Below are 56,507 nucleotides of genomic sequence, written 5' to 3' on the forward strand. Positions count from 1 at the left end.
TCCGTCGCGGGCGTAGGAAATTTGAGAGGAGCTGTCCTTAGTACGAGAGGACCGGGATGGACACACCGCTGGTGTACCAGTTGTTCCGCCAGGAGCATAGCTGGGTAGCTACGTGTGGAAGGGATAAGTGCTGAAAGCATCTAAGCATGAAGCCCCCCTCAAGATGAGATTTCCCATGGAGTTAATCCAGTAAGACCCCTTAAAGATGATGAGGTTGATAGGTCTGGTGTGGAAGCGTGGCGACACGTGGAGCTGACAGATACTAATCGGTCGAGGACTTATCCAATAAATGATTCTTGATATGTTTCTATAACGCATTATCTAGTTTTGAGAGAACCCTCTCAAATGTGAACTACGATACCTTTTAAGGAATCCGATGTTCAAGCCATTTTCTAGAAAATGGCCTATATATAGTCTGGTGGCGATAGCGAAGAGGTCACACCCGTTCCCATGCCGAACACGGTCGTTAAGCTCTTTTGCGCCGATGGTAGTTGGGGGCTTCCCCCTGTGAGAGTAGGACGTTGCCAGGCTGTAATAGTATTTTTTTATGGGGCCTTAGCTCAGCTGGGAGAGCGCCTGCCTTGCACGCAGGAGGTCAGCGGTTCGATCCCGCTAGGCTCCACCATAAATGCGGAGGAATACCCAAGTCCGGCTGAAGGGATCGGTCTTGAAAACCGACAGGCGGGTTAAACCGCGCGGGGGTTCGAATCCCTCTTCCTCCGCCATTTTTAAGTTTAGAAGCATGGTCGTCTACTTACTTTATAACAACGACGCGGAGTGGAGCATGCAGCAAAATATCGTCGAATAAGCGACGACATGTCTTGACGCAAATACTACAAAGCGAAGCTAGAAGAGGAAAAGACAACATCCTAGAGAAAACATCATCCGAATACTGTAAAACGACGCGGGGTGGAGCAGTCTGGTAGCTCGTCGGGCTCATAACCCGAAGGTCGGCGGTTCAAATCCGTCCCCCGCAATACCATATGGTCCGGTAGTTCAGTTGGTTAGAATGCCTGCCTGTCACGCAGGAGGTCGCGGGTTCGAGTCCCGTCCGGACCGCCATTTTAATAAATGAACAACCTTTTTCATTGTGGAGGGGTAGCGAAGTGGCTAAACGCGGCGGACTGTAAATCCGCTCCCTCCGGGTTCGGCGGTTCGAATCCGTCCCCCTCCACCACTAATTAAATATATGGCGGTTGTGGCGAAGTGGTTAACGCACCGGATTGTGATTCCGGCACTCGTGGGTTCAATTCCCATCAGCCGCCCCATTATATCTAACTTTATTGGGCTATCGCCAAGCGGTAAGGCAACGGATTTTGATTCCGTCATGCGTAGGTTCGAATCCTGCTAGCCCAGCCAGTGCGGAAGTAGTTCAGTGGTAGAACACCACCTTGCCAAGGTGGGGGTCGCGAGTTCGAATCTCGTCTTCCGCTCTTATATGCGCCCTTAGCTCAGCTGGATAGAGTGTTTGACTACGAATCAAAAGGTCGGGAGTTCGAATCTCTCAGGGCGCGCCATTTTTCTTTTTAGTCAATATGCGGGTGTAGTTTAGTGGTAAAACCTCAGCCTTCCAAGCTGATGTCGTGAGTTCGATTCTCATCACCCGCTTTTATTGCTACTGTGGGCCTGTAGCTCAGCTGGTTAGAGCGCACGCCTGATAAGCGTGAGGTCGGTGGTTCGAGTCCACTCAGGCCCACCATTCCACAGTAGCTCAGTGGTAGAGCTATTGGCTGTTAACCGATCGGTCGTAGGTTCGAGTCCTACCTGTGGAGCCATGGAGAAGTACCCAAGTGGCTGAAGGGGCGCCCCTGCTAAGGGTGTAGGTCGTTTACGCGGCGCGAGGGTTCAAATCCCTCCTTCTCCGCCATGGACAATTAAATGTATTTAGATTGGCCCGTTGGTCAAGCGGTTAAGACACCGCCCTTTCACGGCGGTAACACGGGTTCGAATCCCGTACGGGTCACCATATCTTAAAAAATAGCAAGAGCCATTAGCTCAGTTGGTAGAGCATCTGACTTTTAATCAGAGGGTCGAAGGTTCGAGTCCTTCATGGCTCACCATTTCAGATGTTCTTATAAAAAACATCAAATACATGCGGGTGTGGCGGAATTGGCAGACGCGCTAGACTTAGGATCTAGTGTCTTATGACGTGGGGGTTCGACTCCCTTCACCCGCATAAAAAAAACCATACAGAATGTATGGTTTTTTTGTATATTCAAAAATCACTGCTAATCTTCCTTCGACTGATCGATTGTTTTCTTCTCCGGTACAAGATCAATTCCACCAGGATGAAAAGGATGACACTTAAAAATCCTTTTTAACGTTAACCATCCACCTTTAATTGCTCCAAATTTTTTTATAGCTTCCATTCCATAATGAGAGCATGTTGGATAAAATCGACAAGTGGGCGGTTTTATGGGGGAGATTACAAGCTGATAAAAGCGGATGATGGATAAAAGGATCGTTTTCATTTAATACACCTTTCAAAAAAAAATTTTAATTAAAGAAGGAAATTGTCAGTCTTTGTCTAATTATAACAAATATTAAATTGAAAGGAGGATCGAATAAAATAACTACGTAATACCCCGCTATAAAAATTCCTCAGAGGTGATGAAAATTGAATAATGAGAAAGGCTTTACCCTAGTTGAAATGTTGATTGTCCTAATGATCATTTCGATTCTCCTCCTAATAGCCGTCCCAAACATGTCGAATAATAATGAAGTTGCAGCTTCAAGAGGCTGCGATGCTACTGTGAAATTAGTTCAAGCTCAAGTGTATGCTTATGAGATTGAGAAAGGGCAATTACCTAATAATTTAGATGATCTTTCTCCTGATTACGTTGATAAGCTGAAATGCCCAGACGATACTGAATTAAAGTACGACAAAGAAGACAATGGAAAAGTAACTACTAAATCATCTTAATTATGAATTCAAACAAAGGTTATACCCTCATCGAATTACTCATCATTTTATCTATTCTATCTATAATTCTTCTAATTCCAACAATCAAACTATCCAACCCATCATCAATTGATCACGAAGCGGATTTAATCGCTAAACAAATTAAAGAACAAATCCTTCTCGCGCAGCATGTGGCAATAGCAAATGGAAGAAGAGTTTTTATCCGTATGAACAATGACACGAAAGAATTTTTCATTCGCTATAACTCCTTTGATGATTATTTAGTCATCCCGTACCAACATCCGGAAATGTTATTTGAGCCACAAACCCTCTCTCTTACTTCCATTTATTTTCATACCAATGGTCACCCTGGTGCATCAGGCTCCTTTCAGTTAAGAGTTGGTCAGAATAGGTATCGCTATACGATTTATTTAGGGAAAGGAATGGTTTCTTATACAAAGATGTAGTGGCTTTACTTTAATAGAAGTGCTATTTGCTTTTAGTATTCTCGTGTTGTTTAGCGCTTCTATTTTTCCTTTGTTAATAAGTGTATATACGGAGAGAACAGCAATTAATGAAGAGATTCGTGCTTTACTATTATTAGAAAAAGCTGTGAACCATTATAAGGCTGGTATGCCTGTCATTGATGGGAATGATGAAGGGGTTTTGATTGGGCAAGAGGAAGTAGAGGAAGGTTTGTTGCGATTTTGTGCAAGGTGGATTGGAAGAAACGGGAGGGAATATGAACGTTGTTTCTTGGCTCCGAAATGAAAGAGGATTTTCTTTGGTTGAACTCCTGATTGCTCTAGTGATTTTTTTAATAATTGTTTCGATGGTTCCTCAAATTATGTTAGTTAGGACAAGTGGTTATTATACTGATAAGATATCATCTCAACAGGTCATGACTTTTTTTAATCAGTTAGCTCATGAGATTCGAATAGCTTCAAAAGGAGAAGTAATAGAAGGAACTTTACGATTAACAAGGTTCAATGGTGATCTGATTGAAATCGAGCTATTAGAATCAAAACAGTTACGAAGTAGGAAAAATAAGGAGGGACATAATCTTCTTATTGAACAAGTCAGGACTTTTTCATGCAGCGTCTCTGAACATGTTGTTGCGTGTGATATTGAGATGCTAGATGGCTATCGTAGCAGTAAGACGATGCTGATGCTGTATGCCAGAGAAGGAGGACGCTTGTGAAGCAAGAAAAGGGGTTTATTTATCCAGTTACTTTGATTATGTGTATGCTAATTATGCAAGTGCTTCTATACCAAGTAAATTTGTATATGCTTGAAAAGCGAGCAGTTTACGAGCAGGAGCGACTCATGCAAATTGAAACTCTTCTTCAATTAGGAATTAGTGATTTTCTTAACGGAGAGTACGACCCCGTTATCGATAAAAAGATACTCTTTTCATATCCAAACGGTACAGTTACACTAAGTATAGAAACTTATCATCATGGAATTAGTAACATCTCTGTAAAGGCAAATTTGGAAACCGGCCACGAGCGAATTGCTGGTTTTCAATATAATTGGAGCAATAAAGTATTGGATAATTATTGGGAGGTTTCATAACGTGTCGCATCATTATTACATCACAGGATTTATGGGGTCTGGAAAAACAACGATTGGACAAGCATTAGCTGAAAAAATAGGCTATCGTGTCATCGATACTGATCAATGGATTGAAAGCAAAGAGCAGATGTCTATATCAGAAGTTTTTGAAAAAAAAGGAGAAGCTTATTTCAGAGAACTTGAAACGCAAGCATTAAAAGAAATACAAGGAGAGCGGACTATTATTACGACTGGTGGAGGTATCGTAAAAAAGGATCGGAATAGGGAAATAATGTCCTCTCAAGGTAAAGTTATTTATTTGCAAGCAGACCTTGATGAGTTATTAAGGCGTTTAGAAGGTGATGAGACAAGGCCTCTATTACAACAACAAGAGAAAGATAAAGTCCAAAAACTATATGAATCAAGGCTCGAACTTTATGAACAGGCTGATATTATCGTGAATACTGTTGGGAGATCGGTTTTAGAAATTGTTCGTGAATTAGAATTGATTTTAAAATCCTAATGTTTGGGTATACTGATGCTAGATGCATTAGGAGTTGAGAAAAATGTCATTAAATGATTATGTGAAATTTTTGACCCAACAAGCAGTAATTAGAATGGATCAACCAAAAGAAGAGCGGCGTACGAAAAAACTCGAGCGCAGAGCTGACCGGCCGCCTTTTTCTAATCATGTATTTGGTATGATTCCACTTGGCATTTCGTTGTTTTTGAGAAAAAAATCAAAGAAAAACATTCGTAGAAAGTAAAGAGCGAAGATGTCTTTTGACAATCTTCGCTTTTTGTTTGTCATTTTATTGGCTAATAAATGATTTTCTTTTCTTTATTTTGGTACCATACTATAATGGGGTAAGTTAGGTAAGTTAGGGAGTGAACATGATGGAACAAAACACATTAAAAATAACAAATGTATTGTCAGATCCAACACGGTTCTCGATTTATCAATATATTGTAAAGCAACGTGAACATGTAACCGTACAGCAAATTGCTGATCAGTTTAATACACATCCAAATGTTGCTCGTCTGCACTTGACGAAATTAGAAGACGTACAAATGATTATTTCAGAGACACAAAAGACAGGAAAGGGTGGACGACCTAGTCGCTATTACAAGCTGTCTGATGAAGTCATTCAACTGCAGTTCCCTTATAGAGACTATCAAAGGTTAGCAAAAATGGCATTAGGATCATTGGTTGAGCTTGGAGATATTGGTTTCGAAGCGCTTAAAAATATGGGGTATAAGTATGGACGTGAGAGTGCAGACTTGTATGTGAAGCAATTTCACTTTGATGTAGCAAATGCAACAATGGAACAGAAAGTTAGAATGATTGAGCAAATAGCGATCAACCAAGGACTAAATCCGGAAATTTCTTATTCAGCTGAAAAGGATGAAATTGAGTTTAGTATTTATAACTGTACATTTAAAGAATTGATGACTGAACATTCTATATCTCTTTGTTCTATGCATCATGAATTATTTAAAGGCATTTTTTCTTATTTTCTTGGAGAACATATACTTAAAGATAATATGAAATTAACAGATCCAACAGCGAAAGCTTGCTCTTATTCTGTAATTAAATTATAGGTGACACAGTTTTGCCATTCATCAAGGCATTTACAGCCAGGAAGTAGTCGTATATAATAAGTCTGTACTTAATCATTTGCTATCCTAAACAAATACTGTCGTGTGTGGCAAATTTGTTCATGAAGGAGGGAAACCCAAATGGATCGTATGTATCGTGTTTTAGCATTTTGGACAGGAATCTTTTCCGTCCTGTTCTTTGTTGGTCATATGTATAATGTAGCATTGTTGTTCTTTGCGCAAACAGGCGCATTATTGGCCTTAAGCTACCTAAACTTATCAGAACGTGTGTACATTTACATTTTTGGTGCCTATTTAACGATTTTCTTCGTAGGGTTCACGTATTACGCAACGTTCTTGTTAGTACCAAGCTTCGGGCATTAATAATGTTGTACATATGTACAGAAGAGAAACCGTTTCCTTATTTAGAGGACGGTTTCTTTTTTGAAAGTTAGTACTATTGACACAGTGTTAAAGTATTTTATACAATAATACTAATTGGTGATCTTTGATAGGGAGTCCCCCTCCCCTCAAGGTTGCTTACATCAATACGATTTACTCCCCATAGGGCTTTCACTAATTGTGGAGGTCCTTTTCTACATATAAAGTGTGTCTAAAAAGCAAGGAAAAGAGATGGCAATGGCTCCGTTCGCTACTCGCCGTGAGTGTGTAATCAATCCTCTCAAGGCTTTGAAGAGATGTAGCGACTCCGCACATTGCTTCGGGGGGATCCAAAAAGGGAAAGATTCATACCTTTTTGGATCCCCTTTATTACTTAAAACCCTGACAAAAATGGATTGCCATCCATTTCATTTCCTATTGTAGTAGTAGGTCCATGGCCGCAAGCAACAACGGTTTCTTCTGGTAACTCAAGAAGCTTCTTATGTATGCTAGTTAACAACAATTGATGATCTCCACCCGGCAAGTCGGTTCTCCCGATACTTTGGGCAAATAATGCATCACCTGAGAAAACAACCCCTTCGTGCTTAAGGTAGAAAGAAACACTACCTGGTGAATGACCAGGAGTTTCATACACGGTAAAAGAGAACGAACCAATCGTAATACTATCTTCCTTTTCAATAATATGGTCAGCGGGCTTCACTGTAATCGCTTGATTCCCCATAAAACGTGCTGAGCCGTTTTTATTTGGGTCGGCTAACCAACCTTGCTCATTTTTGTGTAAATAAACGGGACAATTGAATTCATTCCGAACATCATCGACTGCACCAATATGGTCAAAGTGAGCATGTGTTAACAAGACGGCAATTGGTTTTAAGTTTTGTGATGTTAGCCATTGAATAAAAGCTTGTCCGTCCCCACCAGGATCAATGATAACGGCTTCGTTAGCATCGTTTTGTAAAACATAAGCGTTTGTTTGTAATGGGCCAAGTGGTAGTTGTGTCCATTTCATATAAATCCCTCCAAGTTATTTAAGCTATTCCTATCATACATTACGAGAAGCGACTCGACAAATAAAGAAAAAGAGAGTAAAATAAATGAAAAATGCCCAATATAAATATTGAGGAAACTGTACTAGCTTCGTCAAATTTTAGGCTGACAATGTTCTCAAATGGCATTATAATAGGACTAGTTAAGCTGGGTTCTTAGTTTTACATAAGGAGGGGAAGACAGTATGATCTTTTCTATCATCATGTTAGTTACGGCGATTTTATGTGCAGTTGCGATTGTTCGTGAACTTCGCAGAAAGAACTTCTTTGCAGTAGGATTTGCTGGAATTTCATTTGTTGTATTTGGTTGGTTTGCAGTGGCAACGATTATTTCAATCATTACAACAGGTGGTGGAGCGCCTACGGCTCACTAAGAATAATCCACGAGAAAAAGGCAGCTACCTTTGGAGTAGTTGCCTTTTTTCTGTTAAAGAGCGTGTTCAAACCTCCCATGTTTTAGCAAACACCACGATGAATGAAAACTAGAACTAACACCTTAGGTTTCGTATAAAAGACTCTTAAAAAACCTGTTGCTCTAAATAGAACATTCCGCCATTAATAATGGACACATGAATTTTTGGCTCATATTGTTCTTTTAAGGCTTGTTTCTCAACTTCATAGCTTTCGGGTTTATCATCATAATCTTCATAAAACTGCTCAAGAAGTGACAAATCCGTTTCCCATCTAGTTACAGCTTCTTCTGCCCACGTTTTGTCTTCATTTTCCGCATAGGTCTGAACCATTTTCTGCAATCGAATTAACCCACTATGAACAGTAATAAGAGGGGATAATTTAAAGCAAAAATCTGGAATGTTGGGAGATAGTTCTTTTTCTTGCAGCTTATCGTAAAATTGTTGAACAATTTGACCATGTATGAGATTTAATCCTAAAGATAACAATACATCTTTTTTGCGGTCACATTGAAATGAAATTTTCATATTCAAACACAACCATGGTTGCAGAGGAATGGACTTTCTCCCAGATGCTTGAATGTCCTCATAGAGACGAATGTAGCCCCCTAATTCACGTGTCGATCCAAATAATTGCCGAAGTCTTGGTGACCCAAAGTGAATCTGTTCTCCACGTAAATCATCGGGGGCATTGGTCTGATCTGTGATAAACGTCACCTGCATCGGGTTAGGCTCGCCACCTGTTTTTTCAAGATAATGCCAGTAAAAGGGCCTGTTCATTAATAATTTATCTAATTCAATGGATAACTGAACCTTTAAATAATTTGATGTATTTTCAATGATTGGGCTATCATTCGCTTGGAAGTAACGCTCTAAGAAATCATGAACTTGAGGCTGTTGCATCGATCTGATCCTCCTTACTAGAATTCGCAGCTTCTTCTGCTGCATCATTCATAATGGCAGCAAGATGATCAAACTTAATACGCATTTCTCCTTCAGAATCTGATTGCAATAAAATATCTTGCACATGTTCTTCAACTGAAGGGAGATCAATTTTCGTTAATATATCATCGAGCTCACCGATAACGGCTTCAAATAGGTGAATCTTCTCATAAAGCAATTTAAGAATGTGCTGCTCGACGGTGTCATTAACAGCAAAGTTGTAAATTTTCACATCTTCTTGTTGGCCAAGTCGATGAATACGCCCAATTCGTTGTTCAATACGCATTGGATTCCATGGCAAATCATAGTTAATGATATGACTGCAAAATTGCAAGTTAATTCCTTCGCCGCCCGCTTCAGTTGCAATTAATACTTGGGCATGATTTTGAAAGAGCTGACGCATCCAGTCTTTTTTTCCTCTTTTAAATCCTCCTCTAAATGGTACCGAAGAGATGCCATTTTGTTTTAAAAACCATTGTAAATATAACTGTGTTGCACGGTATTCAGTGAAAATAATAACTTTATCATTGATTTTTTTGATGATCTCTAGTGCTTTCTCGGCTTTTGCATGCCCTTCTACCTCCCCAATTTTGTTTAATAAGCGCTCTGCGCCAGGAAGCTTGCGTCCTTCGGCATGGGCTCGTTCAACCATATTTTTTAATGTCATAAAAGCAGCCTCTCTGCTGCTGCATAATTCCCTTTTTAAAGTCAGCAAGCCAAAATGACTTGAATCACCATTTAACTTCTCAATCTCTTCATAAAAAGCGCGTTCTGATTCACTAAAATCAATCTGAACCGTTTCAACAATTCGTTTCGTCCATTCAATGCCAGTTTCCTCACGACGATTGCGCACCATTACTTTGTTTACTAACTCTCTTAGCTTTTCTTCATTTTTAGGTGATCTCTTATTCGAACGATATTCTTTTTCAAATGAAGAGATATCTCCTAGATGACCTGGTTTAAGCAATGAAACCAAATTAAAGATTTCCTCTAGCTTGTTTTGGACTGGTGTTGCGGTTAATAACAAACAGAATTTCTTCTTCAACTTTTTAATGAACTCATAATTTTTTGTTTTAGGATTTTTAAGTTTATGAGCTTCGTCAATAATGACTAAATCATATGGCTGGTCTAAGACGATATCATGATGTGGTTGCCTTTTAGCTGTATCAATTGAAGCCACGACAACATCACATTGCTCCCATACATATGATTTTCGTTGAGCAATAGCTGGAATATGAAACTTTGTATTTAATTCAATCGCCCATTGGGAAACAAGAGAAGCTGGAACGAGAATTAATACTTTTTTTACTAACCCACGAATCATATACTCTTTTAAGATTAGTCCAGCCTCGATTGTTTTTCCAAGCCCTACTTCATCAGCTAGTATTGCTTTGCCATTCATTTGCTCAATAACCGTATTGGCCACTTCAATTTGATGTGGAAATGGCTTTAACTGAGGGAGGTGCTTAGGGGCTTGCAAACCATGAAACTCTGGTATGATTTGGTGTTGTTCTGCTTCATACGCTAGTTTAAATAGTTCCCAATTAGACCAAGGACCATCTTGATCTAACCTTTGCTTGAAGGTGTCGTTCCAATTCTGATCAAAATGTATATCAATCTTCATTTTCAATCACCCTTTCAATCAAACTGCTATATCCGAATGAAATTATAAAAAATCTATAAAATAATCTGATTTAGTAAATAAACAGTTGCGAAAACCTATCCAACTTGGTAGGATATTAATATAAATCCGAATTACACATATTGCCTAAAATTTAAAAGGTTTATACATGTAGTATGTACCAATCATAAGAATTTCATGAGTAAGTGTGAAAACAATTAAATAAGTTGCGGATGAGGATAAGGGGAGAGCTTGCGAATGATGCAACGCCGAAGGAGCAAGTATTAGATAATGTGTTATCGATGCGAATCTCTCAGGCAAAAAGACTCTTATTTGACGCAGCTCTGGAGAGTGCTTATGATAAGCCACCTACGAAGACACTATATTCAATCATGAATATAGGAAACTTTCTGGTTACAGGACAGAGTTATACACAAAATAGTGTATAACTCTGTCTTTTTGCATTTTATGAATTAACTTGAGGAGGTTTGATCATGGCTGATTTAAAGAGAACACCACTATTTCACCTGTATAAAGAAGGTGGAGCAAAAACGATTGATTTTGGGGGATGGGATCTGCCCGTTCAATTTTTAAGCATTAAAGAAGAGCATGAAGCAGTCCGTACAAAGGCAGGACTATTTGATGTTTCACATATGGGTGAAGTAGAAGTTAAAGGTCCACGAGCACTTGATTATTTACAAAAATTAATGACCAATGATGTATCCAAACTTGTAGATGGGCAGGCACAATATACAGCTATGTGTTACGAAGATGGTGGGACGGTTGATGACTTGCTTATTTACAGAAAGGCAGAAGACGATTATTTACTCGTAATTAATGCCTCAAACATTGAAAAAGACGTTGAGTGGATGCAGCAACATATCATTGAGGGTGTAACAGCGATAAATGTTTCTAGTGATATCGCGCAATTAGCGATTCAAGGACCTCTAGCAGAACAAATTTTGCAAAAAAGAACTTCTTTTGATCTATCTTCCATTCGGTTTTTCCGGTTTGTTGACCAAGTAAATGTAGATGGTGTCAATGCACTCGTTTCGAGAACTGGTTACACAGGTGAAGATGGATTTGAGCTTTACTGTGCAGCAGACCAAGCTGCTAAGCTATGGAAGAGCTTGCTTGAAGCAGGTAAAGAGGATGGCCTTGTTCCTTGTGGACTAGGAGCACGTGATACATTACGCTTTGAAGCAAGATTGCCTCTTTACGGTCAAGAATTAACAAAGGAAATTTCTCCACTTGAGGCGGGAATTGGTTTTGCCGTAAAAGTAAATAAAGAAGCAGACTTTATTGGGAAAGAAGCATTGAAGAAACAGAAAGAAGAAGGGCTGAAAAGAAAGCTTGTCGGCCTTGAAATGATTGATAAAGGCATCCCTCGTACAGGTTATGAAGTATTTGTCGGTGATAAATTAATAGGGTTTGTCACGACAGGAACTCAATCTCCTACATTAAAGAAAAATGTCGGCCTTGCCGTTCTAGATATAGGTGTTACTGCACTTGGAACAGAAGTAGAAGTTCAAGTTCGTAAAAAACGTCTTAAAGCACAAGTCGTATCAACGCCATTTTATAAAAAGTAAGAGGAGGAACATACATGAATCACCGTTATTTACCGATGACAGATGCAGATCAAAAAGAAATGCTTGAAACAATCGGCGTACAGTCAATTGAGGAATTGTTTTCTGATATTCCAAGTGACATTCGCTTTAAAGGAGAAATGAATGTCAAAGAAGCTTTGAAAGAGCCAGAGCTCATCTCATATTTTCGAGAGTTAGCTGCGAAAAATGTGTCACTTAAACAAACCCCTTCTTTCCTAGGGGCGGGCGTATATGAACATTACATCCCATCAATCGTCGATCACGTCATTTCTCGTTCTGAATTTTATACGGCTTACACGCCATACCAACCAGAAATCTCACAAGGAGAGCTTCAAGCGATCTTTGAGTTTCAAACGATGATTTGTGAGCTTACAGGAATGGATTTAGCGAACTCGTCCATGTATGATGGCCCAACGGCTTTAGCAGAAGCAGCGATGCTAAGTGCAGGACAGACGAAAAAGAAGACGATTCTGGTTTCTAAAGCTGTTCATCCGGAAGCTCGTGCAGTCCTGCAAACTAATGCAACTGGGCAGCGTTTAAATGTGATTGAAATTGATACTGCTAATGGTGTGACAGATTTGAAACAGTTACAAGAAGTATACGGGGATGACACAGCTTGTGTTGTTGTTCAACATCCGAATTTTTATGGCAACCTTGAGCCTTTAGCTAAATTAGAAGAGGTTACGCATAGCAGTAAAGCAATGTTTGTTGTGTCTAGTAATCCACTTGCTTTAGGATTGCTAAAACCGCCTGGTGAATTTGGAGCAGATATCGTCGTGGGAGACGCGCAGCCTTTTGGAATTGCAACACAATTTGGCGGTCCGCATTGTGGTTATTTTGCAACAACGAAGAAATTAATGCGTAAAGTCCCTGGTCGCCTAGTTGGGCAAACAACGGATGAACATGGTCAACGTGGATTTGTTTTAACGTTGCAAGCACGTGAGCAGCATATTAGACGTGAGAAAGCTACATCTAATATTTGTTCGAACCAAGCGCTAAATGCTTTAGCAGCTTCCGTTGCAATGAGTGCGATTGGCAAAAAGGGCGTAAAGGAAATGGCGTATCAAAATGTACAAAAAGCTGCTTATATGAAAAAGCAGTTGAAGGCTCATGGAGTAGAAATTGTTTCGGAACAACCTACATTTAATGAGTTTGTCATTAATGTGAAGAGACCAGTTTCGAAAGTAAATGAGCTGTTACTTTCCAAAGGATTTATTGGAGGGTATGACCTCGGACGTGATGAAAACTCGCTACAAGGACAAATGTTAGTAGCTGTGACCGAAGTACGAACTAAAGCAGAAATTGATACTTTTGCCAAGGAATTGGGGGCATTACTATGATAACAAAAGATCAGCCATTAATTTTTGAACGCAGCAAGCCTGGACGAGTTGGACATAGCTTGCCAACATTAGATATTTGTGAACAGTCAATAAATGAGTTAATTCCAAGTGAGTTTTTACGTGAATCAGAACCTGAATTGCCAGAAGTTTCAGAGCTTGAGATCATGCGTCATTATACGGCACTATCAAAACGTAATCATGGTGTAGATTCAGGGTTCTATCCACTTGGTTCATGTACGATGAAATACAATCCAAAGATTAACGAGGATGTAGCACGTTTTGAAGGATTAGCTCATATTCACCCATATCAACCAGTAGAACAAGTACAAGGTGCACTGGAATTACTTTATGAGCTTCAAACATCATTAGCTGAAATTACAGGGATGGATGAAGTAACACTTCAACCAGCAGCAGGTGCTCATGGTGAGTGGACTGGGCTCATGATGATCCGTGCTTTCCACGAAGCAAATGGGGACTTTCAACGTACAAAAGTTATTGTGCCTGACTCTGCACATGGAACGAATCCTGCTTCAGCAACAGTCGCTGGTTTTGCGTCAGTTACGGTACGAACGGATGACAATGGCTTAGTTGATTTAGACCATTTACGTGAAGTTGTTGGTGAGGATACAGCAGCACTCATGCTAACCAATCCAAATACGCTTGGTTTGTTTGAATCAGACATTGTAGAGATGGCTCAAATTATTCATGAAGCTGGTGGGAAGCTTTATTACGATGGTGCTAATTCAAATGCCATCTTAGGAATCGCTAGACCTGGAGATATGGGATTTGATGTGGTTCACTTGAACCTGCATAAAACATTCACAGGTCCTCACGGTGGTGGAGGTCCAGGATCAGGTCCAGTAGGAGTGAAGAAGGATTTAATTCCTTATTTGCCAAAACCAATCATTGTTAAGCGTGAAGATGGTTTGTTTGATTTTGATTATAATCGTCCAGAATCAATCGGCCGCGTGAAGCCATATTACGGTAACTATGGTATTAACGTTCGTGCATACACGTATATCCGTACGATGGGGCCTGATGGCTTACGTAAAGTTTCTGAATATGCCGTATTAAATGCAAACTATATGATGCGCAGACTAGAGCCTTATTTTGACCTCCCTTACACACAACATTGTAAGCATGAATTTGTTATTTCAGGTCGTCGTCAAAAGAAACTAGGTGTACGTACATTGGATATTGCCAAACGTCTATTAGATTTTGGGTACCATCCGCCAACGATCTACTTCCCAATAAATGTTGAGGAATGTATGATGATTGAGCCAACGGAAACAGAATCAAAAGAGACGTTAGATGAATTCGTTGATGCGATGATTCAAATTGCGCGTGAAGCAGAAGAAAATCCAGAGATTGTCCAAGAGGCACCGCATACAACTGTTATTTCAAGGTTAGATGAAACAACTGCAGCAAGAAAGCCAATTTTAAAATATGAAAAAGCGTAAGCCGATGCGAAGCCATTAAAAGATTCTTAAATTTAAGAGTAATGGCTCGGCACGTACAAAAGCCTTCTATGAACTCATAGAAGGCTTTTGTACCGTCAGGGTCAGGGGAAACAACTTTGGGTTATGCTTAGAATGGCGTATTTTTCAGTGCTCTTGCCAATGAGAAAAGTAAAATCATTAGAAAAGGAGATGCACCAAACATGGTTTCATCTCCTTTAAAACTTACTTTTTCTTAATTTTTCCTGACCACTTTTTAAATCCACCTTTAAGGTGTGAGATATCTTCTACGCCGCGCTTCTTCTTAATTAATTGAGCAGCTTGTCTACTACGAGCACCTGACTGGCAGTATAGATAAACAGGTTGATCATTACGAACTTCATTGATGCGTTGACGAAGTTGGGACATCGGGATGTTTCTAGCTCCAAGTATGTGACCACCTTCATATTCACGTGGTTCGCGAACATCGATCAATTGTGCTTTACGATAGCCTTTAATGAAGTCTTCTTGTGTTAATGTTTTTAAATATTTTGGATTGTAAAAGCGCTTAAAAACGAGATACACTACAAATCCAAGTAGGATAAACCATAAAAATTCCATAGGTTGTTGTCTACACTCCTTTTCATACTACATCAATATTTATTATAATAGCCACTAAGCAAATACGCAATAACTCAAATAACTTGGCTAGAAACAACTCGTTTGATAGAATGATATAGATACCATAGTGGAAAGAAGCGGTGTGAAATGAAGGAAACATGGCGTTACTTAGATTCCGGAGATTGTTCTCCTGCTTATAATATGGCCTTGGATGAGGCATTGTTAGATTGGCATAGTAAAGGAATGATTCCGCCTACGATTCGTTTTTATGGTTGGAATCCTGCTACTCTATCGATAGGATATTTCCAAAAGGTGGAGAAAGAAATTAATATGGATAAAGTTAGGGAGTATGGCTTAGGGTTTGTTCGCAGACCTACAGGTGGACGTGGAGTCTTACATGATAAGGAATTAACTTATAGTGTAATCGTTTCAGAGGAACATCCAGAGATGCCAAAGACGGTAACAGAAGCATATCGTGTCATTTCTGAAGGGATTTTGGAAGGCTTTAAAGATGTTGGACTTGATGCATACTTCTCGATTCCGAGAACGGATGAGGAGAAAAGCGCCCTCAAAAACCCACGGTCTGCGGTCTGTTTTGATGCACCGTCTTGGTATGAACTTGTTGTAGAGGGCAGAAAAGTGGCTGGAAGTGCACAAACAAGGCAAAAAGGTGTCATCTTACAGCATGGTTCGATCATTTTAGATATCGATGAAGATAAGCTTTTTGACTTATTTAACTATTCGAGTGAACGGTTACGTGAACGAATGCAAAAGAATTTTAAAAATAAAGCGGTCGCTATCAATGCGTTAAGAAGCGAACCTTTAACGATGGAAGAAGCAAAGTTTGCGTTTAAGAGAGGATTTGAAAAGGGTTTAAACATTGAATTAGAGCCATACAGGTTATCGGAAGAGGAAGAAGAAATCGTTAAGCAAATTGCAAGAGATCGATACGAGCAAGATGATTGGAATTTTAGAAAATAAGTCAAAAGGACCTGTCTTAAAATGAGACAAGTCCTTTTATTGTTGCATACTATGCTTTTGGCAGGAGCTCTTTGAATTTAGCTTGAAGGTCTTTCGTTACAGGGCCAATAGGAAAGGAGGTCCTTAATTGGCCATAGACCGATTTGATTGGGGTAATTTCTACTGAAGAGCTAGAAATGAATGCTTCGTCTGCATGCTCTAATACTTCGACAGGAAATGCTTCTTCTACAACCGGATAATTGTGTTTTTGAGCTAATTCAATGATTAATTGTCTTGTTATCCCATTTAAAATTAGGTTGGTTGCCGGATGTGTGTATAACACTTTATCTTTAATAAGAAAAAGGTTAGAAGATGAGCCTTCAGTAATCGTTCCGTTCCGATGAAGAATCGCTTCTTGGCAGTTATGATCGGCAGCTTCACGTTTAACCATTACATTTCCTAATAAATTAATCGTTTTAATGTCACAGCGTAGCCAACGAATATCATCTGTTAGCCAAACATCGATGCCGTTTCTCTGTGAGTCTTCAATGTTTTGAACAGGCTGAGTAAATGCTGTGAACACAGGTGTCGATTCTCTTGAATACAAGTGGTTACGTGGTTCAACTCCACGCGTTACTTGAAAATAAACAAGGCCATTTTGCAGTGAGTTTTTTTCGATTAACGTTGTGATGAATTCTGTAATTTGTTCTTTCGAGTATGGCAGCTTGATGTCTAATTTACTAGAGCTTTGAACAAGCCGATTTAAATGGAGATCCATAGCAAATGGTTGATCTTCATATACTTTTACGACTTCATAAATGCCATCACCAAAATAATATCCACGATCGTCAAAATGTATCAGTGCATCTTTTTTAAGGAGAAGTTTGTCATTTTGTATTATGTATTCCATTTTTGATTCCTCCAACTATTTATAATTTCAATATATTGATTGGAAATTAACTACATGTATGCATCAAGAATAACATAATTAAGCCAACCATCTATTAAAAATTTTGTCAAACATTTTGTATTTAGCGTAGAACAGTGATGAAATAAGCCATTGAAAAAGTCTTTGTTATAGCAAGAGACAAATTCGTTCAAAATGTCGAAAAAAAGCGGATAACATTCTCGTAAACTCGTAAATCCTTCTTTTTATTACCCATTTCAAAGTTGACAAAATAAATAAAAATGGATTTAGGCACAATATATGGTGTGTAGAAAATAAATTTGAGCACAATATATTGAATCTAGTGGCAATCTTGTGGTAAGCTTACCCAAGAATATCGTACATGGACAAACACAACAGAATTAAAGTTTAACTAGATATACTAGTAAAATATAGATTTCCATGTGAAAGAGGAGGAGACGCGAATGGCAATGACGATGTCAAATGTTATGCGCCTAAATACGGAAAGATTAAATGAGGATATTGAGCAATTTTCGCAAGTGCATCCAATTACAAGCGATATGCATATTACTCAAAAAGGCGTATCAAGACTCGTAATGTTAGACCGTTACACGTTTAAAGATACAGAGAAGAAAACACTTAGAGAAGGGGATTTCGTAGTCTTAACAGTAAAAGATGACCCTAAGTTTCCTGCACGTGGATATGGATTTGTGATGGAGCTTGACTGCGTAAAAAATCATGCAAAGGTACTCGTTGATGAAGAGTTCCGGGGAGTTCTTGAAGGTGACGAAGCAGAAACGGGGATCGTATCTCGTTCACTCGATACAATTGAGAAACCTCTTGAAATTTATTATGAGCAAATTGCAAAGCGAAATGCGACAGGACTTGCATCAGTTGAAACTACATTGGAAAAACGTCAAGAAGCGTTCGAGCAATTTTATGAGCAGCTTGTTTCCATGAACTTCATTCCAGCAGGTCGTGTTTTGTATGGTGCTGGAGCGGAAACGGATGTTACGTACTTCAACTGTTATGTCATGCCATACGTTCAAGATTCACGCGAAGGAATTTCTGAACACCGTAAGCAAGTGATGGAAATTATGAGTCGTGGTGGAGGTGTGGGTACGAACGGTTCAACATTACGCCCGCGCAATACACTAGCTCGTGGAGTGAATGGCAAGTCATCTGGATCGGTTTCATGGCTTGATGATATTGCAAAACTAACGCATCTTGTCGAACAAGGTGGGTCAAGACGTGGAGCTCAAATGATCATGCTTTCTGATTGGCATCCTGATATTTTAGAATTCATCATTTCTAAAATGCAAAACCCGCGCATTTTGCGTTTCTTGTTGGAAAATACAGAAGATGAGCATATTCAAAAGCTCGTAAAGAACAAGCTTTCTTTTACACCTTTAACGGCGGTTGAAGAGTCAATGTACCAAGGAATCGTTAATTATAAAACGATTGCAGGTCTTGGTGGATTTGATCCGAAAGTTATTGAGGATGCAGAAGAAAAGTTACGCATAGGCGGAACATACTCAGTCAATAATGCTGAATTTTTAACAGGTGCTAATATTTCGGTATGTTTAACGAAAGAATTTATGGAAGCTGTTGAAAAGGATGAAGAATACGCCCTTCGTTTCCCAGATGTAGAAAATTACAATGAAGATGAAATGTCTGCTTATAACGAAAAATGGCATGAAGCCGGCGATGTTCGTGAATGGGAAGAATTAGGTTACGGTGTTAGAACATACCGTATTATTAAAGCGAAGGAACTTTGGAATCTTATAAATATTTGCGCAACTTATAGTGCAGAGCCAGGAATCTTCTTTATCGATAATGCGAATGATAAAACAAATGCAAAGGCATATGGACAAAAAGTAGTTGCGACGAATCCATGTGGAGAGCAACCTTTAGCTCCCTATTCTGTATGTAACTTAGCAGCGATTAACTTAGCGGAAATGGCAAATAAAGAAACAAAAGAAGTGGACTTTGACAAGTTAAAGAAAACGGTCGAAGTCGGTGTCCGCATGCAAGACAATGTTATTGATGCAACTCCATACTTCTTAGAACAAAACACAAAACAAGCTAAAGGTGAGCGTCGTGTTGGTTTAGGAGTTATGGGTCTTCATGATTTACTTATTTATTGTGAATCAGTATACGGCTCTGAAGAAGGGAACGATCTTGTTGATCGAGTGTTTGAGACGATTGCGACTTCAGCTTATCGTACAAGCATTGAACTTGCTAAAGAAAAAGGAAGCTTCCCATTCTTAGTAGGTGATACGGTTGAAGAAACAATGCAGCTTCGTACTGCATTTATTAATACAGGTTATATGACATCCATGCCAGAGGATATTCGTGAAGGGATTTTAGAGCATGGGATCCGTAATTCGCATTTGCTTACGGTTGCGCCAACAGGTAGTACGGGAACAATGGTCGGAGTATCAACTGGGCTTGAGCCTTACTTTTCATTCTCTTACTTCCGTAGTGGCCGTCTAGGTAAGTTTATCGAAGTGAAAGCAGGCATCGTGGAAGAGTATTTACAAGCAAATCCAGGTGCTGATGAAAATCAATTACCTGAATGGTTTATCTCGACAATGGAGTTACCACCAGAAGCTCATGCTGATGTTCAATGTATCATTCAACGCTGGGTTGATAGTTCATTATCAAAAACGGTTAATGCTCCGCGTGGATATACAGTAGAACAAGTACAAGCTGTTTATGAGCGCTTGTATCGTGGTGGTGCTAAAGGTGGAACGGTATATGTTGATGGAAGTCGTGATGCGCAAGTTCTATCTTTAAAAGCAGAAGAAAATCGTTTTGATGACGAAAAAGAGACAAAATCAGAATCAAATAAAAAAGTTGTATTAATTGACACAATCTCTGAAGTAAGATCAACAAATGTGACAATCGGATCAGAAGTTGGCAATACGTGTCCAGTTTGTCGTGAAGGACAAGTTGAAGATCTTGGTGGTTGTAACACTTGTACAAGTTGTGGTGCCCAGTTAAAGTGTGGTCTTTAAGATAAACAAATTTATTGCCAGGGGCTATTCCAAAAGGTCAAAATCAGACCTTTTGGAATAGCCCCTTTTTCTAGTAACTGGAAGGCTGAATCCTCCTAATATGCACACTCTATAGATGCTTATTAAAAAAGTAATAAACAGAGGTGCATATTACATGAAGGCGTTTGAACCACAACTTGTTTATATAGAACCAGGGGCACTTGAGTACCCGCTAGGTCGTGAGTTGAAAGAAAAATTTGAAAAAAAGGGTGTAGAGATAAGGGAGACAACATCTCATAATCAGGTTCGAAATATTCCAGGGGAAAATGAACTACAGCAATATAGAAATGCAAAATCCACCCTTGTTATCGGTGTAAGGAAGACATTAAAATTTGATACGTCAAAGCCTTCAGCCGAATATGCACTACCGCTTGCAACAGGGTGCATGGGACATTGCCATTACTGTTACTTACAAACGACTCTCGGAAACAAACCCTATATTCGTACGTATGTGAATTTAGAAGAGATATTTGATGCTGCTGATCAATATATAAAGGAAAGAGAACCAGATATTACCAGGTTTGAAGCCGCATGTACATCTGATGTTGTAGGGATTGATCATTTAACTCATTCCCTAAAGAAGACGATTGAGCATATAGGACAGACCGATTTAGGGCGATTACGATTTGTAACGAAGTATCATCATGTCGATCATTTACTCGGTGCGAAACACAATGGAAATACGAGGTTTCGCTTTAGTGTAAACTCAGATCATGTAATTAAAAAGTTTGAGCCCGGGACTTCATCGTTTTTAGAGCGCATTGAAGCCGCTGGAAAAGTAGCAAAAGCTGATTATCCTTTGGGCTTTATCGTAGCCCCATTAATTTTGCATGAAAATTGGAAAGAAGGCTATTACGAGTTGTTTGAGCGATTAGAAGCTATCTTGCCGCTTTATGCGAAAAAGGATTTAACGTTTGAATTGATTCAACATCGTTTTACAAAGACAGCAAAGAATATTATTCAAAAACGGTATCCGAAATCGAAACTCGAAATGAATGAGGAAGAAAGAAAATACAAGTGGGGGAGATACGGTCGTGGGAAGTACGTCTACAAAGATGAACAAGCTGGAGACTTAAAAGATACGATACAGTCATATATTGATAAATTCTTCCCAGAAGCAAAAATGGAATACTTCACATAAACTTTGTTAACTCATTGTCCTCGTCCTACATTCTGTTGTAAAATAAGAGTGTTGCACACTTTTTATATAAATAGAATAGGTTTATAATACAGGGCTGTATTGTACACCGTATATGTCAGACGATTTTTATGTTTGACAAAAAATGGAGGGGACCTTATGCCAACACCTAGTATGGAAGATTATTTAGAACGAATATATATGTTAATTGAGGAGAAAGGATATGCTCGAGTCTCCGATATTGCAGAGGCATTAGAAGTCCATCCGTCTTCGGTGACAAAGATGGTTCAAAAATTAGATAAAAGTGAATACTTAATATATGAACGATACCGAGGGTTAGTACTAACAGCAAAAGGAAAGAAAATCGGAAAGCGTTTAGTGTACCGTCATGAGTTATTAGAAGATTTTATGCGACTAATTGGTGTCAATGATTCTCATGTTTATCAAGATGTAGAAGGAATTGAACATCATTTAAGCTGGGATGCGATTGATCGTATCGGTGATCTTGTTCAATACTTCCAAGAAAAAGAGACAAGAGTTAACGAATTAAGAGATGTCCAGAAAAGAAATGAGGAAGAAGAATAAGAGAGAACATTCGCAATTATTGCGGATGTTTTTTATTTTTTTAGGTAGTCCTTCCTGCCTTTACACATAGAGTTGAAGGAGGAGGCGATTTCTGATGAAAGTTGATGGCGTATTTGCTGGTGGAGGAGTAAAAGCCTTCGCATTTATTGGGGCCCTCCAAGTTATGGAGGAGAAAGGTTATGAATTTAACCGAGTTGCTGGAACGAGTGCGGGATCCATCATAGCAGCACTTATTAAAGTAGGCTACAGCAGCGAAGAGATTTTTCAACTGCTTGATGAATTAGATATTGAATCCTTTAAGGATGAGCGTATGTCATTCCTTCCATTTACATTAACAAAATGGTTACACTTGTATTATCGTCTTGGCTTGTATAAAGGCAATGCTTTAGAAGATTGGCTGAGGACAGTGTTAGAAGCAAAAGGAGTAAAGACGTTTGGCGATTTACCTCAAGGGTCATTAAGAATTATTGCTTCCGATTTAACGAAAGGAAAGTTGCTCGTGTTACCTGATGATTTAAATAAGTATGGGGTCATACCAGAAAAATTCCCGGTATCTCGAGCTGTTCGAATGAGTTGTAGCATTCCCTATTTTTTTGAACCAGTAAAGATTTATGATCGAGGGAGTGGAGGGAAAGCATCCTATATTGTGGATGGGGGATTGCTCAGCAACTTTCCAATGTGGCTGTTTATGGATGGGAACCCTAAAAAATGGAGGCGACCAGTTATTGGCTTTCAATTAAAGCCTGAATTAAGTGAAATACCACCTAAAAAAATCAATAATGCAGTAACAATGTACCGAGCTTTATTTGAGACTATGGCATCAGCACATGATATAAAATATATTGACGAAGAACATGCCCGAAACATCGTTTTTATACCAGTCCTAAACGTTAAAGCAACAGACTTTGAATTATCAGAAGAACAGAAAGAAAAACTCATCGTCTTAGGAAGAGAAGAAACAAATCACTTTTTAAAAAAATGGAGTTATTGAAGAGTATCATAAAAAAGGGGCGAACTTCCCCTTTTTTATGATACTCGAAGCAATGAGCGAAGCCGCCGTAAAAGGTTTTAAGCCTTTTGAGCGACCTTCTCAAAAGGCGCACGGCGAGCGGAGCCGTTGCAACCATGTACGCGCTATTTATGTATAAAAAAGGGGCGAACTTCCCCTTTTTTATGATACTCGAAGCAATGAGCGAAGCCGCCGTAAAAGGTTTTAAGCCTTTTGAGCGACCTTCTCAAAAGGCGCACGGCGAGTGGAGCCGTTGCAACCATGTACGCGCTATTTATGTATAAAAAAGGGGCGAACTTCGAGGGCACTGAGAAAGTCCTTTTTAGCAGATTCGAGGAAGGAGCAATGGCTCCACACGTTGCGCGCCTGTTATGAGAAAACCGCTCATAGCAGGCTTTAAGACAAAGCAACGGTTCCGCTCATTGCTTAAAGGCCACTGAAAAAGGTCAAAAACGTACCTTTTTCAGTGGCCTCCGAACTTCCCCTTTTTTATGATACTCGAAGCAATGAGTAAAAAAAGAAACGAGCGCTTAAAAAAACGCTCGTTTCTTTTTCTTGTTTTTCTTACCTTCTATTACAGTTAAATTATGACCTTCTCTACGATTTTTAGGGCGAGTAGTTTTTTTCTTTTCAGTCATCATGTTCGTAGTTTTTGGTTTGAAAGCAGCCGTTGGAGCGGGAGAAGACGGACGTTGTGTGCTCGTTCGTTTTGCTTTGCGAAGCTGCGCTCGACTTGGGCCTGTTTGTGACGGGAAAAGAGGTGTGCCGTATTTACGAGACATATACCATCGATAGCCTAGAAAAAAAACAGCTACAAACCCTGCTATCATCAAGATCCTTGTTAGGAAGCCAAGAGGATTAAAGATTAGCTCGTAACCGAGTCCTATAAAAGCGAAGAAAAGAACAACGGGTATGATGTACTTCATGATCGAACGCATTTGTCTACACCTCCAATAGAATTGACGATCAAAGGCTACGCAATTTCTGTAATCACGCTGATGTTTTTGAGGACATCGCACATGATCTAACAGTGAAAGGTAAGATTTGCTCGTATAGATTTTTATTTATACTTACGCCTAAAAGGGCGGATGAAAGGAGTGAAATTAAATTAAAATAACAGAGTATCTAGGTTAATCAACCATTTCTTAGTATACAAGCTATAGTGATTACGTAAACAAGTTCAAGGAGCTTGCCCACTGTAAACGTGAATATATGTGGAAAGATTGTTACATTAATTTATTCTACATTTGATAGATAAAATCCTCTATAATAACAACTTCGTCAGCAATAGTTACAAAAAAATGCTTTTCGTTACATTATACCCAAAATAAGTAGTCTTCATTCTAGTTGGACAATATAAATTTTATGACTTTTCAACTTTATTATCGGACATACTATTGGGTGGAGGTGGTTAGTGTGGAAAAACAGTATGTCGAAAGAAACAAAAAGGAAGAACAAATGTCGTATGCAACGAAAGTTGTGTTAATTGGACTATTTGGGGGGCTTATTTGGTCACTTATTGGTTATTTTGCTTTCTATTTTAATTTTATTAGAGTTGGTCCAGCTCTTGCGTTAATGCCATTTGTCGTTGGAGATTGGAAAGATACGTATATTGGTCAATTAGTTGGGGTAGCAATGATATCAGTGCTGTCAATTGGTGTAGCGTTTTTATATAGATTAACATTACAAAAATTTAACAAATTGTGGATTAGCATTGGGTTTGGTCTTGCTCTTTGGGTGTTGGTATTTATCTTATTAAATCCGATTTTTCCCGGGCTTAAATCGGTGAATAACCTCGATATGAATACGATTATAACTTCCATTTGTTTGTATGCTTTGTACGGTGCTTTTATTGGATACTCCATATCCTATGAATATGCAGAACAGCACCGAAGTGATTAGGCTTTCTCCTCATATGTGCTTTGTTTACCTTCTGTATATGCTACAATAGTTTTTAGTGTAGCGGGCACAATATAGTTAGAAAGAAGGAGAAAATATGAATCGAATTCAGGCGTTGCGTTCCAAGCTTGTCGAACAACAAATTGACGGATTATTAGTCACAAGTAGCTACAATAGGCAGTACTTGACTCAGTTTACAGGGACTGCTGGTGTTGCAATTGTTTCAATGCAAAAAGCGATATTTATTACTGATTTTCGTTATATGGAACAAGCAAAAGAACAAGCAAAAGACTTTGAAATTGTTCAACATACTGGGCCGATTTTTGAAGAAGTAGCGAAACAAATTGAAGAACTTGGGTTGAATAAATTAGGGTTTGAACAATCACACCTTACATATGAAGCACATCAAATTTATACTAAACAAATGAATGGAATTGAATTAGTTCCTGTCTCAGGAATGGTTGAAGATATAAGACTTATAAAAAATGAGCAGGAAATTCAATTGATACAAGATGCAGCAAATATTGCTGATGCAGCATTTGAGCATATTACGACATTTATTCGTCCAGGAATTACAGAGTTAGACGTAGCAAACGAATTAGAATTTTTTATGAGAAAACAAGGGGCGGCTAGTTCATCCTTTGATATTATTGTCGCATCAGGTTATCGTTCAGCCCTGCCGCATGGAGTGGCGAGTGACAAGATAATTGAAAAAGGAGAGCTTGTTACATTAGATTTTGGTGCTTATTATAAAGGGTATTGTTCAGATATTACGCGAACAGTTGCAGTTGGGGACGTGAGTGATGAATTAAAAGACATATACAATACTGTCCTTCAAGCACAACTTCGTGGAATGGATGGAATTAAACCAGGGTTAACTGGAAAAGAAGCTGATGCACTAACAAGAGATTATATTACAGAAAAAGGGTATGGTCAGTATTTTGGACATTCAACGGGACATGGCCTTGGAATGGAAGTTCATGAGGGTCCATCGCTCTCTATGAAATCAAGTACTGTACTTAAGCAAGGTATGGTTGTTACTGTTGAACCAGGAATTTACATTGCCGGAGTGGGTGGAACGAGAATTGAAGACGATACACTAATCACACAAGATGGAAACCGTTCCTTCACTCATTCTCCAAAAGAATTAATTATAGTAGGAGAGTAGTGAAATGAATTCATAAAAGTTTCTTTCCTTAAATAAGGAAAGAAACTTTTTCCAAGCTGTGGTATAGTAAGGATTGTGACTGAACGTCCAAGTATTGGATGAAAGATGGAGGAATATAACAATGATTTCTGTAAATGATTTTAAAACAGGTTTAACAATTGAAGTTGATAACGGGATTTGGCAAGTTATGGAGTTTCAACATGTAAAGCCAGGTAAAGGAGCCGCTTTCGTACGTTCTAAATTACGTAACCTTCGTACTGGATCTGTACAAGAAAAGACGTTCCGTGCTGGTGAAAAAGTATCGAAAGCACACATTGAAAATCGTCGTATGGCTTATCTATATGCTAGTGGAGATATGCATACGTTCATGGATAATGAATCATATGAGCAAATCGAATTGCCGACAGCTCAAATTGAACGTGAACTTAAATTCTTAAAAGAAAATATGGTTGTTCAAATCATGACTTATCAAGGTGAGACACTTGGAGTAGAAGTACCGAATACAGTTGAACTTGAAGTGACAGAAACCGAACCAGGAATTAAAGGAGACACAGCTTCAGGTGGGACGAAGCCGGCTACTCTAGAAACTGGGTTAACGGTACAAGTTCCATTCTTTATTAATCAAGGTGATGTACTAATTATTGATACGAGAAATAGTGCATATGTTTCACGTGCATAATAGGTCAAATGATGAGGCTGTCTTAAAGGTCAAAACCTTTTTAAGACAGCCTCTTTCTTTTTATTCATCCACCACAATAATAAAGTGAAATTAAATATAAAAGAAGGACGAGCACTTAAGCTCGTCTTTTTTTGTTCTGAATAAGTGCCTTCTCTCATAAGGTTGTACAAAGCGATTATTGTTGAGGTGGAAGAATGAAAACTTGGTTCTACACAATAGAAATGACTCTGCTAGTAATGGTGGGTTTACGAGTGATTTCTGGCCTAATTGAATTAACGGTAGCTGGTTTGATCCTAAAGTTTAATAGCATTGAAAAAGCTGTAGCACTAAATGCAATGCTCGCCATTATTGGTCCAACAATTTTTATAACTTCTATTGCGTTAGGACTTATAGGGATGTCAGACAAATTATCGTTATCGAAATTTCTATTTATAGGAGCAGGGGTCGCACTAATCTTAATCGGTATTAGAAAGTAGAGGGAGTTGAAGGGGAAATGTTACCAGATATAGCATCCATTTTACCAGAGAATATTCGAATAGTGATCAATCGCTTACAATCAAACGTTGCACAAAATGTTGAAGAAATTCGCCTTCGTGTTGGCAGACCTCTTGAAGTTGTTTCAGGAGGGCGTCCTTATTATCCACAAACCAATGAGCGTCATTATATTGTAAAAGCAGAGGACGCCAAATACTTATTAAATCAGCTAAGTCAATATTCTATGTATGCATTTGAAGAAGAGTTACGTCGAGGGTTTATCACTATCGCCGGAGGACACAGAGTAGGACTTGCAGGCAAGGTAGTACTTGATCGCGGTTATGTCAAAACGATACGAGATATAAGTTCTTTTAATATTCGAATTGCAAGACAAACGATTGGTGTCGCTGAACGGTTAGTATCGCATCTGTATGATCAGAGCTGGTTAAATACAATATTTATCGGACCACCACAATCAGGGAAAACAACTATGCTTCGTGATGTTGCAAGGTTAATAAGTAAAGGAATGCCTAGTTGCAACATTGCCCCCTTAAAAGTTGGCATTGTAGATGAACGATCAGAGATTGCTGCGAGTATGAAAGGCATTCCACAACTAGAGCTAGGGTCGAGAGTTGATGTACTTGATGGATGTCCAAAGGCAGAAGGCATGATGATGTTAATACGTTCAATGAGTCCTGATGTGATTATCGTCGATGAAATAGGTAGAGACGAAGATGTCATTGCTGTACAGGAAGCCCTGCATGCTGGAGTAAAAGTAATGACAACTGCTCATGGCTATTCGTTAGAGGACGTTGAACAAAGGCCTGGCCTAAAGAAATTGGTCGAGCTTGGAGTATTTGAACGAAGTGTTGAGCTAACAAGGACGACAAGAGCCGGTGTCATCAAGCGGATTCGTAATCAAAAAAGGAAAGATGTGGTGACTGTAACGTGAAGTTATTCGGCGCTATTATCATCATACTTGCCACAACATGGATCGGGTTTGAGGGCGCCAAACGGCTAAGCGAAAGGCCAAAGCAGCTAAGACAGCTAAAAGTAGCTATCCAATCTCTAGAAGCAGAAATCATGTATGGATTAACACCGCTTGCTGAGGCGAGTGAGCATATAGCAAAACAAATGCCATCACCAATTTCGCAATTCTTTGAGCAGTTTGCCTACAGACTGCAAAATAAACAAGAAACTGCTTTTGAAGCATGGGAAGAAAGCTTAAACGAAACATGGGGACAAACCTCAATGCTTGATAGTGAGAAAGAAGTGATGATGCAGTTTGGTGCAACCCTTGGTCAGCATGACCGAGAGCAACAACAAAAGCAGATCAAATTAACACTTTCTCATCTTGAGCGTGAAGAACAAGAGGCAAAAGAGCGCCAACATCGATATGAACGAATGATTAAAAGTTTAGGGTTCTTGACTGGATTGCTGATTGTCATATTGATGTTGTAAGGAGGAGGAGAGGTTGTGGTGTATGATGTTAACACCATTTTTCAAATAGCAGGAATTGGAATTGTGGTTGCAATGATTCACACAGTCCTGAAGCAAATGGGAAAGGAAGATTGGGCTCATTGGGTTACCCTTATAGGATTTGTCGTCGTACTCTACATGGTAGCAACAATTGTTGATGATTTGTTTCAGAAAATAAAAGGGGTCTTCCTGTTTCAAGGGTAGGGAGGTGAGTTGCGATTGATATTATCCAAATTGTCGGGTTAGGACTTATCGCAACCTTCCTAGCCCTTGTCGTTAAAGAACAAAAGCCAATATTTGCTTTTATGCTAACAGTTTTTGTTGGTGTTCTGATTTTTCTATTTCTTATAGATGAAATTGCTAAAATCATCAAAATGCTTGAAGGAATTGCCGAGCAAGCTAACATGAATATGATGTATTTGCAAACAATTTTAAAAATAATTGGGATCGCCTATATAGCAGAATTCGGTTCACAAATTGCAAAGGATGCAGGACAAGCTGCTATTGCTTCAAAAATTGAACTGGCTGGGAAGATATTGATCTTAGTTATGGCAATACCAATCTTAACAGCAGTGATTGAAATGGTTCTTTCTCTTTTACCATCGTAACGAGTAGTGTATGGATTGGGGGGACAAGCGTGAACATACGGTTCATCGTTCAAGGAATCATCGTAGTTACAGTCTTATTATTATTTGCACCAATCAGCTCAGCTGAAACTGGACCGTTGGACGAACAGGGATTTGTTGAACAACAAATGGAACAATTGCAACTAGATGAGATCAGGGCCTATTGGGAAGAGATATCAACAGAGTACGGAGGGTTTCTTCCGGAAAGTCAAAAAGGAACATTCATGGAGTTTGTTCGAGGGGACAAGCAATTTTCAATGAAAGAATGGGGAATGGGGCTTGTCCGTTATTTATTGCATGAATTGCTAGTGAACGGAAAGTTATTAGGTTCACTTATTCTCCTAACTGTTTTTTGTATGATTTTACAGTCTCTGCAAAATGCATTTGAACAACAGACCGTTAGCAAAGTAGCTTATGCCATTACCTATATGGTGCTAATGATTATTGCGCTAAACAGTTTTAAGGTAGCGATCTCTTATGCTCAAGATGCCATTGGTAGCATGGTCCACTTTATGATTGCTATGCTTCCACTTTTGTTAGCGATGATGGCGGCCATTGGAAATATAACATCAGCAGCGTTGTTTCATCCACTTATCATTTTCTTAGTTAACACGAGCGGGCTTTTAATTCAGCATGTCGTGTTGCCGCTGCTCTTTTTGTCAACAGTACTAAGCATTGTCAGCACGCTTACAGATCATTATAAAGTAACCAAACTAGCTAACTTTCTTAGAAATCTAGCAATAGGGACATTAGGGGTATTCTTAACCATTTTCTTAGGAGTCATTTCAGTTCAAGGTGCAGCTACTGCTGTAGCAGATGGAATTACAGTCAGAACCGCAAAGTTTATTGCAGGGAATCTAGTACCGGTAATTGGGAGGATGTTCACAGATGCAGCAGATACGGTGTTGAGTGCATCGCTATTACTTAAAAATACAATTGGAATTGCAGGTCTAGGAATACTCTTAATGTTATGTGCCTTCCCAGCGATAAAAGTATTATCATTAGCAATTATTTTCAACTTGTCAGCAGCTGTCCTCCAACCATTAGGAGGAGGACCGATCATCGAGTGCTTATCAATTATTGGAAAAGCAGTCATCTTTGTATTCGCAGCAATGGCAGTCGTCTGCCTCATGTTTTTCCTAGCCATCACCATCATGGTCGCAGCAGGAAACTTGTCGCTTATGATTAGATGAGTTAAGGAAAAAAGGCCGATCTTGCCTTTTTTCCTTAACTCAAAGCGATGAGCGCAGCCGCCGTAATGTTTTAAGCTTTTTAGGAGTGGGTTTCTCCTAAAAGACGCACGGAGAGCGGAGCCACCGCAACACGTCTCTTAAAGAAAAGAGGGTGATTTTACCCTAGAAAGGAGAGAAAACCTTGGGATTTTTGACAGAATGGCTGACGAATATCATTCTACTAATCTTACTAGCAACGATCTTAGAACTGATGCTACCAAATTCCAATATGCAAAGGTACGTCAAAATGGTAGTAGGCTTGCTATTACTTGTCGTGATGCTTCAACCTTTATTAAGTATATTTACTGAGGATGTTGATGAATGGCTGTTTTCCTTGTCTAATGAGGTCGAGCAAACAGAAAGATCAATAAATGAAACAATAAATTTACAAAAAAGAGATATAGAGTCAGGTGTACGTGCATATACCTTAGAACAGGTGGCTGTCCAATTGGAGAGACAAGTAGCAGGAGCATTAAAAGATCAACATTCACTTTCAATCAAAAGTGTAAAAATTGATCTTGATGGTGACTTGAATTCAACAGTGGATGAAGAGCAGATAGTCGAACAAATAAAAGCAATTCACGTCCATGTACAAACACCCTCTTCACCTGAACCCGAAGATGAGCAAGGGGATTCAAGAGAGATTTTACCAGTCCAAGTTGTTCAGATTGATACTTCAAGTAGAACAACGGATGAGAAAATCGAAGAAACCGATCATGATTTAGAACCTGTTCAAACATTTCTCTCGGAAAATTGGCAGATCCCAAAAGAAAAGATTTTAATAGCTTGGGAAGGGGGGAAACAAGCACAATGAATCGCGATGAACAGAAGGATCAACAATGGCTACAAGCCCTTTTTAAGAAGCCAGATAATGGGAAAAAGAAACGAATGTCATTCCATTACATTTTGCTTCTTGGTTGTGTAGGTATAGCGCTCATGATCACGGGCAACCTTCTGACCAATCCAGCAGGAGACGAAGAACAATCCTTACCCGTCTTTAGTGAAGAAGAGGAAGAAGCTGAGACTGTATTTGGGAGAGACACATCATCAGCTGAGCCTAATTCGATGCAAGACTATGAAATGCGCTATGAAAATCAGCTAAAAGAAGTGCTTGAACAAATTGTAGGCGTGTCCGATGTCAACGTAATGGTCAATTTAGCTAATACAGAGCGCAATGTGTATGAAAGAAACACAAATGAAAAGCAGCAAAATACGGATGAGACAGACCGTGAAGGTGGCACGAGAAAAGTAGAAGATATATCTCGTGATGAACAGCTTGTTATTACACGAAATGGTGATAAGGAAGAACCCATTCTAGTCGAACAGGAGAAACCAACCGTTCGAGGAGTACTCGTTGTAGCTAAAGGAGTGGAGAATGCCCAAGTGAAAAGTTGGGTTGTAGAAGCTGTAAGTCGTTCCCTTGATGTACCAACACATAGAGTTTCGGTAATGCCGAAGAAAACAAAGGAGGATTTATAATGGTCTTAAAAAAGCAAACAGTTTGGTTATTAACAATGTTGAGTTTAATTATCGTCCTTTCCGTGTATTATGTGCAGTCCCCGGGTCCGGTTCCAGGAGAACAGGTTGCGTTTGATGAACTGCAAGAAGACTCAGATTTAGCCTTAGAAGAAATGACAGAAGGTGATGCAAATGAAGTTGTCGTAAACATCGCTGAAGAGCTAGATGAGGCTGAAGCAGAAGAAACAGAATCAGGTGTTATTTCTAGCATCTCTACAAATGAAGCATTCGCAACGATTCGTATGGAGCTTCAAGCATCACGCGATCGTATGGCTGAAGAATACACACAAATTGTGGCTTCTCAAGATGCATCTGCAGAAATGAAATCACAGGCGCATGACAAGAGTATCGAGTTACAACGTCTATCGCAAAAAGAACATCAATTAGAAACATTAATTATTGCAAAAGGATTTGAAGATGCATTAGTAATGGCTGAGGAAGATCAAGTTCGCGTAATCATACAAACAGAAGAGCTTTCACGTGAACAAGCAAATGAAATCTTAAGCATGACATATGATCATTTAGGATCAAGCAACACAGTTACTGTTGCTCATCAAGCCTCGAAGTAATCATTGAAAAGAAAGGGGCAGCCAAGACCCCTGAAAAATTAAAAATCACGGAGAACTGCTTACACTAGTCTCCGTGATTTTTGTTATTTTTTTGTGGGCATTCGGTAGATAACGCACCTCTTGTTCTTTTACTTCCTATCCGAGCTAAGAAAGGAGGGAAAGGTCCTTCATACGCTCGCTGAGAGACTTTTCTTTCCTTTATATCTTCGCATTCTCCTTATTTTAAACAACCTCGTCTGCCTTTGTTTGTAGAAGGTTAAGCAACTATAACGAAGTACATGCTAGGTATTCAAACGCTTTAGAACCTATTTTTCTAAAGAGCAATGGCTTCCGGTTATTCGTGTATGATATAATACGCAAAGTAACTAATACGTAAGGAGCGATTGGAATGGAATGGAATGATTTAACAGAAGGTGCAAAGGCAGTTCTTGAGCAAACACGTAATATAAAAAATGATAATATTCAAATCGTTGAATTTGAAGTTGGATTTGAACAAGTGCCTGAAGAAGGTGATGAGGATACATACGCAGTCTCAATTCAAGAGGAAGATTATCAAAATCTAAAACGTTACACTCAGGAAAATGAATATGGAGACAAGTTCCACATGGCTCGTAACAAGAACATCGTAAAAATTATCTTGCTAGAAAACGGTAAAATTCCTGATAACTTATCGGAGTTTCCTGTGTTTCGTCAATATAAAAATGATGTATTAATAAAAACTGAAGTCGACGAAAGTACAGTAGAATCAACAGACGAATAATAGTGTCCAGTTCATTATAGTCTGATTAGATTTTATATGGCGTTCTTTTATTTCCCGCTTGACTTCATGAGGAGGGAATTAGACCGCCTTGTCGAAGATACTAATACGATATAATCATGATATAATAATATTTTCAAAAATCCCTTGGGATAGTTGAATAGGGACAAGAGAGGGAGTGCATGAATAATGTTAAAAGTTCAAGAATTAAAAGAATTAATAAAGGCACTAGATCAATCAAGTGTAGATGAACTGAAATTTGAACAAGAAGGAACAAAGCTAGTATTAAAAAAACAACAAGCACCTGTTCCTGCAGTTGAGAAGGTGGTAGAGGTTTCAAGAGAACAAGCTCCTGTTGTCTCAGCCCCTGTAACAAATGAGGTACCAGAAGCACCAGTTAGTGAAGTGCAAAAACAACAAGAAGTACCGGTAAATACAAATGTACATACGATTACATCTCCGATGGTCGGCACGTTTTATTCAGCGCCGTCACCTGATTCAGCTCCATACGTAAAGCAAGGCGATAAAGTAAGTGAAGACTCAGTTGTTTGTATCGTTGAAGCGATGAAACTTATGAATGAAATTGAAGCTGAAGTCAAAGGAAAGATCACGGAAGTTCTTGCCGAAAACGGCGAGCTTGTTGAATACGGACAACCATTATTTGTTGTTGAGCTTGTTTAACATAGGAGAGATACGATGATAAAAAAGATCTTAATTGCAAATCGTGGGGAAATTGCAGTGCGGATTATCCGTGCTTGTAGAGAACTAGATATTGAAACAGTAGCTGTTTATTCGGAAGCAGATAAGGATTCGTTACATGTTAGACTGGCAGACGAAGCTATTTGTATCGGCCCGACGGCTTCTAATCGAAGTTATTTAAATGTCACAAATATTATGAGTGCTGCTACGTTAACAGAAGTTGATGCAATTCACCCAGGGTATGGATTCTTAGCTGAAAATGCTGATTTCGCGGAGATTTGTGCAGCATGTAATATTACGTTTATTGGACCTAGCCCTTCAGCAATTAGTCAAATGGGGACAAAGGATGTTGCAAGGGAAACAATGGCACGAGCTGGTGTCCCAATTGTTCCTGGTTCAAGCGGAATTGTTGAAAGTATTGATGCTGGACTGAACGTAGCTGAGGAAATTGGATATCCTGTTATTATTAAAGCGACAGCTGGCGGTGGCGGTAAAGGGATTCGTGTTGCAAGGACGCCAGAAGAGCTGAAAAAGGGTATGAATATTACTCAGCAAGAAGCTGCTACTGCGTTTGGAAACCCAGGTGTCTATATTGAAAAGTATATCGAGGACTTTAGACATGTTGAAATTCAGGTATTAGCTGATAATCATGGAAATGTGATTCACCTAGGAGAGCGGGATTGCAGTATTCAACGTCGATTACAAAAACTACTTGAAGAAACTCCGTCACCTGCGATCTCTCCTCAAACGAGATCGGCAATGGGGGAGGCAGCTGTAAATGCTGCAAAAGCGGTAGATTATTCTGGAGCTGGAACGGTTGAGTTCATTTACGATCACAACAATGATCAGTTCTACTTTATGGAAATGAATACTCGTATTCAGGTTGAGCATCCTGTTACAGAAATGGTAACGGGTGTTGATCTTATTAAGGAACAAATACGAGTAGCAAGTAATGAGCATCTTTCGCTTACTCAAGAGGATGTCTCATTCCAAGGATGGTCAATCGAGTGTCGTATAAATGCGGAGAACCCAGCTAAGAACTTTATGCCGTCTCCTGGTAAGATAACAAATTATTTAGCACCAGGCGGATTAGGCGTTCGAGTTGATTCAGCTGTTTATCCGGGTTATGTCATTTCTCCTTTTTATGATTCAATGGTTGCGAAGGTGATAACTCACGCAGCAACAAGGGAAGAAGCCATCGCTAAGATGAAGAGAGCATTAGAGGAGTTTGAAGTAGAAGGAGTGGAGACAACCATTCCATTCCATCTTCGACTTTTGAACCATGATACATTTGTTTCGGGTGATTTTAATACAAAGTTCCTTGAACATTATGATGTAATGTCAATAAAGCTCTAATTCACAATTTAATACATGTTACGTTGTTTACATGCGATAATAGGAGGGAAGTACAATGAATGAAAATCATATTCTCGAACTAGAAGAGCAAAAGTCGGAACTAGGCAAGGTTGAAATTTCACCAGAAGTTATTGAGGTCATTGCTGGTATAGCTGCGTCTGAGGTTGATGGAGTTGCAACGATGCGTGGTAATTTTGCAACAGGTGTTGCTGAGAAGTTAGGTCGAAAAAATCACGGAAAAGGTGTCAAAGTCGAATTAGCTGAAGATGGTATTACGGTAGATGTTTCGGTTGTTATTACGTATGGTGTAGCTGTACCAGAAGTTGCGACTTTAATACAATCAAATATTAAACAAGCGTTACAAACAATGACAGCAATTGAACTACAAGCAATTAATGTTCATGTAGTAGGAGTACAATTTGAATCAGCTGAACCAGTTGATCAAGATGAAGCGTAAATACAAATTAAAGGTCCATTGATCTTAATCGGTAATTGCAGTGGACGAAGTCATTGTATTGGGGGTGTTTCAAAACGTCTAAATCGACATTTTGAAGCACCTCTTTTTTTTACTTTTTGAATTGATTTATTTTTGGCTATAATAGTACAGATGTGAGAAGTAAATAATAAGCGGTTACTTATAAAGAAACGAAAGATTTTAAACAAAACATTGTAAATTGTTCTGTTTTAGCCTTGCGTGTTATGCTATTATCAACATATTAAACGAACAGAAGGAGTTTGACTATGAATCGAAGAGTAGCAAGACTCAGAGCGGCACAAGCGCTCTATCAAATAGACCTAACAGAGAGTGATGTGGATGTAGCGATCGAGAGTGTTCTCGATGAGGGCGAGGCTCCAAGTTCTTTTATGCTTGAGCTTGTCCGAGGAACTCTGGAACACAAAGAAACCATCGATCCAGTCATCTCTTCCAGTCTCCAAGGGTGGACTCTTGATCGAATGGGACTTGTAGATCGTGCCATTGTACGTATGACCGTATATGAAATGAAATACACCGAAGATATTCCTGTAAATGTAACATTTAATGAAGGAATTGAACTAGCAAAAGCGTTTGGTGGGGAAGAGTCAGGTAAGTTTGTAAATGGAGTTTTGTCTAAAGCGATGGAACAGTTACACAAATAAGTTTTTACTAAAAGGAGCGGAATACGTCATGACAGCATTATTATTAAACGGAAAAGAACTAGCAGCTAAAAAGAGAGAACAGTTAAAAAGAGATGTGGCAGAATTGGCTTCTGAAAATATTGTACCAGGTTTGGCCGTTATTTTAGTTGGGGAAGATCCAGCATCCCAAACATATGTCAGAGCAAAGCAAAAAGCTTGTGAACAAGCAGGAATTCACTCGGTTCTTATAGAAAAGCCAAATACGATTACCGAAGAAGAATTATTAGCAGAAATTGACCGCCTTAACGAGGATCGCTCAATTGATGGCATTTTAGTTCAGCTTCCAATTCCAGAACATATTTCAGAACAAGCTGTTATTGAGAAAATTGCCCCTAATAAAGACGTTGATGGATTCCACCCAATCAATATCGGCAAAATGATGACAGGAGAAGATACGTTTCTTCCTTGTACGCCTTTTGGTGTTGTAGAAATGTTAAAAGAAGCAGAAATTGACCTTGTAGGTAAGCATGTTGTTGTTGTTGGAAGAAGCAACATTGTCGGAAAACCAGTGGGACAACTTCTTTTAAATGAACATGCAACAGTTACATATACACATTCAAGAACGAAAAACTTACGTGAAATGACAAACCTTGCAGATATCTTAATTGTCGCGATTGGCAAGCCGAAATTTATTTCAGCTGAAGACGTGAAAGATGGTGCTGTTGTCGTTGATGTTGGAATTAACCGTGTGGACGGAAAACTTGTTGGAGATGTTGATTTTGAAGGTGTCAAAGAAAAAGCATCTTATATTACACCTGTTCCTGGTGGGGTAGGGCCGATGACCATTACAATGCTACTTGAAAACACAGTAATTTCAGCAAGAAAGCGTTCATAGAGGTACATAATGGCGACTAAAGATGTATTAACGATTTCTGAAGTGACCCGCTACATCAAATCACTCATGGAAGAAGATGTGATCCTTCAAAGTGTTTGGATAAGAGGAGAACTTTCTAACGTAAAGATGCATAGTCGTGGTCATTTGTATTTTACTGTAAAGGACGATAAATCAAGAATGCAAGCAGTCATGTTTGCAGGTCATAATCGTTATTTGAAATTTAAACCTGAAAATGGGATGAAGGTACTGCTTCGAGGTGAAGTAAATGTGTACGAACCATACGGACAGTACCAATTTTATGCAAAAGAGATGCAACCAGATGGAGTTGGGAGTCTGTACCTAGCGTATGAAAAATTAAAGGCACAGCTTGAAAGAGAAGGGTTGTTTGCCAGTGAACGCAAGAAAGCGATCCCTCAATTTCCCTCTCGAATTGCGGTTATCACATCCCCGACAGGAGCAGCTATTCGTGATATTGTCATCACATTAAAAAGACGATACCCAATTGCTCAAATTACGTTACTTCCAGTGTTAGTACAAGGCGATCATGCTCCTGGTTCTATTACACGTGCCATTCGACAAGCTGATCTAGCTGGTTGCTTTGATTGCTTAATCGTTGGTCGTGGTGGAGGTTCTATTGAAGAATTATGGGCCTTTAACGATGAAGGAGTAGCTAGAGCTATTTCACAAGCAAATGTTCCGATCATTTCAGCAGTTGGTCATGAAACTGATTTTACAATTAGTGACTTTGTTGCCGATTTACGTGCACCTACACCAACTGGAGCTGCGGAATTGGCGGTACCAGATCATCAAGAAGTGAGAAGATCGTTAAATATGCTGAAGAAGAGATTAAAGAAGCTTATGATTGATCGATTGACATCTGAATCGGCTAAATTAGAACGATTCAAACGGTCTTATGCATTTCGATATCCTGAGCAGTTAATCAGGCAAAAAGAGCAGCAACTTGATGGGTATATGGACAGATTGAAACGGAGTGTCACTACAACGATCACAGAACCGGCTAATCAATTGAAACATTTAGATAAATCTTTAACGATGCTCCATCCGCAAGTGAGAGTTCGACAAGCAAACGAGCAAAGAAGCCATTTACAAGCAGCGCTCGTTAAGGCGATGAAAGAACAAATTAAAAGCAAAAGAATTCCATTTGAAAAATCAATTGGAGAATTAAACCTTCTTAGCCCTCTACGATTAATGGATCGTGGGTACAGCTTAGTGTATGATCAAAAAAACAATTCATTAATAAAGTCGACACAACAAGTTGCAGTAGGCAGCAAGTTAGATATTCGTTTAAAAGATGGGAAAGTCCATTGTGTAGTGGAAGATGCAGATCGATTGGAATAGGAGGAGAGTTGGATGGCGGAAAAAACGGAACTAAGTTTTGAAGAAGCTATGAAAGAACTAGAACAGGTCGTAGAGTGTTTGGAACAAGGAGATGTTCCATTAGAAAAAGCTATTACAATGTTTCAAGAAGGAATGGCGTTATCGAAGCAATGTCACGAAAAACTAGAAAAAGTTGAAAATCAAATGGATCAAATCCTTCATGAAGATGGGGAGTTGGAGCTGTTAAATTTTCAGGAGGATGAGTAATCGTGAATCAAGAGCTTACTTCTTTTTTAAAGGAAACAAAAGAGCAAGTTGAGTTGCGCTTGCCGTATCACCTTCAGCGATTATCCGTACCTGAAAAATTAGTTCAAGCGATGACTTATTCTTTAGAGGCAGGAGGAAAAAGAATTAGACCTGCTTTATTGTTAGCAACCATCCAAAGTTTCAAAAAGCCTTTAGAATCTGGATTGGATGTCGCGTGTGCAATTGAAATGATCCATACGTATTCTTTGATTCACGACGACTTACCGGCGATGGATGACGATGACATCAGAAGAGGCAAACCAACCAATCATAAAGTTTTTGGGGAAGCACTTGCTATTCTAGCTGGTGATGCCCTACTTACATATAGTTTTGAATTAGTCGCGCAACTGAAAAATCAAGACGTGACAGCTGAACAAAAGCTACTCATAATTCAAGAGATCGCTAAAGCAGCCGGGCCTGAAGGAATGGTAGGGGGACAAGTTGCTGATATGGAAGGAGAAAATAAGTCACTAACATTAGAAGAACTTATTTACATTCATCATCATAAAACGGGAGATCTTTTAACGGCATCTATCGTAGCGGGAGCGATTATTGCAGGAGCGACGGAAGATGATATTGCTAACCTCCGAATGTATGCCAAGGAACTTGGTTTAATGTTTCAGATCAAAGATGATATTTTAGATATAGAAGGAGATCCAGAGACGATTGGCAAGCCAATCGGCAGTGATGATGGCAATAACAAAAGCACCTATCCGAATCTTTTAGGGTTGGACGGCGCGAAAAAAATGCTAAATGAGCATATGACTCAAGCAAAAGAATACCTATATAGAGTGAACATGAATCATCAATTACTTTTAACGTTAACAAACTATGTGGCAGAGCGTGACCATTAATTCAAAGCATTTCCATTGAGCTTCGAATTAGCTCATGCTATAATAGCGTGACATGTGAGTGGTGCAGTATTCTAGTCAGTTCTCCATTCTTGAAGGCGGGGCTAAAAATCCGCCAAAGGGCACATCGATGAAGCTCCTTGTCTGGGCTTGAGGCGCCCAGCCTTGGGTCTTGACTGGGAGAAAAGGTAGTAGGGCGATCCGCAAAGGCATGTGGGCGTTGACCCTCCTACTGTGGAGGCCTTTTGCTCGGTCCATACACGAGTATGATACCAGGGCAAAGGGTATGAACCTGCAACGGCAAGCTAGGGAGCTTGTCTGCAGCGTAGCCTGCCTTGAGTGGAGGTAGAGGGGATTATGGAAATGAGGACAAAACGTGTCGGCCAACAGGTTTTGATCTTTACCCATATGAAATCTACTCTGCAAAAGAGGATAAAAGAATGGCAAGGAATTGCTGAGGAAATCTCCTAGACTGTTCGTTTGACATTTAAAGAGGATTGCAGTGTAGACTAAGTGGTAATCCAGTCTGACGCTTGGTGACAACGTCAAGTTCAGTATAAAGGGAAACCGCCACCCGCGGCGACGCAGTGGAGCTGAATTGGGAAATCCTACTGGACCTAAGCTACAGAGTTTACTCTTTAAATGACCACTCCAAACTATACATAGAACTTTTAAAAGGTGATCGATAGATAATTATGAAACCTCTTCAGAAATCAATACATTGGAGTTTGGGAATCGCCGTTATCACACTTGTGCTAGCGGCTATTTTTTCAGTTATTTCCACGTTTATTTTAAGTGGAGTGACATGGGCAGTCGGTATGTTCATTGTGTTCATTATTGTGTTTTTAGGTGTGTTCTTTGATACAATAGGTGTAGCCGCAACTGCAGCAGATGAGAAGCCATTTCATGCGATGGCTTCAGGGCGTTTACATGGGGCAAAACATGCTGTTTTAATTACGAGAAATGCAGATAAATTTGCAAATTTCTGTAATGATGTGATCGGAGATATTTCTGGTATTATTAGTGGTACGGCATCTGCCTATGTTGTCTTGCAATTATCGATACAACTAGGTTATGGTGATACATCTATACAGCAATTTGCCATTTCAATTTTATTTACAAGTGTTGTTGCTGCTTTAACAGTCGGTGGAAAAGCAGTTGGCAAAACGTTGGCGATTCATTATGCAACCCCAATTATCTATCAAGTAGGTAGATTATTATATTTATTAGAGGTAAAACTGAAAATAAAAGTATTTTCAGGAAATGGAAAACAAAGAAAAAAGAAAAACTGACTCGAAAGTGAGGGTTCCTTTATGAAACTAGAGGAATTTAAAGACCCAAACGTCCTAAAGAACTATTCAAAGAAACAGCTAGAAGATCTCGCAGAGGATATTAGACAGTTTTTAATTGGAAAATTATCTGTTACGGGAGGACATCTAGGCCCTAATTTAGGTGTCGTTGAATTAACGCTTGCATTGCATCATTTATTTGATAGCCCAAAAGATAAGTTCATTTGGGACGTTGGACATCAGGCATATGTGCACAAAATTCTTACAGGTCGTGCCGATCAATTTGATAAATTGCGTCAATACAAAGGTCTATGTGGGTTTCCAAAGCGCAATGAAAGTGAACATGATGTATGGGAGACTGGACATAGCTCCACTTCATTATCTGCTGCGATGGGAATGGCTACAGCACGAGATTTAAAAGGAACGGATGACAACGTTGTAGCGATTATTGGTGATGGTGCTTTAACAGGCGGAATGGCACTTGAAGCATTAAATCATATTGGACATGAACAAACCGACTTAATTGTCATTTTAAATGATAATGAAATGTCAATTGCTCCAAATGTGGGTGCTCTTCATAATGTGTTAGGAAGACTACGTACTGCAGGGAAATACCATAAGGCAAAAGAGGAACTTGAACAGTTAATCAAGAAAATCCCTGCTTTCGGTGGGAAGCTGGCATCGACAGCTGAACGTGTGAAAGATAGTCTTAAATATTTATTAGTTTCAGGGATCTTCTTTGAAGAGTTAGGTTTTACTTATTTAGGTCCAGTAGATGGACATGACCTTGATGATTTGGCTGAGAATCTAAAGTATGCCAAGAAAACGAAGGGGCCGGTTCTCGTTCATGTACTAACGAAAAAGGGCAAAGGATATGAGCCAGCTGAAAACGATGCAAAAGGTACGTGGCACGGGCTTGGACCATATAAAATCGAATCTGGTGAAGTGGTAAAAAAACCAGGACCTCCAAGTTATAGTGGAGTATTTGCAGAAACTCTGAAAAAAATTGCACGTGAAGATAAACGTATTGTCGCACTAACAGCAGCGATGCCTGGTGGGACGAAGTTAGACGTGTTTGCTAAAGAGTTCCCCGAGCGCATGTTTGACGTAGGTATTGCTGAGCAGCATGCGACTACGATGGCTGGTGGTTTAGCAACACAAGGTATGAAACCAGTGTTTGCTGTGTATTCTACTTTCTTGCAACGTGGATATGATCAAGTTGTACATGATATTTGTAGACAAAATTTGAATGTTGTCTTTGCGATTGACCGTGCAGGGCTTGTCGGTGCAGATGGAGAAACACATCAGGGAGTGTTTGACATTGCTTTCCTTCGTCATTTGCCAAATATGAAAATCTTAATGCCAAAAGATGAAAATGAACTTCAGCACATGATTTATACAGCAGCTAAATACGATGGTGGTCCAATTGCCGTTCGTTACCCTAGAGGGAATGGATACGGAATAAAAATGGACGATGAGTTAAAGCAGTTGCCGATCGGTAAATGGGAAACTTTACAAGAAGGAACGGATGCCTGTATTTTGACTTTTGGAACGATGATACCAGTTGCTGAGCAAGCAATAGCTCATCTTTCGAAACAAGGCTTATCGGTAAAGCTCGTGAATGCAAATTCTGCAAAGCCTCTTGATGAGGAACTGTTACACGAGATTGCTCAAAAGGATATTCCGGTACTCACGTTAGAGGAAGCTGCTCTTCAAGGTGGCTTTGGAAGTGCTATATTAGAATTTTTCCATGACAATGGCTATCACAACGTTGAAGTAAAACGGATGGGAATTCCAGATGAGTTTATCGAACATGGTAGCGTATCAGAGCTTTTAGAGGAAATTGGACTTACATCTGCCAAAGTAACTGATCAAATGATGACGATGTTACCGAAAAAAAAGCAAAGGGCGTAACGGACATTGACTAAGAAGGAACGAATAGATGTTTTGCTCGTCGAGCGTGGCCTAGTTGAAACGAGAGAAAAGGCGAAGCGGACTATTATGGCTGGACTTGTCTACTCTGGTACGGAGAGAGTGGATAAGCCAGGAATAAAAATTGATCGTGATATTCCTCTTGAAATTAAAGGAAACCCACTTCCTTATGTGAGTCGTGGAGGGTTAAAATTAGAAAAAGCGATTGAGCTTTTTCAACTTACCTTAAAAGATAAAATTGTATTAGATATAGGTGCATCAACAGGAGGGTTCACTGATTGCTCTTTACAAAATGGAGCTAAATCGGTGTATGCACTTGATGTTGGATATAATCAATTGGCATGGAAGCTAAGACAGGACGAGCGAGTCACAGTGATGGAACGTACGAATTTCCGTTATGTGAAGCCAGAGGATTTAACAGAAGGATTGCCTCAGTTTGCAACGATCGATGTATCCTTTATATCTTTAAAGTTGATTTTACCTGTATTGAAGACCGTTCTTGTTCCAAATGGAGATGTTGTGGCACTTGTAAAGCCGCAATTTGAAGCAGGGCGTGAACAAGTTGGGAAAAAAGGCATTGTCCGAGATAAAAAAGTTCATGAAGATGTGTTGAAACGTATGACAGAGTTTGCTTCAAATGAAGGTTACCACGTCAGTGGCCTAAGTTATTCACCGATTAAAGGTGGAGAGGGCAACATTGAATTTTTAATGCATTTACACTATAACGGTGATGAAGGTTCAATTAGTGATTCCATTTCGATTAAGGATGTCGTTGCTACTGCACATGAGGAATTAAAAGCAAAACAAGAAGAGTAATCACGTTAAAAATGCCTCGATCAAAGATTTGGGAGGGCACTGAAAAAGGAAAACCACCTTTTTCAGTGCCTCGATTATGTAGCAATGGCTCCGCACGTTGCGCGCCTGCTATGAGAATACCACTCATAGCAGGCTTTTTAAATTATTGCAACGGCTCCGTCCATTGCTTAGAGGGCACTGAAAAAGGGAAAATCACCTTTTTCAGTGCCCTCGTCGAGGCATTTTTTGTCTTATAATTATTCATCGTGATGCATGAAAAAATATTTATTTCTTTAATTTTAAAAGATTTTGTAAGTATAAATGTGTTGTATTGTAGAGCGATTACGTAGATAATGAACATATGAGACAGTGTAGGAATAGGTGAGAATAGATGAATAAAGGACAAAGGCATATCAAAATTAGAGACATCATTGCCAATAAAGAAGTTGAAACACAAGATGATCTAGTTGAGCAATTACGAAGAGAAGGCTATAACGTAACACAAGCAACGGTATCAAGAGATATAAAAGAACTTCACCTTGTGAAAGTACCAATGCTAGATGGACGATATAAGTATAGCTTGCCAGCAGACCAACGATTTAACCCACTACAAAAGCTCAAGCGTGCGTTAATGGACAGCTTTGTAAGCATTGACCGAGCTGATAATCTAATTGTTATGAAAACATTACCGGGTAATGCTAACTCAATTGGCGCCTTAATCGACAATTTAGATTGGACAGAAGTAATGGGGACAATTTGTGGCGACGACACCATTCTTATTATTTGTAAAAATAAAGAAGAAGGGCCAGCTATCACGCAGCGATTTTTAGATATGTTATAAGGGTGTGACATGCATGTTAATTGAATTATCAATCCGACATTTTGCCATTATTGATGAATTAACCGTGCAATTTGAAAAAGGATTAACTGTTCTAACGGGAGAGACCGGAGCAGGAAAGTCAATTATTATTGACGCGATTGGTCTTCTCCTTGGAGGTCGTGGATCTGCTGAATATGTAAGACACGGAGAGAAGCGCGCAGAAATTGAAGGCTTGTTTATTGTAGAAGATGACCACCCTATCATTGAAAAAGCAATCGAGTTTGGCATAGATGTTCAAGATTCGATGTTTATTTTAAGAAGGAACATTACCTCGCAAGGGAAAAGCATTTGCAGAGTCAATGGCAAGTTGGTTACTCTCGCCATTTTACGGGAAATTGGACAAGCTCTTGTCGATATTCATGGACAACATGAGCATCAAGCGTTAATGCAGCCAGAAGAGCATATATCAATGCTAGATGGATATGCCTCAAAAGCTTTAACGGATACGTTTAAAGAATATCAAACATTATATAATCGAGCGCAACAGCTACAAAAGCAAGTGTTATCTCTTAGTGAAAATGAACAGGAGTTAGCACAGAAAGCTGATTTATTTCAGTATCAGCTCGAAGAAATTGAACAGGCTAAATTGGTTCCGGAAGAAGACGTTCATTTATTGAATGAAAGACATAAGCTAGCCCATAGCGAGAAGTTGTTCTCTCTTCTTCAAGACAGTTATTTAAGTTTATATGGAGAAGGAAGAGGGTTAGATTATCTTAACAATGCTGTATCGCATTTAGAAGAAGCAGTTTCGATTGATCAGGAATTAAAAGATTTATTTGAATCTGTAAGTAATAGTTATTACTTGTTAGAAGAAGCGGCATTCGCACTTCGTGATCGGGTAGAACAAATTGAGTTCGACCCAAATCGACTTGAATTCATTGAAGGGCGTCTACATGATATACAACGGTTGAAACGCAAATATGGGGAGACGGTTGATGATATTTTGGTGTATGCTTCCAAAGTGGAAGAGGAGTTAGATTCAATTATCCATAAAGATGATCGGATATCGAAGCTTCAAAATGAGCTAGATGGATTGTGGCAAGATTTATTTGTAGAAGCAAAAGCACTAACTTCAATTCGAAAAGAAGCGGCTTGCGAGCTGACTGAAGCGATACATGAACAGTTGCGTTCATTATATATGGAAAAGACCGTATTCGAAGTTCGAGTAGTTGAGAGAGCGCCAGGTAAGCACGCGCCAATGATTCATGGACAGACGATTCCTTTTAGTCAGGGCGGTATTGACACGGTGGAGTTTTATTTGTCAACGAATCCTGGAGAACCAATGAAACCACTCTCAAAAGTGGCATCAGGTGGGGAGATCTCCCGAATCATGCTTGCGATTAAATCCATCTTCTCAAATCAGCAAGGAGTCACGTCTGTTATATTTGATGAAGTGGACACTGGAGTTAGTGGACGAGTTGCTCAAGCCATTGCTGAAAAAATTCATGCTATATCCATTGGATCACAAGTACTTTGCATTACTCATTTGCCTCAAGTAGCCGCGATGGCAGATTCACATCTCTATATTCAAAAGAACGAAGAAAATGATCGCGTTAAAACCTCTGTAAAGTCGCTCTCAACAGAGGAAAAAATAAATGAAATTGCGCGAATGATATCTGGAGTTGAAGTAACAGAACTAACGCGAGAGCATGCGAAAGAACTGTTAGAACTTGCAGAATCCCTAAAGCAACCCGTTTGAAAAGCTAGCCAAAAAAGGATAGCTTTTTTCTTTTTGTTCCAGTTATAAATGTTGTTCTGTAAGGCAACATTAATAGTACATCCAGTAACGGAGGTGTGGGCAAGGAGCTAGGAGAGTGAAGTGAGTGAGAGGCGATGCAGTAAGAAAAACATTAGGTATACTTGTTTTACTATTTGTCGTAAGTTTAGGTTTTTCTGATGGGGTACGTGAATGGGTGAAAGTTCCCACAGCTATGACTGTGTTTGAAGGGGATATGACACCTGTAGTAGATGCAACCAAGTCACTCAAAGCTGTAACTGCAACTGCTGCGCCATCAGCACTTACTTTTCAAATGAATGGGGTAAGTGAAAGTGACATAACAGACCATGTATCATTAGAAGTCGCAGGTTTTCCTGTGAAAAGTATTGATGTTAATGTGCTTCCAAAAACGGAAGTTATTCCGGGAGGACAATCTATCGGTGTAAAGCTTAATACCGAAGGAGTGTTAGTCGTAGGTCATCATCTAGTTGAAACGGAAGATGGCAGTTCGTCTCCTGGAGAAATAGCTGGTATCGAAGTGGGAGACATGATTACGAAAATAGATGATCATGAAATCCAACGTATGAGTCAAGTTGGCGAATATGTTCAAGCTGCAGGAGATGATGGACGAAAGCTGAAACTTGAAATTAAACGAGATCAACAAACGCTTGAAAAGGAATTAATACCTTTAAAAGCAAAAGGTGAACATTCTTACCGTATGGGTCTTTATATTAGGGACTCGGCAGCAGGGGTAGGAACATTAACCTTTTATGACCCAGAATCAAAAAAATACGGGGCATTGGGTCATGTTATTTCTGATGTTGACACACAAAAACCAATTGTTGTTCATGATGGACAAATCATTCGTTCTTCTGTAACTTCCATTGAAAAAGGTAGCAATGGTGACCCAGGTGAAAAGCTGGCAAGCTTATCTAACCAACGAGATGTACTAGGTACAATTGAAAAAAATAGTTCCTTTGGGATATTTGGGACATTAAAAGAAGCAAATTTAAAAAACAACATCCATGATAAAAAGATGCCGATCGCCCATTCGACTCATGTCAAGGAAGGGCCGGCTAAAATATTGACTGTGGTTGAAGGGGAAGAAGTAGAAGAATATGATATTGAAATTGTTAGTTCTGTTCCCCAAAAACAACCAGCAACAAAGGGAATGGTTATTAAAGTAACTGATCCAAAACTGTTGGAAGCAACAGGTGGAATTGTACAAGGAATGAGTGGAAGTCCGATTATTCAAGATGGGAAAATTATTGGTGCGGTAACTCATGTCTTTGTTAATGATCCAACAAGTGGATATGGATGCCACATTAGTTGGATGCTAGAAGAAGCAGGAGTAACTGATCATTTTTCAAATACACAGGAAGCCAAAGCGAGTTAAATTCGCTTTGGCTTCTTTTCTTTTTTATTTTTTGTGATATGATTAAGGTGTAAAGAAAATTCGACAAATAGAATTTGAGTTATCTGTCAATGTTCGAATCAGGTCGAATAAGGTAGTATACTGAAGAATATCTTAGGAAATGTAAAAAAACCTAAATAAATTAAAAGAAATTAAAGGGAAATAAAGTCCCTTGTCGAAAACTAAAAGTATGACAGAAAAAAGGAACAGAGGAGGCTTTAATGTGCAAAAAGTAAAAGTATGTATTGCGGATGATAATCGTGAGTTGGTCAATCTACTCAATGAATACATATCAGCTCAGAATGACTTAGAAGTAGTAGGAACAGCGTACAATGGTCAGGAATGTTTAAGTTTGATCGAGGAGCAAGAGCCGGATGTATTAATCTTAGATATTATTATGCCTCATTTAGATGGATTAGCTGTACTTGAGCGGATTAATAAATTAAATATGAAGAAAAAGCCTAATATTATTATGTTGACTGCTTTTGGTCAAGAAGATGTTACGAAGAAAGCTGTTGATTTAGGAGCTGCTTACTACGTACTAAAGCCGTTTGATATGGAAGTGTTAATTTCTAATATTCGCGAAATCAGCGGACAAACAAGATCATTTGTTCAAAAGGCTCCAATGAACTCGTATATCTCAAATGCATCACAACACGAACAGCCTAGCTTTAATTTAGATGCGAGTATTACAAGTATAATCCATGAAATTGGTGTGCCAGCTCATATCAAAGGCTATATGTATTTACGTGAAGCAATTACGATGGTCTATAATGATATTGAATTACTAGGATCGATTACAAAAGTATTATATCCAGATATTGCAAAGAAATTTAATACAACATCGAGTCGGGTGGAGCGTGCTATTCGTCATGCGATTGAAGTAGCTTGGAGCCGCGGGAATATTGATTCAATTTCTAGTCTGTTTGGATACACAGTAAGCCACTCAAAGGCAAAGCCAACAAACAGTGAATTCATAGCAATGGTTGCTGATAAGCTTAGGATTGAACATAAAGTTTCTTGAAAGGATCGCAATTAAGATACAAAAAAAGACTAAAGAAAAAACACTTCAATATTGAAGTGTTTTTTCTTATTTTGAAAATGTAAAAAATAAAAGGGTTTTCACTATCTCTATAGTAGTAAATAGTATAAGAGGGGTGAAACGTATTGGGAGATGGGAAGATGACAGTTGTTATAACCGTGGCTGTAGCTATGGTTGTAAAAATACTATTTGTATTTGTGCTATTTAATTGGTGGAAAAAAGAAAAGAAAAAGGGACGGTTTTAGCATTTCCAATTTTTTTAAGGGAGTACTGTTTTTCGTACAATGGACTTTAAACTCCTTTTTTATTTTTTCAATTTACCAAAATCTCTCCTATTATAAATAAAATCGCTAAAATTGCTCATATTATGACCAAACGGTGCAAAGAGGGTTATCATATGATGAATTTGATAAAAGGACCTATCTATGAACACAAACAAACCAAAAAGTTGCTTCATTATTTGCCAAAACGAAGCATTGTTTTTTTATGGCATGAAGACCTGGATGGTGTAGCAGTCGATGGATTAATTGAAGCGCAAGTGAAGGCAGTGATTAATGCGAAAACATCGATGACAGGCCACTATACACAACAACATGTAAGACGTTTGCTTCATGCAGGAATCCCGGTCTTTGATATAACAGCTTCTTGCAAGCATGACAGAGTGTATCAAGGAGAAGAAGCGATAATCTTTCAAGATGAACTTTATGTAGACGATCAGTCAGAGCCGATGTTTATAGCTAGTTTGAAATATTATACCGAAGAAATAATTAATGAAAAAGCAATAGAAGCACGTAGCAATTATTCAAATCAATTTGATAAATTCGTTCATAACACAATAACTTATGCTAAAAAAGAATGTGATTGGTTTAAAAAGTTCCCTAATATTCCACCTTCTTTTGAAGTAGTGAATCAAAAAGAAGTATTTATTGTAGCGAGGAATACAAAGTATGAAAAGGATATTAAAGCAGTCCGCCATGCAATGATGAAAAAGGGGGCGGTCATTGTAGCGGTGGATGGGGCTGCAGATGGTTTGTTAAAACAAAAAATTGTACCAGATTTCATCATTGGCGATATGGATTCGATTAGTGAGAAAGCTATTAATTGCGGGGCGCAATTAATTTGTCACGAACACCCAAACGGTTCTTCACCAGGGAAAGAACGATTAAACAAAATGGGCTTATTTGTTGATACGATCCGCTTCGTTGGAACAAGTGAAGATGTAGCCATTACAGCATCTTATTGGTCGGGTGCTAACCACCTTTATTTAATAGGCTGTCGTTTGGGGATGACAGAGTTTCTAGAAAAAGGGCGTGCAGGCATGGGGTCGACTTGGTTGTGTCGAATTCAAGCTGGTGAAAAGATAACTGACTTAAAGGGGATACATCATCTGACAAACCCATCTATTATGCCATTATTATGGAAGAAAAAAAATCGATTAAAACCTTCGCTAATTGAAACAATTCATCATCTTGTCAGTGGACGTGTAGGGGTGTGGAAGAAGAAGGAGGTTCTTCGCCATGATTGATACATCTTTTGTGATAGCAGCCTATAATGAAGAGGAGACGCTTGAAAAGACACTTCTTGCTATAAGAGCTAACAAGAAATATAAACAGTCAGAGATCATCGTCGTTGATGATGGAAGTAAGGATCAAACAAAAGCAGCGGCGGAGAAATATGCAGATAAAGTCATTTCGTATTCAACGAACAAAGGAAAAGGATACGCAATGCAGCTCGGGTGGAAGAATGCACAGGGGAAATATATTGTCTGTCTAGATGCAGACCTCGAGGAATCCGCTAGTGAGGCATTTGTACTCCTTGAACCAATTCGCCAAAACAAAGCGGATATGACTATATCTATTATTAATCCTGGGAAGAAGTCTGGGATGGGTATGGTGAAACGAAGAGTCCAAACGATTGTCTATCAGAAAACTGGGGTGAAATTAGAAGCGCCGTTATCAGGTCAAAGAGCATTTCGACGAAAATGGCTTCCAGTTCTATTAAGCAAATCTTACTTTGGATTCGGCATTGAAACACAAATGACAATCGATCTATTAGAAGCAGGGGCAACTTGTTTAGAAATTCCAACGACTATGAAGCATCGTGAAATGGGGAGAGACGTTAAAGGCTTCTTTCATCGCTTAAAGCAGTGGGTTGATATAGAAAAACAACTTAGAGGTGTACAATCATGATGGCCTTCTTTCTGTCAATGCCAATCATTGCTTTTATAAGTCTGTTCTCATTTAAAACGATGAATTTGGGTGTATTGAATTATGAAAGAAAGTTTGTTCCGTATAGTTTAGGAGTTGTCATTATATATAGTTATAGTTATTTATTTGCTCTATCTCCTGGAATAGAATCCGTATCGATGGCTTCTTTTATTTTCGTCTTTTCGATCTGGTTACTTGGTCTTGTTGATGATGTGTTTGGCAAGCCGTATCCAAAAGGATTAAAAGGCCATGTTTTGTATGCGTTTCAAAAAAAACGCATTACAACGGGATTGGTAAAAGCAGTAGGCACTATTGTAGTAGCGTCGGTATTTGTCTGGATGACGCCTTTGCACACGTACTTTGCCACATTCCTCTCGCTTTTCTTGCTTATAGGTCTTCCGCATGTCATGAATTTATTTGATACTCGTCCGTTACGAGTGTGGAAGGGAGCGTTTTGTTTTATGGTTCTCGTACTACTTATTAATCCACTTCCATCCTTTATCTATATTGTCATGCTACTATCTGTCTTCTATGTTTGGTATGTGCTTGAAGGCTATAGAAAGGCGATGCTTGGAGATAATGGGGCAACGGTAATAGGGGCCATCTTAGCAGTAGTGGCAATCAACCATTTACCAATAGGACTTCAACTTTTTGTTCTAGTTGTTGTTAGTTTCTTTATCATCATTGCAGAAAAGTATTCATTTTCAGCAATTATTGAACATTCTTCTTTGCTTCGTATGATCGATCAAATTGGAATTATGAATAAACATCAAAAGGGTGACTCACATAACTAGAGTCACCCACTTTGAGTTTATTTTTTTTGAAATCTTGGTGCGATTTTTCCGTTTTTACGGTCACGATAAAAAATAAATCCGCCAATAAAACTTAGTCCAGCAAAGAAAAGGACCAGTCCTGCAAAAAATTGTAAAGAAAGGTTTGGAAATGGACTATTAATGATTTGAAAAATAGTATCTCGCATCAACTTAATTCCATATCCGGCAATGACTCCTGGTATTACTAATATCATTAAGGCGATAAATCGTCCCATCAACAATTCCTCTTTCATCATTTACTATAGTTATATTTTAACGGAAATTCATCAATGTGTACACGTTAGTGGTTGCATTTTTGTGTCATTTGCGTAATAGTAAAAGGAGGAAAATTAATAGTAGAAGTTAAGACCAAGTCATAAAAGGGGGAGTATTGATGAAACGCGCGGTAATTATCGGTGCTGGTCAAGGTGGGACAGCCCTGTTTCGATTGCTCATGAATATGGAACACATTCAAGTTATTGCCGTGTATGATATTCGTTCATCGGCCCCAGGCATTGTAGAGGCAGAGGAACATCATGTAAAAATCGGATCTGATTGGAGAGAAATTCGTAATGATCAGGTTGATTTTATTTTTGAATCGACAGGAAATCCTGATGTTCTAACGGAACTTAGGAAAACGATTCAGCCCAATACAATGATTGTTCCCTCTCAATTAGCCAGACTTTTCTACTCATTAATGCAAGAGAAAGATCAACTGATTGTCCGTCTGAATGAACAAATGTCGATTCAAGAAACGATCTTAAATTCGACTCACGACGGGATGATTGCAATTAATTCCAATGAACAGATCTTAATCTTTAATGAGGCTGCTGAGCGAATATCAGGGATACAAGCTCAGGCAGCAATCGGGCGTCCTCTTCGTGAGGTCATGAAATCGAGTGGGTTACCACGGGTAATGAGAACACAGCAAGCAGAACATAACCGCAAACAGCAACTTCAAAATGGGACAATTGTCATTACGACTAGGGTCCCGATGATTGAAGAAGGTCGTTGTATTGGTGCATTAGCTGTCTTTAAAGATATAACAGATATGGTGGAAATGGCAGATCAAGTGACGAGCTTAAAAAATGTTCAAACTATGCTTGAAGCTATTATTCAATCTTCAGATGATGCGATCTCAGTTGTAGATGAGAACGGGATAGGATTAATGATAAATCCAGCCTATACGAGGCTAACGGGATTACAGCCTGAAGAAGTGATAGGACATCCTGCAACTGCAGATATTTCTGAAGGGGAAAGCATGCATTTACAAGTACTTGAAACGGGGAAAGCTGTAAGAGGTGTTTCTTTAAAGGTTGGACCAAACAAAAAAGATGTGATTGTAAATGTAGCACCAATCATAGTGGATGGACAGAAGCGAGGAAGTGTAGGAGTCATCCATGATGTCTCTGAGTTGAACTCCTTGCATGGTCAACTTGAAAAAGCAAAAAAACGAATTCAAACACTTGAAGCTAAATATTCTTTTGATGAAATCATTGGAACATCCGAGGAAATGAGGGTGGCAATTGAACAAGCTAAATTAGCGGCTCAAACTCCCGCAACAATTTTATTGCGAGGCGAATCGGGTACCGGAAAAGAACTATTTGCTCACGCTATACATAATGAAAGCCAACGGAAACATCACTCGTTTGTTCGTGTTAATTGTGCTGCGTTATCGGGACAATTGCTTGAGAGTGAATTGTTTGGCTATGAGGAAGGTGCCTTTACGGGAGCGAAACGTGGAGGGAAGAGAGGGTTATTTGAAGAAGCTGATAATGGAAGCATCTTCTTAGATGAGTTAGGGGAACTTTCTAGTGCAATGCAAGCCAAATTATTACGCGTTCTTCAGGAACAAGAAATCATTAGAGTCGGAGGAACGAAGCCAATAGCCATTAACGTTCGAGTCATTGCTGCAACGAATGTAAATTTGGAAAAAGCAATAGCTGAAGATCGGTTTCGAGAAGACCTTTATTATAGGCTAAATAAATTTCCAATCTCTATCCCTCCTTTACGTGAACGAATGAACGATCTTGAACTTTTAGCAATGCATCTCTTGAACAAATTAAATAAAGATTATGGAAGGTACGTTCAAGCGATCTCTCATGAAGCCTTACAGTATTTAAGTGGTTACCAATGGCCAGGTAATGTAAGGGAACTTGAAAACGTCTTAGCTCGAACGATGATTTATATGGAACCAGCAAGTCGTCGAGTAGATTTACAACATCTTCCACCTCTTTTTTCGAATGTTCAAACTGATACATTCATTCAAAAAAGTACAATCGGCAAAAAAGAAGAGAGACTGCAGGAATTGCTTAATAACTATGAGAAATCAGTTATTGTAAATGCGTTAGAACGTTATCAAGGAAATCGAACGAATGCGGCAAAAGCATTAGGTATTTCCATTCGTTCACTGTATTACAAAATGGAGAAGCATCAGATTGCATAAATGTGCATGCAAAATCTTGCGTACTAATGAAAAAAAATGCATACTCTATTTTGGATTGTGATCGTTTTGTGAAGACTATAAAGGGATGGATAAAAATTCTTTTTGTGGCACGGTTTTTGCAAAGGATAAGGTAGGAGTCATCTTTTTGAAGGTGACGTATTTAAGGAGGCTACATCATGGAATTATTCTCTTATATGGAAAGTTACGACTATGAACAAGTCGTTGTGTGCCAAGACAAATTATCTGGATTAAAAGCAATTATTGCAATTCATGATACAACACTCGGTCCTGCTCTTGGTGGAACGAGGATGTGGATGTATGAGACAGAAGCAGATGCGTTTGAAGATGCACTGCGTTTAGCAAAAGGCATGACGTATAAAAACGCAGCAGCCGGATTAAATCTTGGCGGGGGAAAAACCGTTATTATTGGTGACCCTAGAAAAGATAAGAATGAAGAAATGTTTCGTGCATTCGGTCGGTACATTCAAGGTTTAAATGGCCGCTACATTACAGCCGAAGATGTAGGAACAACCGTACAAGATATGGATACAATCTATGAAGAAACAGATTATGTAACAGGGATCTCTCCTGCTTTCGGTTCATCAGGAAATCCATCGCCAGTAACGGCGTATGGAGTGTATGTCGGTATGAAAGCAGCTGCTAAAGAAGCATTTGGTACAGATGATTTAGCAGGAAAAAAAATTGCTGTACAAGGGGTCGGAAATGTTGCTTATAACTTGTGTAAACATCTGCATGAGGAAGGTGCTTCATTAATTGTAACGGATATTAATAAAGATTCTGTTCAAAGAGCAGTTACAGATTTTAACGCAAAAGCAGTTGATGTAAATGACATTTATAGTGTCGATTGTAATATTTTTGCCCCGTGTGCACTAGGTGCCATTATTAATGATCTCACTATTCCACAATTAAAAGCGAAGGTCATTGCAGGAGCAGCAAACAACCAGTTAAAAGAAGAACGTCATGGGAGCCTTATTCACGAAATGGGCATTGTGTATGCACCAGACTACGTGATTAACGCAGGTGGTGTTATTAATGTTGCGGATGAATTAAATGGGTATAACAGTGAACGGGCGTTGAAGAAAGTAGAAGGAATCTATCAAAATATTGAGAAAGTATTTGATATATCAAAGCGTGATCAAATTCCAACATTCAAGGCGGCAGACCGTATGGCTGAAGAACGAATTGATAGAATGAGAAGATCTAGACGTCAATTCTTGCAAAACGGACAGCATATTTTATCACGCCGACGCAACATGTGAGCACTTATTCAGGATTAGGGCAGTTTTCCTTTTTATGTTTATTCAAGCGGAAACTTTTTTAGGAGCTAGGAGGAACGTTACATGGCTGAAGAATACGATCTTGTCATTTTGGGGGCCGGTACCGGTGGGTATGTTGCTGCGATTCGAGCGGCACAGCACGGGCTTAAAGTGGCAGTGGTTGAAAAAGAAAAACTTGGCGGAACTTGTTTGCATAAAGGATGCATTCCAAGTAAGGCATTACTTCGGAGTGCAGAAGTATTTGCAACTTCAAAGCGTTCAGAAGAATTTGGTGTCATTACAAGCGAAGTAAGTCTTGACTTTAAAAAAGTGCAAGCACGAAAAGATTCAATTGTCGATCAGTTGCATCGTGGGGTCCAGCATCTATTAAAGAAAGGAAAAATTGATGTTTACGAAGGAACAGGAAGGATCCTTGGACCATCCATTTTTTCCCCTACTCCAGGTACGATTTCTGTAGAACGTTCAGATGGTGAAGAAAATACGATGCTCCTACCCCAGTATGTTCTTATTGCAACAGGTTCTTCCCCTCGGGAATTACCGGGACTTGCAGCAGATGGCAAATATATTCTTACTTC

The 56,507-nt window shown here is 39.1% G+C and carries 60 protein-coding genes, 16 tRNA genes, 2 rRNA genes and 1 riboswitch (1 of these 79 running past the window's edge); of the genes, 70 read left to right on the plus strand and 8 right to left on the minus strand.

Annotated elements, in window-relative coordinates:
* From AC1FXP_RS16890 to AC1FXP_RS16975, 18 genes are all read left to right on the plus strand, one after another.
* Window positions 1-286 (plus strand): 23S ribosomal RNA (locus AC1FXP_RS16890); the annotation flags it as partial.
* Window positions 287-414: 128 nt separating this feature from the next.
* A 5S ribosomal RNA gene (rrf, locus tag AC1FXP_RS16895) occupies window positions 415-530 on the plus strand.
* 19 nt (window positions 531-549) lie between these two features.
* A tRNA-Ala gene (locus AC1FXP_RS16900) sits at window positions 550-625 on the plus strand.
* A gap of 7 nt (window positions 626-632) precedes the next feature.
* Window positions 633-725, plus strand: a tRNA-Ser gene (locus tag AC1FXP_RS16905).
* A 178-nt stretch (window positions 726-903) separates the two neighbouring features.
* Window positions 904-977 (plus strand) — tRNA-Met (locus tag AC1FXP_RS16910).
* Between the two features lie 8 nt (window positions 978-985).
* Window positions 986-1,062, plus strand: a tRNA-Asp gene (locus AC1FXP_RS16915).
* Between the two features lie 30 nt (window positions 1,063-1,092).
* A tRNA-Tyr gene (locus AC1FXP_RS16920) sits at window positions 1,093-1,177 on the plus strand.
* A 15-nt stretch (window positions 1,178-1,192) separates the two neighbouring features.
* Window positions 1,193-1,268: transfer RNA gene (locus AC1FXP_RS16925), tRNA-His, on the plus strand.
* 16 nt (window positions 1,269-1,284) lie between these two features.
* Window positions 1,285-1,359, plus strand: a tRNA-Gln gene (locus AC1FXP_RS16930).
* Between the two features lie 2 nt (window positions 1,360-1,361).
* Window positions 1,362-1,433, plus strand: a tRNA-Gly gene (locus tag AC1FXP_RS16935).
* 7 nt (window positions 1,434-1,440) lie between these two features.
* A tRNA-Arg gene (locus tag AC1FXP_RS16940) sits at window positions 1,441-1,517 on the plus strand.
* Window positions 1,518-1,537: 20 nt separating this feature from the next.
* Window positions 1,538-1,608, plus strand: a tRNA-Gly gene (locus tag AC1FXP_RS16945).
* A gap of 14 nt (window positions 1,609-1,622) precedes the next feature.
* Window positions 1,623-1,699: transfer RNA gene (locus AC1FXP_RS16950), tRNA-Ile, on the plus strand.
* Window position 1,700: 1 nt separating this feature from the next.
* A tRNA-Asn gene (locus tag AC1FXP_RS16955) sits at window positions 1,701-1,775 on the plus strand.
* Between the two features lies 1 nt (window position 1,776).
* A tRNA-Ser gene (locus AC1FXP_RS16960) sits at window positions 1,777-1,867 on the plus strand.
* Between the two features lie 24 nt (window positions 1,868-1,891).
* Window positions 1,892-1,966 (plus strand) — tRNA-Glu (locus AC1FXP_RS16965).
* A gap of 18 nt (window positions 1,967-1,984) precedes the next feature.
* Window positions 1,985-2,060, plus strand: a tRNA-Lys gene (locus AC1FXP_RS16970).
* 34 nt (window positions 2,061-2,094) lie between these two features.
* Window positions 2,095-2,176: transfer RNA gene (locus tag AC1FXP_RS16975), tRNA-Leu, on the plus strand.
* A gap of 52 nt (window positions 2,177-2,228) precedes the next feature.
* Here AC1FXP_RS16975 and yidD read toward each other — a convergent pair.
* On the minus strand, window positions 2,229-2,471 hold the full coding sequence (yidD, locus tag AC1FXP_RS16980; RefSeq protein WP_480063188.1) for a membrane protein insertion efficiency factor YidD: 243 nt from the start codon (window positions 2,469-2,471) through the stop codon (window positions 2,229-2,231).
* A gap of 179 nt (window positions 2,472-2,650) precedes the next feature.
* Between yidD and AC1FXP_RS16985 the strand changes: the two genes are divergently transcribed.
* The 9 genes from AC1FXP_RS16985 to AC1FXP_RS17025 all read left to right on the plus strand — a co-directional run bounded on the left by AC1FXP_RS16985 (window position 2,651) and on the right by AC1FXP_RS17025 (window position 6,439).
* Complete coding sequence (locus AC1FXP_RS16985; RefSeq protein WP_480063338.1) at window positions 2,651-2,923, plus strand: competence type IV pilus major pilin ComGC; 273 nt, start codon at window positions 2,651-2,653, stop codon at window positions 2,921-2,923.
* Between the two features lie 2 nt (window positions 2,924-2,925).
* Window positions 2,926-3,369, plus strand: a complete 444-nt coding sequence (gene comGD / locus AC1FXP_RS16990; protein ID WP_480063189.1) for a competence type IV pilus minor pilin ComGD — start codon at window positions 2,926-2,928, stop codon at window positions 3,367-3,369.
* A gap of 46 nt (window positions 3,370-3,415) precedes the next feature.
* Window positions 3,416-3,673: a hypothetical protein gene (locus AC1FXP_RS16995; protein WP_480063349.1), complete on the plus strand. Its 258-nt coding sequence runs from the start codon at window positions 3,416-3,418 to the stop codon at window positions 3,671-3,673.
* Window positions 3,645-4,103 (plus strand): competence type IV pilus minor pilin ComGF, encoded by a 459-nt coding sequence (locus AC1FXP_RS17000; RefSeq protein WP_480063190.1) that lies wholly within the window; start codon window positions 3,645-3,647, stop codon window positions 4,101-4,103. The genes AC1FXP_RS16995 and AC1FXP_RS17000 overlap by 29 nt, the downstream gene beginning before the upstream one ends.
* A complete protein-coding gene (gene comGG, locus AC1FXP_RS17005) occupies window positions 4,100-4,477 on the plus strand; it encodes a competence type IV pilus minor pilin ComGG (protein WP_480063191.1) in 378 nt (125 codons plus the stop codon). The genes AC1FXP_RS17000 and comGG overlap by 4 nt, the downstream gene beginning before the upstream one ends.
* A gap of 1 nt (window position 4,478) precedes the next feature.
* A complete protein-coding gene (locus AC1FXP_RS17010; protein ID WP_480063192.1) occupies window positions 4,479-4,979 on the plus strand; it encodes a shikimate kinase in 501 nt (166 codons plus the stop codon).
* A 43-nt stretch (window positions 4,980-5,022) separates the two neighbouring features.
* Window positions 5,023-5,223 carry a YqzE family protein gene (locus tag AC1FXP_RS17015; protein ID WP_480063193.1) on the plus strand — a complete coding sequence of 67 codons (201 nt, stop codon included), beginning with the start codon at window positions 5,023-5,025 and terminating at the stop codon, window positions 5,221-5,223.
* A 127-nt stretch (window positions 5,224-5,350) separates the two neighbouring features.
* Window positions 5,351-6,058, plus strand: coding sequence for a helix-turn-helix transcriptional regulator (locus AC1FXP_RS17020; RefSeq protein ID WP_480063194.1), 708 nt, complete (start codon window positions 5,351-5,353; stop codon window positions 6,056-6,058).
* 138 nt (window positions 6,059-6,196) lie between these two features.
* Window positions 6,197-6,439: a DUF2626 domain-containing protein gene (locus AC1FXP_RS17025; RefSeq protein WP_480063195.1), complete on the plus strand. Its 243-nt coding sequence runs from the start codon at window positions 6,197-6,199 to the stop codon at window positions 6,437-6,439.
* 391 nt (window positions 6,440-6,830) lie between these two features.
* Here the strand turns inward: AC1FXP_RS17025 and AC1FXP_RS17030 are convergent, their stop codons facing one another.
* A complete protein-coding gene (locus tag AC1FXP_RS17030; protein WP_480063196.1) occupies window positions 6,831-7,466 on the minus strand; it encodes an MBL fold metallo-hydrolase in 636 nt (211 codons plus the stop codon).
* A 222-nt stretch (window positions 7,467-7,688) separates the two neighbouring features.
* On the opposite strand from AC1FXP_RS17030, the gene AC1FXP_RS17035 reads away from it, so the two are divergent.
* Complete coding sequence (locus AC1FXP_RS17035; protein ID WP_480063197.1) at window positions 7,689-7,877, plus strand: DUF2759 domain-containing protein; 189 nt, start codon at window positions 7,689-7,691, stop codon at window positions 7,875-7,877.
* A gap of 144 nt (window positions 7,878-8,021) precedes the next feature.
* Here AC1FXP_RS17035 and AC1FXP_RS17040 read toward each other — a convergent pair whose 3' ends face one another.
* Window positions 8,022-8,816 (minus strand): YqhG family protein, encoded by a 795-nt coding sequence (locus tag AC1FXP_RS17040; protein WP_480063198.1) that lies wholly within the window; start codon window positions 8,814-8,816, stop codon window positions 8,022-8,024.
* Window positions 8,794-10,479: a DEAD/DEAH box helicase gene (locus tag AC1FXP_RS17045; RefSeq protein ID WP_480063199.1), complete on the minus strand. Its 1,686-nt coding sequence runs from the start codon at window positions 10,477-10,479 to the stop codon at window positions 8,794-8,796. Before AC1FXP_RS17045 ends, AC1FXP_RS17040 begins: the two co-directional genes overlap by 23 nt.
* Before the next feature lie 230 nt (window positions 10,480-10,709).
* A riboswitch (glycine riboswitch) is annotated at window positions 10,710-10,815 on the plus strand.
* A gap of 155 nt (window positions 10,816-10,970) precedes the next feature.
* Between AC1FXP_RS17045 and gcvT the strand changes: the two genes are divergently transcribed.
* From gcvT to gcvPB, 3 genes are read left to right on the plus strand one after another with little or no spacing between them, the layout of a single operon-like run.
* Window positions 10,971-12,065 (plus strand): glycine cleavage system aminomethyltransferase GcvT, encoded by a 1,095-nt coding sequence (gene gcvT, locus AC1FXP_RS17050; RefSeq protein WP_480063200.1) that lies wholly within the window; start codon window positions 10,971-10,973, stop codon window positions 12,063-12,065.
* Window positions 12,066-12,079: 14 nt separating this feature from the next.
* On the plus strand, window positions 12,080-13,423 hold the full coding sequence (gene gcvPA / locus AC1FXP_RS17055; RefSeq protein WP_480063201.1) for an aminomethyl-transferring glycine dehydrogenase subunit GcvPA: 1,344 nt from the start codon (window positions 12,080-12,082) through the stop codon (window positions 13,421-13,423).
* On the plus strand, window positions 13,420-14,883 hold the full coding sequence (gene gcvPB, locus AC1FXP_RS17060) for an aminomethyl-transferring glycine dehydrogenase subunit GcvPB (protein WP_480063202.1): 1,464 nt from the start codon (window positions 13,420-13,422) through the stop codon (window positions 14,881-14,883). Before gcvPA ends, gcvPB begins: the two co-directional genes overlap by 4 nt.
* Window positions 14,884-15,105: 222 nt before the next feature.
* On the opposite strand, the gene AC1FXP_RS17065 is transcribed toward gcvPB, so the two are convergent.
* Window positions 15,106-15,480, minus strand: coding sequence for a rhodanese-like domain-containing protein (locus tag AC1FXP_RS17065; protein ID WP_480063203.1), 375 nt, complete (start codon window positions 15,478-15,480; stop codon window positions 15,106-15,108).
* Between the two features lie 147 nt (window positions 15,481-15,627).
* On the opposite strand from AC1FXP_RS17065, the gene AC1FXP_RS17070 reads away from it, so the two are divergent.
* Window positions 15,628-16,461: a lipoate--protein ligase family protein gene (locus tag AC1FXP_RS17070; RefSeq protein WP_480063204.1), complete on the plus strand. Its 834-nt coding sequence runs from the start codon at window positions 15,628-15,630 to the stop codon at window positions 16,459-16,461.
* Between the two features lie 49 nt (window positions 16,462-16,510).
* Here the strand turns inward: AC1FXP_RS17070 and dat are convergent, their stop codons facing one another.
* The gene (dat, locus tag AC1FXP_RS17075) at window positions 16,511-17,350 is read right to left on the minus strand and encodes a D-amino-acid transaminase (RefSeq protein ID WP_480063205.1); all 840 of its coding nucleotides are present in this window, start codon (window positions 17,348-17,350) and stop codon (window positions 16,511-16,513) included.
* A 461-nt stretch (window positions 17,351-17,811) separates the two neighbouring features.
* Here dat and AC1FXP_RS17080 point away from each other — a divergent pair, with 461 nt between their 5' ends.
* The 4 genes from AC1FXP_RS17080 to AC1FXP_RS17095 all read left to right on the plus strand — a co-directional run bounded on the left by AC1FXP_RS17080 (window position 17,812) and on the right by AC1FXP_RS17095 (window position 23,120).
* Window positions 17,812-20,367, plus strand: coding sequence for a vitamin B12-dependent ribonucleotide reductase (locus tag AC1FXP_RS17080; protein WP_480063206.1), 2,556 nt, complete (start codon window positions 17,812-17,814; stop codon window positions 20,365-20,367).
* Window positions 20,368-20,521: 154 nt separating this feature from the next.
* Window positions 20,522-21,547 carry a spore photoproduct lyase gene (gene splB / locus AC1FXP_RS17085; protein ID WP_480063207.1) on the plus strand — a complete coding sequence of 342 codons (1,026 nt, stop codon included), beginning with the start codon at window positions 20,522-20,524 and terminating at the stop codon, window positions 21,545-21,547.
* Between the two features lie 156 nt (window positions 21,548-21,703).
* Entirely contained in the window at window positions 21,704-22,129 is a 426-nt protein-coding gene (gene mntR / locus AC1FXP_RS17090) for a transcriptional regulator MntR (protein WP_480063208.1), read from the plus strand.
* Between the two features lie 94 nt (window positions 22,130-22,223).
* Window positions 22,224-23,120, plus strand: a complete 897-nt coding sequence (locus AC1FXP_RS17095; RefSeq protein ID WP_480063209.1) for a patatin-like phospholipase family protein — start codon at window positions 22,224-22,226, stop codon at window positions 23,118-23,120.
* Window positions 23,121-23,668: 548 nt separating this feature from the next.
* Here AC1FXP_RS17095 and AC1FXP_RS17100 read toward each other — a convergent pair.
* On the minus strand, window positions 23,669-24,076 hold the full coding sequence (locus AC1FXP_RS17100) for an SA1362 family protein (protein WP_480063210.1): 408 nt from the start codon (window positions 24,074-24,076) through the stop codon (window positions 23,669-23,671).
* A gap of 469 nt (window positions 24,077-24,545) precedes the next feature.
* On the opposite strand from AC1FXP_RS17100, the gene AC1FXP_RS17105 reads away from it, so the two are divergent.
* From AC1FXP_RS17105 to AC1FXP_RS17255, 31 genes are all read left to right on the plus strand, one after another.
* Entirely contained in the window at window positions 24,546-25,040 is a 495-nt protein-coding gene (locus AC1FXP_RS17105; RefSeq protein ID WP_480063339.1) for a YqhR family membrane protein, read from the plus strand.
* A gap of 94 nt (window positions 25,041-25,134) precedes the next feature.
* Window positions 25,135-26,205, plus strand: coding sequence for a M24 family metallopeptidase (locus AC1FXP_RS17110; RefSeq protein ID WP_480063211.1), 1,071 nt, complete (start codon window positions 25,135-25,137; stop codon window positions 26,203-26,205).
* A 121-nt stretch (window positions 26,206-26,326) separates the two neighbouring features.
* On the plus strand, window positions 26,327-26,884 hold the full coding sequence (efp, locus tag AC1FXP_RS17115) for an elongation factor P (protein ID WP_480063212.1): 558 nt from the start codon (window positions 26,327-26,329) through the stop codon (window positions 26,882-26,884).
* Between the two features lie 194 nt (window positions 26,885-27,078).
* The gene (locus AC1FXP_RS17120; protein ID WP_250095068.1) at window positions 27,079-27,360 is read left to right on the plus strand and encodes a YqhV family protein; all 282 of its coding nucleotides are present in this window, start codon (window positions 27,079-27,081) and stop codon (window positions 27,358-27,360) included.
* Window positions 27,361-27,377: 17 nt separating this feature from the next.
* On the plus strand, window positions 27,378-28,310 hold the full coding sequence (spoIIIAA, locus tag AC1FXP_RS17125) for a stage III sporulation protein AA (RefSeq protein WP_480063213.1): 933 nt from the start codon (window positions 27,378-27,380) through the stop codon (window positions 28,308-28,310).
* Window positions 28,307-28,819 (plus strand): stage III sporulation protein SpoIIIAB, encoded by a 513-nt coding sequence (gene spoIIIAB / locus AC1FXP_RS17130; protein WP_480063214.1) that lies wholly within the window; start codon window positions 28,307-28,309, stop codon window positions 28,817-28,819. The genes spoIIIAA and spoIIIAB overlap by 4 nt, the downstream gene beginning before the upstream one ends.
* 15 nt (window positions 28,820-28,834) lie before the next feature.
* Window positions 28,835-29,041: a stage III sporulation protein AC gene (spoIIIAC, locus tag AC1FXP_RS17135; protein WP_034630453.1), complete on the plus strand. Its 207-nt coding sequence runs from the start codon at window positions 28,835-28,837 to the stop codon at window positions 29,039-29,041.
* A gap of 14 nt (window positions 29,042-29,055) precedes the next feature.
* The gene (gene spoIIIAD / locus AC1FXP_RS17140; RefSeq protein ID WP_480063340.1) at window positions 29,056-29,445 is read left to right on the plus strand and encodes a stage III sporulation protein AD; all 390 of its coding nucleotides are present in this window, start codon (window positions 29,056-29,058) and stop codon (window positions 29,443-29,445) included.
* 35 nt (window positions 29,446-29,480) lie between these two features.
* Window positions 29,481-30,656, plus strand: a complete 1,176-nt coding sequence (gene spoIIIAE, locus AC1FXP_RS17145; RefSeq protein ID WP_480063341.1) for a stage III sporulation protein AE — start codon at window positions 29,481-29,483, stop codon at window positions 30,654-30,656.
* 181 nt (window positions 30,657-30,837) lie between these two features.
* Window positions 30,838-31,509, plus strand: coding sequence for a stage III sporulation protein AF (gene spoIIIAF / locus AC1FXP_RS17150; RefSeq protein WP_480063215.1), 672 nt, complete (start codon window positions 30,838-30,840; stop codon window positions 31,507-31,509).
* Window positions 31,506-32,174, plus strand: a complete 669-nt coding sequence (gene spoIIIAG, locus AC1FXP_RS17155; protein ID WP_480063216.1) for a stage III sporulation protein AG — start codon at window positions 31,506-31,508, stop codon at window positions 32,172-32,174. The genes spoIIIAF and spoIIIAG overlap by 4 nt, the downstream gene beginning before the upstream one ends.
* Entirely contained in the window at window positions 32,174-32,782 is a 609-nt protein-coding gene (locus AC1FXP_RS17160) for a SpoIIIAH-like family protein (protein ID WP_480063217.1), read from the plus strand. The genes spoIIIAG and AC1FXP_RS17160 overlap by 1 nt, the downstream gene beginning before the upstream one ends.
* Window positions 32,783-33,170: 388 nt before the next feature.
* A complete protein-coding gene (locus AC1FXP_RS17165) occupies window positions 33,171-33,542 on the plus strand; it encodes a hypothetical protein (RefSeq protein ID WP_480063218.1) in 372 nt (123 codons plus the stop codon).
* 186 nt (window positions 33,543-33,728) lie between these two features.
* Complete coding sequence (accB, locus tag AC1FXP_RS17170; protein WP_480063219.1) at window positions 33,729-34,220, plus strand: acetyl-CoA carboxylase biotin carboxyl carrier protein; 492 nt, start codon at window positions 33,729-33,731, stop codon at window positions 34,218-34,220.
* Between the two features lie 15 nt (window positions 34,221-34,235).
* Window positions 34,236-35,594, plus strand: a complete 1,359-nt coding sequence (gene accC / locus AC1FXP_RS17175; protein ID WP_480063220.1) for an acetyl-CoA carboxylase biotin carboxylase subunit — start codon at window positions 34,236-34,238, stop codon at window positions 35,592-35,594.
* A gap of 55 nt (window positions 35,595-35,649) precedes the next feature.
* Window positions 35,650-36,051, plus strand: a complete 402-nt coding sequence (locus tag AC1FXP_RS17180) for an Asp23/Gls24 family envelope stress response protein (protein WP_034630432.1) — start codon at window positions 35,650-35,652, stop codon at window positions 36,049-36,051.
* A gap of 284 nt (window positions 36,052-36,335) precedes the next feature.
* Entirely contained in the window at window positions 36,336-36,731 is a 396-nt protein-coding gene (gene nusB / locus AC1FXP_RS17185; protein WP_480063221.1) for a transcription antitermination factor NusB, read from the plus strand.
* Window positions 36,732-36,759: 28 nt separating this feature from the next.
* Window positions 36,760-37,605 (plus strand): bifunctional methylenetetrahydrofolate dehydrogenase/methenyltetrahydrofolate cyclohydrolase FolD, encoded by an 846-nt coding sequence (gene folD, locus AC1FXP_RS17190; RefSeq protein WP_480063222.1) that lies wholly within the window; start codon window positions 36,760-36,762, stop codon window positions 37,603-37,605.
* A gap of 9 nt (window positions 37,606-37,614) precedes the next feature.
* The gene (xseA, locus tag AC1FXP_RS17195) at window positions 37,615-38,964 is read left to right on the plus strand and encodes an exodeoxyribonuclease VII large subunit (protein WP_480063223.1); all 1,350 of its coding nucleotides are present in this window, start codon (window positions 37,615-37,617) and stop codon (window positions 38,962-38,964) included.
* A 12-nt stretch (window positions 38,965-38,976) separates the two neighbouring features.
* Entirely contained in the window at window positions 38,977-39,210 is a 234-nt protein-coding gene (gene xseB, locus AC1FXP_RS17200; protein WP_480063224.1) for an exodeoxyribonuclease VII small subunit, read from the plus strand.
* A 2-nt stretch (window positions 39,211-39,212) separates the two neighbouring features.
* Entirely contained in the window at window positions 39,213-40,103 is an 891-nt protein-coding gene (locus AC1FXP_RS17205) for a polyprenyl synthetase family protein (protein WP_480063225.1), read from the plus strand.
* Between the two features lie 692 nt (window positions 40,104-40,795).
* The gene (locus AC1FXP_RS17210; RefSeq protein ID WP_480063226.1) at window positions 40,796-41,392 is read left to right on the plus strand and encodes a hypothetical protein; all 597 of its coding nucleotides are present in this window, start codon (window positions 40,796-40,798) and stop codon (window positions 41,390-41,392) included.
* A 21-nt stretch (window positions 41,393-41,413) separates the two neighbouring features.
* Window positions 41,414-43,303, plus strand: coding sequence for a 1-deoxy-D-xylulose-5-phosphate synthase (dxs, locus tag AC1FXP_RS17215; RefSeq protein ID WP_480063227.1), 1,890 nt, complete (start codon window positions 41,414-41,416; stop codon window positions 43,301-43,303).
* A 6-nt stretch (window positions 43,304-43,309) separates the two neighbouring features.
* Window positions 43,310-44,137 carry a TlyA family RNA methyltransferase gene (locus AC1FXP_RS17220; protein WP_480063228.1) on the plus strand — a complete coding sequence of 276 codons (828 nt, stop codon included), beginning with the start codon at window positions 43,310-43,312 and terminating at the stop codon, window positions 44,135-44,137.
* A gap of 370 nt (window positions 44,138-44,507) precedes the next feature.
* Window positions 44,508-44,957, plus strand: a complete 450-nt coding sequence (gene ahrC / locus AC1FXP_RS17225) for a transcriptional regulator AhrC/ArgR (protein ID WP_480063229.1) — start codon at window positions 44,508-44,510, stop codon at window positions 44,955-44,957.
* Between the two features lie 13 nt (window positions 44,958-44,970).
* On the plus strand, window positions 44,971-46,695 hold the full coding sequence (gene recN / locus AC1FXP_RS17230; RefSeq protein WP_480063230.1) for a DNA repair protein RecN: 1,725 nt from the start codon (window positions 44,971-44,973) through the stop codon (window positions 46,693-46,695).
* 124 nt (window positions 46,696-46,819) lie between these two features.
* Entirely contained in the window at window positions 46,820-48,109 is a 1,290-nt protein-coding gene (gene spoIVB / locus AC1FXP_RS17235) for a SpoIVB peptidase (protein ID WP_480063231.1), read from the plus strand.
* A 241-nt stretch (window positions 48,110-48,350) separates the two neighbouring features.
* Entirely contained in the window at window positions 48,351-49,151 is an 801-nt protein-coding gene (gene spo0A / locus AC1FXP_RS17240) for a sporulation transcription factor Spo0A (RefSeq protein ID WP_480063232.1), read from the plus strand.
* A 415-nt stretch (window positions 49,152-49,566) separates the two neighbouring features.
* Window positions 49,567-50,694, plus strand: coding sequence for a putative cytokinetic ring protein SteA (steA, locus tag AC1FXP_RS17245; protein ID WP_480063233.1), 1,128 nt, complete (start codon window positions 49,567-49,569; stop codon window positions 50,692-50,694).
* Complete coding sequence (locus AC1FXP_RS17250) at window positions 50,687-51,358, plus strand: glycosyltransferase family 2 protein (RefSeq protein ID WP_480063234.1); 672 nt, start codon at window positions 50,687-50,689, stop codon at window positions 51,356-51,358. The genes steA and AC1FXP_RS17250 overlap by 8 nt, the downstream gene beginning before the upstream one ends.
* Window positions 51,355-52,170, plus strand: coding sequence for a hypothetical protein (locus tag AC1FXP_RS17255; RefSeq protein WP_480063235.1), 816 nt, complete (start codon window positions 51,355-51,357; stop codon window positions 52,168-52,170). The genes AC1FXP_RS17250 and AC1FXP_RS17255 overlap by 4 nt, the downstream gene beginning before the upstream one ends.
* A gap of 17 nt (window positions 52,171-52,187) precedes the next feature.
* Here the strand turns inward: AC1FXP_RS17255 and AC1FXP_RS17260 are convergent, their stop codons facing one another.
* The gene (locus tag AC1FXP_RS17260) at window positions 52,188-52,424 is read right to left on the minus strand and encodes a DUF2627 domain-containing protein (protein ID WP_250095092.1); all 237 of its coding nucleotides are present in this window, start codon (window positions 52,422-52,424) and stop codon (window positions 52,188-52,190) included.
* A 158-nt stretch (window positions 52,425-52,582) separates the two neighbouring features.
* Between AC1FXP_RS17260 and AC1FXP_RS17265 the strand changes: the two genes are divergently transcribed.
* The 3 genes from AC1FXP_RS17265 to lpdA form a co-directional block, all read left to right on the plus strand.
* Window positions 52,583-54,634 carry a sigma 54-interacting transcriptional regulator gene (locus AC1FXP_RS17265; protein WP_480063236.1) on the plus strand — a complete coding sequence of 684 codons (2,052 nt, stop codon included), beginning with the start codon at window positions 52,583-52,585 and terminating at the stop codon, window positions 54,632-54,634.
* A 176-nt stretch (window positions 54,635-54,810) separates the two neighbouring features.
* Window positions 54,811-55,914: a branched-chain amino acid dehydrogenase gene (bcd, locus tag AC1FXP_RS17270; protein WP_480063237.1), complete on the plus strand. Its 1,104-nt coding sequence runs from the start codon at window positions 54,811-54,813 to the stop codon at window positions 55,912-55,914.
* An 81-nt stretch (window positions 55,915-55,995) separates the two neighbouring features.
* Window positions 55,996-56,507, plus strand: partial view of a dihydrolipoyl dehydrogenase gene (gene lpdA / locus AC1FXP_RS17275; protein ID WP_480063238.1) — the 5' end (the start) only. The gene runs 910 nt beyond the window's last position; only the first 512 of its 1,422 coding nucleotides appear in the window; its start codon is at window positions 55,996-55,998; its stop codon lies beyond the right edge, outside the window.

The organism is Halalkalibacter sp. HAAS-P013, assembly GCF_056619925.1.

Bases quoted from the DNA above. Each gene is read 5' to 3' on its own strand.
- AC1FXP_RS17000 (WP_480063190.1), top strand. From the start codon at position 3,645: ATGAACGTTGTTTCTTGGCTCCGAAATGAAAGAGGATTTTCTTTGGTT.
- gcvT (WP_480063200.1), top strand. From the start codon at position 10,971: ATGGCTGATTTAAAGAGAACACCACTATTTCACCTGTATAAAGAAGGT.
- AC1FXP_RS17065 (WP_480063203.1), bottom strand. From the start codon at position 15,480: ATGGAATTTTTATGGTTTATCCTACTTGGATTTGTAGTGTATCTCGTT.
- folD (WP_480063222.1), top strand. From the start codon at position 36,760: ATGACAGCATTATTATTAAACGGAAAAGAACTAGCAGCTAAAAAGAGA.
- xseA (WP_480063223.1), top strand. From the start codon at position 37,615: ATGGCGACTAAAGATGTATTAACGATTTCTGAAGTGACCCGCTACATC.
- AC1FXP_RS17100 (WP_480063210.1), bottom strand. From the start codon at position 24,076: ATGCGTTCGATCATGAAGTACATCATACCCGTTGTTCTTTTCTTCGCT.
- AC1FXP_RS16985 (WP_480063338.1), top strand. From the start codon at position 2,651: ATGTTGATTGTCCTAATGATCATTTCGATTCTCCTCCTAATAGCCGTC.
- mntR (WP_480063208.1), top strand. From the start codon at position 21,704: ATGCCAACACCTAGTATGGAAGATTATTTAGAACGAATATATATGTTA.
- accB (WP_480063219.1), top strand. From the start codon at position 33,729: ATGTTAAAAGTTCAAGAATTAAAAGAATTAATAAAGGCACTAGATCAA.
- splB (WP_480063207.1), top strand. From the start codon at position 20,522: ATGAAGGCGTTTGAACCACAACTTGTTTATATAGAACCAGGGGCACTT.
- comGD (WP_480063189.1), top strand. From the start codon at position 2,926: ATGAATTCAAACAAAGGTTATACCCTCATCGAATTACTCATCATTTTA.
- AC1FXP_RS17120 (WP_250095068.1), top strand. From the start codon at position 27,079: ATGAAAACTTGGTTCTACACAATAGAAATGACTCTGCTAGTAATGGTG.
- recN (WP_480063230.1), top strand. From the start codon at position 44,971: ATGTTAATTGAATTATCAATCCGACATTTTGCCATTATTGATGAATTA.
- AC1FXP_RS17070 (WP_480063204.1), top strand. From the start codon at position 15,628: ATGAAGGAAACATGGCGTTACTTAGATTCCGGAGATTGTTCTCCTGCT.
- AC1FXP_RS17095 (WP_480063209.1), top strand. From the start codon at position 22,224: ATGAAAGTTGATGGCGTATTTGCTGGTGGAGGAGTAAAAGCCTTCGCA.
- AC1FXP_RS17020 (WP_480063194.1), top strand. From the start codon at position 5,351: ATGATGGAACAAAACACATTAAAAATAACAAATGTATTGTCAGATCCA.
- AC1FXP_RS17165 (WP_480063218.1), top strand. From the start codon at position 33,171: ATGGAATGGAATGATTTAACAGAAGGTGCAAAGGCAGTTCTTGAGCAA.
- AC1FXP_RS17180 (WP_034630432.1), top strand. From the start codon at position 35,650: ATGAATGAAAATCATATTCTCGAACTAGAAGAGCAAAAGTCGGAACTA.
- spoIIIAG (WP_480063216.1), top strand. From the start codon at position 31,506: ATGAATCGCGATGAACAGAAGGATCAACAATGGCTACAAGCCCTTTTT.
- gcvPA (WP_480063201.1), top strand. From the start codon at position 12,080: ATGAATCACCGTTATTTACCGATGACAGATGCAGATCAAAAAGAAATG.
- AC1FXP_RS17040 (WP_480063198.1), bottom strand. From the start codon at position 8,816: ATGCAACAGCCTCAAGTTCATGATTTCTTAGAGCGTTACTTCCAAGCG.
- AC1FXP_RS17035 (WP_480063197.1), top strand. From the start codon at position 7,689: ATGATCTTTTCTATCATCATGTTAGTTACGGCGATTTTATGTGCAGTT.
- AC1FXP_RS17015 (WP_480063193.1), top strand. From the start codon at position 5,023: ATGTCATTAAATGATTATGTGAAATTTTTGACCCAACAAGCAGTAATT.
- accC (WP_480063220.1), top strand. From the start codon at position 34,236: ATGATAAAAAAGATCTTAATTGCAAATCGTGGGGAAATTGCAGTGCGG.
- xseB (WP_480063224.1), top strand. From the start codon at position 38,977: ATGGCGGAAAAAACGGAACTAAGTTTTGAAGAAGCTATGAAAGAACTA.
- AC1FXP_RS17160 (WP_480063217.1), top strand. From the start codon at position 32,174: ATGGTCTTAAAAAAGCAAACAGTTTGGTTATTAACAATGTTGAGTTTA.
- AC1FXP_RS17250 (WP_480063234.1), top strand. From the start codon at position 50,687: ATGATTGATACATCTTTTGTGATAGCAGCCTATAATGAAGAGGAGACG.
- AC1FXP_RS17210 (WP_480063226.1), top strand. From the start codon at position 40,796: ATGAAACCTCTTCAGAAATCAATACATTGGAGTTTGGGAATCGCCGTT.
- AC1FXP_RS17045 (WP_480063199.1), bottom strand. From the start codon at position 10,479: ATGAAGATTGATATACATTTTGATCAGAATTGGAACGACACCTTCAAG.
- nusB (WP_480063221.1), top strand. From the start codon at position 36,336: ATGAATCGAAGAGTAGCAAGACTCAGAGCGGCACAAGCGCTCTATCAA.
- spoIIIAA (WP_480063213.1), top strand. From the start codon at position 27,378: ATGTTACCAGATATAGCATCCATTTTACCAGAGAATATTCGAATAGTG.
- bcd (WP_480063237.1), top strand. From the start codon at position 54,811: ATGGAATTATTCTCTTATATGGAAAGTTACGACTATGAACAAGTCGTT.
- AC1FXP_RS17260 (WP_250095092.1), bottom strand. From the start codon at position 52,424: ATGGGACGATTTATCGCCTTAATGATATTAGTAATACCAGGAGTCATT.
- AC1FXP_RS17080 (WP_480063206.1), top strand. From the start codon at position 17,812: ATGGCAATGACGATGTCAAATGTTATGCGCCTAAATACGGAAAGATTA.
- AC1FXP_RS17025 (WP_480063195.1), top strand. From the start codon at position 6,197: ATGGATCGTATGTATCGTGTTTTAGCATTTTGGACAGGAATCTTTTCC.
- yidD (WP_480063188.1), bottom strand. From the start codon at position 2,471: ATGAAAACGATCCTTTTATCCATCATCCGCTTTTATCAGCTTGTAATC.
- AC1FXP_RS17265 (WP_480063236.1), top strand. From the start codon at position 52,583: ATGAAACGCGCGGTAATTATCGGTGCTGGTCAAGGTGGGACAGCCCTG.
- dxs (WP_480063227.1), top strand. From the start codon at position 41,414: ATGAAACTAGAGGAATTTAAAGACCCAAACGTCCTAAAGAACTATTCA.
- steA (WP_480063233.1), top strand. From the start codon at position 49,567: ATGATGAATTTGATAAAAGGACCTATCTATGAACACAAACAAACCAAA.
- AC1FXP_RS17030 (WP_480063196.1), bottom strand. From the start codon at position 7,466: ATGAAATGGACACAACTACCACTTGGCCCATTACAAACAAACGCTTAT.
- AC1FXP_RS17110 (WP_480063211.1), top strand. From the start codon at position 25,135: ATGAATCGAATTCAGGCGTTGCGTTCCAAGCTTGTCGAACAACAAATT.
- AC1FXP_RS17255 (WP_480063235.1), top strand. From the start codon at position 51,355: ATGATGGCCTTCTTTCTGTCAATGCCAATCATTGCTTTTATAAGTCTG.
- dat (WP_480063205.1), bottom strand. From the start codon at position 17,350: ATGGAATACATAATACAAAATGACAAACTTCTCCTTAAAAAAGATGCA.
- ahrC (WP_480063229.1), top strand. From the start codon at position 44,508: ATGAATAAAGGACAAAGGCATATCAAAATTAGAGACATCATTGCCAAT.
- efp (WP_480063212.1), top strand. From the start codon at position 26,327: ATGATTTCTGTAAATGATTTTAAAACAGGTTTAACAATTGAAGTTGAT.
- gcvPB (WP_480063202.1), top strand. From the start codon at position 13,420: ATGATAACAAAAGATCAGCCATTAATTTTTGAACGCAGCAAGCCTGGA.